The sequence below is a fragment of the Flavobacterium sp. genome (assembly GCF_013822155.1).
GTDB lineage: Bacteria > Bacteroidota > Bacteroidia > Flavobacteriales > Flavobacteriaceae > Flavobacterium.
In genome coordinates, this window is the sequence record NZ_PNJW01000017.1 from 1 (window position 1) to 50,280 (window position 50,280).

47 protein-coding genes, 1 pseudogene and 1 riboswitch are annotated in these 50,280 nt (G+C 33.1%); of the genes and pseudogenes, 19 read left to right on the forward strand and 29 right to left on the reverse strand.

All coding sequences use genetic code 11. The features are described 5' to 3' along the window. The first annotated feature begins 234 nt into the window (after positions 1–234). Entirely contained in the window at positions 235–645 is a 411-nt protein-coding gene (locus C0512_RS06170; RefSeq protein WP_290859778.1) for a 5-fold beta-flower protein, read from the forward strand. An 11-nt stretch (positions 646–656) separates the two neighbouring features. Here C0512_RS06170 and glmM read toward each other — a convergent pair whose 3' ends face one another. Next, positions 657–2,048, reverse strand: coding sequence for a phosphoglucosamine mutase (gene glmM, locus C0512_RS06175; protein ID WP_290859780.1), 1,392 nt, complete (start codon positions 2,046–2,048; stop codon positions 657–659). 159 nt (positions 2,049–2,207) lie between these two features. Between glmM and C0512_RS06180 the strand changes: the two genes are divergently transcribed. The 4 genes from C0512_RS06180 (at position 2,208) to C0512_RS06195 (ending at position 7,343) form a co-directional block, all read left to right on the forward strand. Continuing rightward, positions 2,208–2,792 carry an acyl carrier protein phosphodiesterase gene (locus C0512_RS06180; protein ID WP_290859782.1) on the forward strand — a complete coding sequence of 195 codons (585 nt, stop codon included), beginning with the start codon at positions 2,208–2,210 and terminating at the stop codon, positions 2,790–2,792. After that, a complete protein-coding gene (gene ggt, locus C0512_RS06185; RefSeq protein WP_290859784.1) occupies positions 2,789–4,474 on the forward strand; it encodes a gamma-glutamyltransferase in 1,686 nt (561 codons plus the stop codon). The genes C0512_RS06180 and ggt overlap by 4 nt, the downstream gene beginning before the upstream one ends. A gap of 33 nt (positions 4,475–4,507) precedes the next feature. Then, positions 4,508–6,325: a chloride channel protein gene (locus tag C0512_RS06190; protein ID WP_290859785.1), complete on the forward strand. Its 1,818-nt coding sequence runs from the start codon at positions 4,508–4,510 to the stop codon at positions 6,323–6,325. A 64-nt stretch (positions 6,326–6,389) separates the two neighbouring features. After that, positions 6,390–7,343: a Fic family protein gene (locus C0512_RS06195; RefSeq protein WP_290859786.1), complete on the forward strand. Its 954-nt coding sequence runs from the start codon at positions 6,390–6,392 to the stop codon at positions 7,341–7,343. Between the two features lie 45 nt (positions 7,344–7,388). On the opposite strand, the gene C0512_RS06200 is transcribed toward C0512_RS06195, so the two are convergent. After that, positions 7,389–7,910, reverse strand: coding sequence for a hypothetical protein (locus C0512_RS06200; RefSeq protein WP_290859787.1), 522 nt, complete (start codon positions 7,908–7,910; stop codon positions 7,389–7,391). Positions 7,911–8,020: 110 nt separating this feature from the next. On the opposite strand from C0512_RS06200, the gene uvrA reads away from it, so the two are divergent. Together uvrA and C0512_RS06210 are read left to right on the forward strand one after the other, a co-directional pair. Next, a complete protein-coding gene (uvrA, locus tag C0512_RS06205; protein WP_290859788.1) occupies positions 8,021–10,852 on the forward strand; it encodes an excinuclease ABC subunit UvrA in 2,832 nt (943 codons plus the stop codon). A 30-nt stretch (positions 10,853–10,882) separates the two neighbouring features. Then, a complete protein-coding gene (locus C0512_RS06210) occupies positions 10,883–11,608 on the forward strand; it encodes a TIGR00730 family Rossman fold protein (RefSeq protein ID WP_290859789.1) in 726 nt (241 codons plus the stop codon). 88 nt (positions 11,609–11,696) lie between these two features. On the opposite strand, the gene C0512_RS06215 is transcribed toward C0512_RS06210, so the two are convergent. Continuing rightward, entirely contained in the window at positions 11,697–13,658 is a 1,962-nt protein-coding gene (locus C0512_RS06215) for an endonuclease (RefSeq protein WP_290859791.1), read from the reverse strand. Positions 13,659–13,778: 120 nt separating this feature from the next. Between C0512_RS06215 and C0512_RS06220 the strand changes: the two genes are divergently transcribed. The 5 genes from C0512_RS06220 to C0512_RS06240 all read left to right on the forward strand — a co-directional run bounded on the left by C0512_RS06220 (position 13,779) and on the right by C0512_RS06240 (position 20,923). After that, complete coding sequence (locus C0512_RS06220) at positions 13,779–16,616, forward strand: aminopeptidase (protein ID WP_367160612.1); 2,838 nt, start codon at positions 13,779–13,781, stop codon at positions 16,614–16,616. A gap of 189 nt (positions 16,617–16,805) precedes the next feature. Continuing rightward, positions 16,806–19,208 (forward strand): thiamine pyrophosphate-dependent enzyme, encoded by a 2,403-nt coding sequence (locus tag C0512_RS06225; RefSeq protein ID WP_290859847.1) that lies wholly within the window; start codon positions 16,806–16,808, stop codon positions 19,206–19,208. 98 nt (positions 19,209–19,306) lie between these two features. Next, entirely contained in the window at positions 19,307–19,987 is a 681-nt protein-coding gene (locus tag C0512_RS06230; RefSeq protein ID WP_290859792.1) for a peptidoglycan DD-metalloendopeptidase family protein, read from the forward strand. After that, entirely contained in the window at positions 19,984–20,460 is a 477-nt protein-coding gene (locus tag C0512_RS06235) for a hypothetical protein (RefSeq protein ID WP_290859793.1), read from the forward strand. Before C0512_RS06230 ends, C0512_RS06235 begins: the two co-directional genes overlap by 4 nt. Further along, positions 20,444–20,923: a nuclear transport factor 2 family protein gene (locus C0512_RS06240; RefSeq protein WP_290859794.1), complete on the forward strand. Its 480-nt coding sequence runs from the start codon at positions 20,444–20,446 to the stop codon at positions 20,921–20,923. The genes C0512_RS06235 and C0512_RS06240 overlap by 17 nt, the downstream gene beginning before the upstream one ends. Here C0512_RS06240 and C0512_RS06245 read toward each other — a convergent pair. From C0512_RS06245 to C0512_RS06275, 7 genes are read right to left on the reverse strand one after another with little or no spacing between them, the layout of a single operon-like run. Continuing rightward, positions 20,915–21,685 carry a TSUP family transporter gene (locus tag C0512_RS06245; protein ID WP_290859795.1) on the reverse strand — a complete coding sequence of 257 codons (771 nt, stop codon included), beginning with the start codon at positions 21,683–21,685 and terminating at the stop codon, positions 20,915–20,917. The two genes, C0512_RS06240 and C0512_RS06245, sit on opposite strands and share 9 nt — an antisense overlap. 39 nt (positions 21,686–21,724) lie before the next feature. Then, positions 21,725–22,780, reverse strand: coding sequence for an o-succinylbenzoate synthase (locus C0512_RS06250; protein WP_290859797.1), 1,056 nt, complete (start codon positions 22,778–22,780; stop codon positions 21,725–21,727). 3 nt (positions 22,781–22,783) lie between these two features. Then, the gene (locus C0512_RS06255) at positions 22,784–23,461 is read right to left on the reverse strand and encodes a metal-dependent hydrolase (RefSeq protein ID WP_290859799.1); all 678 of its coding nucleotides are present in this window, start codon (positions 23,459–23,461) and stop codon (positions 22,784–22,786) included. 11 nt (positions 23,462–23,472) lie between these two features. Beyond that, on the reverse strand, positions 23,473–24,420 hold the full coding sequence (gene menA, locus C0512_RS06260) for a 1,4-dihydroxy-2-naphthoate octaprenyltransferase (protein WP_290859801.1): 948 nt from the start codon (positions 24,418–24,420) through the stop codon (positions 23,473–23,475). Positions 24,421–24,464: 44 nt separating this feature from the next. Beyond that, entirely contained in the window at positions 24,465–25,964 is a 1,500-nt protein-coding gene (locus C0512_RS06265) for a PH domain-containing protein (RefSeq protein ID WP_290859802.1), read from the reverse strand. 4 nt (positions 25,965–25,968) lie between these two features. Beyond that, positions 25,969–26,577, reverse strand: a complete 609-nt coding sequence (locus C0512_RS06270; RefSeq protein ID WP_290859804.1) for a PH domain-containing protein — start codon at positions 26,575–26,577, stop codon at positions 25,969–25,971. A 37-nt stretch (positions 26,578–26,614) separates the two neighbouring features. Further along, entirely contained in the window at positions 26,615–27,454 is an 840-nt protein-coding gene (locus C0512_RS06275; protein WP_290859806.1) for a 1,4-dihydroxy-2-naphthoyl-CoA synthase, read from the reverse strand. A 60-nt stretch (positions 27,455–27,514) separates the two neighbouring features. On the opposite strand from C0512_RS06275, the gene C0512_RS06280 reads away from it, so the two are divergent. The 4 genes from C0512_RS06280 to C0512_RS06295 are packed head-to-tail and all read left to right on the forward strand — an operon-like array spanning position 27,515 to position 30,848. Then, positions 27,515–28,036 (forward strand): hypothetical protein, encoded by a 522-nt coding sequence (locus C0512_RS06280; protein WP_290859808.1) that lies wholly within the window; start codon positions 27,515–27,517, stop codon positions 28,034–28,036. A gap of 4 nt (positions 28,037–28,040) precedes the next feature. Continuing rightward, entirely contained in the window at positions 28,041–29,150 is a 1,110-nt protein-coding gene (locus C0512_RS06285; protein WP_290859810.1) for a C1 family peptidase, read from the forward strand. Positions 29,151–29,156: 6 nt separating this feature from the next. Then, positions 29,157–29,588 (forward strand): PH domain-containing protein, encoded by a 432-nt coding sequence (locus C0512_RS06290; protein ID WP_290859812.1) that lies wholly within the window; start codon positions 29,157–29,159, stop codon positions 29,586–29,588. Positions 29,589–29,615: 27 nt separating this feature from the next. Next, positions 29,616–30,848 (forward strand): serine hydrolase, encoded by a 1,233-nt coding sequence (locus C0512_RS06295; RefSeq protein ID WP_290859814.1) that lies wholly within the window; start codon positions 29,616–29,618, stop codon positions 30,846–30,848. Positions 30,849–30,862: 14 nt separating this feature from the next. Here the strand turns inward: C0512_RS06295 and ygiD are convergent, their stop codons facing one another. The 17 genes and pseudogenes from ygiD to C0512_RS06380 form a co-directional block, all read right to left on the reverse strand. Then, entirely contained in the window at positions 30,863–31,669 is an 807-nt protein-coding gene (ygiD, locus tag C0512_RS06300; protein ID WP_290859848.1) for a 4,5-DOPA dioxygenase extradiol, read from the reverse strand. A gap of 124 nt (positions 31,670–31,793) precedes the next feature. Continuing rightward, positions 31,794–32,075, reverse strand: coding sequence for a hypothetical protein (locus tag C0512_RS06305; RefSeq protein WP_290859816.1), 282 nt, complete (start codon positions 32,073–32,075; stop codon positions 31,794–31,796). Between the two features lie 37 nt (positions 32,076–32,112). Beyond that, on the reverse strand, positions 32,113–32,946 hold the full coding sequence (locus C0512_RS06310) for a S1-like domain-containing RNA-binding protein (RefSeq protein WP_290859817.1): 834 nt from the start codon (positions 32,944–32,946) through the stop codon (positions 32,113–32,115). A 220-nt stretch (positions 32,947–33,166) separates the two neighbouring features. Beyond that, positions 33,167–34,363 carry a PAS domain-containing sensor histidine kinase gene (locus C0512_RS06315; protein WP_290859818.1) on the reverse strand — a complete coding sequence of 399 codons (1,197 nt, stop codon included), beginning with the start codon at positions 34,361–34,363 and terminating at the stop codon, positions 33,167–33,169. Positions 34,364–34,555: 192 nt separating this feature from the next. Further along, positions 34,556–35,098: an inorganic diphosphatase gene (locus C0512_RS06320; RefSeq protein ID WP_290859819.1), complete on the reverse strand. Its 543-nt coding sequence runs from the start codon at positions 35,096–35,098 to the stop codon at positions 34,556–34,558. 119 nt (positions 35,099–35,217) lie between these two features. After that, positions 35,218–36,528 carry a voltage-gated chloride channel family protein gene (locus C0512_RS06325; RefSeq protein WP_290859820.1) on the reverse strand — a complete coding sequence of 437 codons (1,311 nt, stop codon included), beginning with the start codon at positions 36,526–36,528 and terminating at the stop codon, positions 35,218–35,220. 30 nt (positions 36,529–36,558) lie between these two features. Continuing rightward, positions 36,559–36,624, reverse strand: a riboswitch (Fluoride riboswitch). Positions 36,625–36,749: 125 nt separating this feature from the next. After that, complete coding sequence (locus tag C0512_RS06330) at positions 36,750–37,973, reverse strand: cation:proton antiporter (RefSeq protein ID WP_290859821.1); 1,224 nt, start codon at positions 37,971–37,973, stop codon at positions 36,750–36,752. Positions 37,974–38,199: 226 nt separating this feature from the next. Then, entirely contained in the window at positions 38,200–38,577 is a 378-nt protein-coding gene (locus C0512_RS06335; protein ID WP_290859823.1) for a hypothetical protein, read from the reverse strand. Positions 38,578–38,696: 119 nt separating this feature from the next. Next, positions 38,697–39,086, reverse strand: a complete 390-nt coding sequence (locus C0512_RS06340; protein WP_290859824.1) for a hypothetical protein — start codon at positions 39,084–39,086, stop codon at positions 38,697–38,699. 54 nt (positions 39,087–39,140) lie between these two features. Then, positions 39,141–39,494 carry a DUF2200 domain-containing protein gene (locus tag C0512_RS06345; RefSeq protein ID WP_290859825.1) on the reverse strand — a complete coding sequence of 118 codons (354 nt, stop codon included), beginning with the start codon at positions 39,492–39,494 and terminating at the stop codon, positions 39,141–39,143. Between the two features lie 57 nt (positions 39,495–39,551). Then, positions 39,552–39,761: pseudogene (locus tag C0512_RS06350) on the reverse strand (cation transporter dimerization domain-containing protein); the annotation flags it as partial. A 6-nt stretch (positions 39,762–39,767) separates the two neighbouring features. Continuing rightward, positions 39,768–40,472 carry a hypothetical protein gene (locus C0512_RS06355; protein WP_290859826.1) on the reverse strand — a complete coding sequence of 235 codons (705 nt, stop codon included), beginning with the start codon at positions 40,470–40,472 and terminating at the stop codon, positions 39,768–39,770. 86 nt (positions 40,473–40,558) lie between these two features. Further along, a complete protein-coding gene (locus tag C0512_RS06360) occupies positions 40,559–42,199 on the reverse strand; it encodes a hypothetical protein (RefSeq protein WP_290859827.1) in 1,641 nt (546 codons plus the stop codon). A 44-nt stretch (positions 42,200–42,243) separates the two neighbouring features. Continuing rightward, complete coding sequence (locus C0512_RS06365; protein WP_290859829.1) at positions 42,244–43,026, reverse strand: class I SAM-dependent methyltransferase; 783 nt, start codon at positions 43,024–43,026, stop codon at positions 42,244–42,246. Positions 43,027–43,802: 776 nt separating this feature from the next. Further along, positions 43,803–44,282 carry a hypothetical protein gene (locus tag C0512_RS06370; RefSeq protein WP_290859831.1) on the reverse strand — a complete coding sequence of 160 codons (480 nt, stop codon included), beginning with the start codon at positions 44,280–44,282 and terminating at the stop codon, positions 43,803–43,805. A 137-nt stretch (positions 44,283–44,419) separates the two neighbouring features. Next, positions 44,420–45,673 (reverse strand): alpha/beta hydrolase-fold protein, encoded by a 1,254-nt coding sequence (locus C0512_RS06375; protein WP_290859833.1) that lies wholly within the window; start codon positions 45,671–45,673, stop codon positions 44,420–44,422. Positions 45,674–46,098: 425 nt separating this feature from the next. Beyond that, positions 46,099–46,935 carry a competence protein CoiA family protein gene (locus C0512_RS06380; protein WP_290859835.1) on the reverse strand — a complete coding sequence of 279 codons (837 nt, stop codon included), beginning with the start codon at positions 46,933–46,935 and terminating at the stop codon, positions 46,099–46,101. Between the two features lie 301 nt (positions 46,936–47,236). On the opposite strand from C0512_RS06380, the gene C0512_RS06385 reads away from it, so the two are divergent. Genes C0512_RS06385 through C0512_RS06395 form a run of 3 tightly spaced genes read left to right on the forward strand, consistent with a single transcriptional unit; the run spans position 47,237 to position 48,422 of the window. Next, complete coding sequence (locus C0512_RS06385; RefSeq protein ID WP_290859837.1) at positions 47,237–47,929, forward strand: hypothetical protein; 693 nt, start codon at positions 47,237–47,239, stop codon at positions 47,927–47,929. Further along, the gene (locus C0512_RS06390) at positions 47,905–48,111 is read left to right on the forward strand and encodes a hypothetical protein (RefSeq protein WP_290859839.1); all 207 of its coding nucleotides are present in this window, start codon (positions 47,905–47,907) and stop codon (positions 48,109–48,111) included. The genes C0512_RS06385 and C0512_RS06390 overlap by 25 nt, the downstream gene beginning before the upstream one ends. Positions 48,112–48,125: 14 nt before the next feature. Further along, positions 48,126–48,422: a helix-turn-helix transcriptional regulator gene (locus tag C0512_RS06395; protein WP_290859840.1), complete on the forward strand. Its 297-nt coding sequence runs from the start codon at positions 48,126–48,128 to the stop codon at positions 48,420–48,422. 281 nt (positions 48,423–48,703) lie between these two features. Here the strand turns inward: C0512_RS06395 and C0512_RS06400 are convergent, their stop codons facing one another. Continuing rightward, positions 48,704–49,849, reverse strand: a complete 1,146-nt coding sequence (locus C0512_RS06400) for a GIY-YIG nuclease family protein (RefSeq protein ID WP_290859842.1) — start codon at positions 49,847–49,849, stop codon at positions 48,704–48,706. Positions 49,850–49,987: 138 nt separating this feature from the next. Then, a partial coding sequence (locus C0512_RS06405; RefSeq protein ID WP_290859844.1) for a hypothetical protein occupies positions 49,988–50,280 on the reverse strand: 293 nt, incomplete at its 5' end.

The window sequence follows — 50,280 nt, forward strand, 5'->3', positions numbered from 1 at the left end:
ATAAAAAATGGCTAAAAAAACGGCTCCTAAAATTAAGAGTGATAAAGGTGATCCAATTTCAACGTAATGCATTTCTAAAAATCCAATTTTGAATAATTAATAAACTTAGTGAAAAAATATTTTAATACAATTTCAAATTTATCATAAATCTTATAAATAAGAGAAGTTTAAAAACTTTTGCAGATAATTTTTAAATTATATTAAAAAAAATAGTAATTAATTTTTAGATGTTATATGAAAAAATATTTTCTATTATTAATTTTTAATATCTGTATTAGTTCTGTTCAGGCACAAACTATTCAAAACAGTCATTACGGCATAACAGGCTATATTAAAAGTGATGGAACAATTCAAAATAGTCAGTATGCAACAGTTGGCTATTTTAAAAATGACGGAACAATTCAAAACAGTTACTATTCGACAATTGGTTATATCAAAAATGATGGTACGATACAAGACGACCACTATGCAACCCTAGGATATGTAAAAAATGATGGCACAGTTCAAAATAATCAATATAGCACATTAGGCTACATTAAAACAGACGGAACTATTCAAAATAGCCATTATACTACTATTGGGTATGCAAAAAATATCCCTAGAGAATGGGCTGCCGTTGCTTTTTTCTTTTTTAGCTTTAAATAGGTGAATAAAAATTATTTTAAATTCGCCACTTCTTTAATTTCTTCAATGATTCGTATAGCCAATGTGTCTGCCCCATTTTGAGTTGGAGCTTCAGTATATATTCGAATGATAGGTTCAGTGTTTGATTTACGCAGATGCACCCACTCCATTGCAAAATCAATTTTCACGCCATCAATAGTAGAAATATTTTCATTTTTATATTTATCCGTCATAGCAACTAAAATAGCATCAACATCTATTTCAGGTGTCAATTCAATTTTATTTTTACTCATATAATATTGTGGATAGGAAGCTCTCAATTCCGCTACTGTTACATCTAAATTTGCTAAATGGGTTAAGAACAAAGCAACTCCAACTAAACTATCACGACCATAATGTAATTCAGGATAAATAATTCCCCCATTTCCTTCACCACCAATAATGGCCTGAGTAGATTTCATTAATTCAACAACATTCACTTCGCCAACAGCACTGGCTTGGTAACTACCTTTATGCTTTTCTGTAATGTCTCGTAATGCTCTGGAGGATGACATATTTGAAACTGTATTCCCGGGAGTTTTACTCAAGACATAATCGGCAACTGCCACTAATGTATATTCTTCACCAAACATTTCTCCATCATTAGAAATAAATGCTAATCGGTCGACATCCGGATCTACTACAATTCCGAAATCGGCTTTTTCTTTTAAAACCAATGCACAGATATCCCCTAAATGCTCCTTTAATGGTTCTGGATTGTGAGGGAAATGACCATTTGGTTCACAATATAATTTGACTACCTCCACTCCCATTTGCTCCAATAAATTTGGTATAACGATTCCTCCGGAAGAATTAACACCGTCCACCACCACTTTAAATTTTCTTTTAGCAACAGCATCCGCATCAACTAAAGGCAAGTTCAACACCTCATCAATATGAATATCCATGTAAGCATCATTAATAGTGATTTCTCCTAAACTATCTACATCAGAAAAATCAAAAGCTTCAGAATCCGCAATTTCTAATATTTTTGCTCCTTCTGCCCCATTTAGAAATTCTCCTTTCTCATTTAATAATTTTAAAGCATTCCACTGCTTTGGATTGTGTGAAGCCGTTAATATGATTCCTCCATCAGCCATTTCTAAGGGAACTGCAACTTCAACAGTTGGCGTAGTAGAAAGTCCTAAATCAATGACATCAATACCTAAACCAATCAATGTATTGACTACTAAATTATGAATCATTGGTCCTGAAATTCGGGCATCACGGCCAACTACTACTTTTAATTTTTCTTTAGTATTGGCATTTTTCAACCACGTCCCATAAGCTGATGCAAATTTAACAGCATCGACAGGGGTTAAATTATCACCAACTTTCCCACCAATGGTTCCACGAATTCCTGAAATTGATTTTATAAGTGTCATTAATTTTTATTTTAAATTAAAGCACAAAGATAAAAAGGAACTCCCTTTTTTGCTTTCCCTTTTATCGAGTTTTTTAACATTTAATAGAGTTTAAAAAGTAGTGTATTTTTCAATATGGATAAAGTTTCCTATTTTTACTGATATCAATAAAAAATAAACATGAATTTTTTGGCTCATATTTATCTTTCCGGTGATAATGACCTCGTCAAAATTGGAAATTTTATGGCGGATAGTATTCGTGGGCAAAGTTATAATGATTATTCACCTGATATAAAAAAAGGTATAATACTCCATCGTGCAATTGATACTTTTACAGATGCACACCCCATCTTCAGAAAAAGTAAACACCGATTACATGAAAAATACGGACATTACTCGGGTGTAATTATCGATATTTTTTATGACCATTTTTTAGCAAAAAATTGGAAAAACTATTCTGCTATATCTTTAGAAGAAACTGCTTCAGCATTTTACGAGAATTTACAAATCAATTATGATTTACTCACAGAACCAGTAAAAAAAATGATGCCCTATATGATTGCCCGAAATTGGTTAGTTAGTTACGCCTCCATTGAAGGTTTGGCTATGATTTTATTTCAAATGGATCATAGAACCAAAAACAGGGTTGCAATGCATGAATCAATTGTAGAATTAAAAAAATTTTATTCCGAGTTTGAAGATGAATTTACCCTATTCTTTGAAGAAATTCAGCTACATTGCAAAGAAAAAATTGCCGCTTTATGAAAAAATACTTACTGCTTTTACTAATCCTTTTTTTAAGTTGTAAAACAGAAAAAAATACTATTCAACCAACTGGTTTAGTCACGTCAAAAGCAATGGTGGTTTCAGCTCGAGAGGAAGCTTCGCAAATTGGCGTACAAATCATGCAAGAAGGTGGCAATGCCTTTGATGCAATGATTGCAACAGAGTTAGCTTTAGCAGTTTCCTACCCATATGCCGGAAATATTGGCGGTGGCGGATTTATGGTTTATCGAAAATACAATGGAGAAACCGGAAGTTTGGATTATCGCGAAAAAGCTCCTTTGGCAGCAACTAAATACATGTATTTAGACGAAAAAGGCAATGTTATTAAAGGTTTAAGTACCGAAACAGGATTGGCAATAGGCGTTCCAGGAACCATTGCCGGAGTTTTTGAAGTTCATAAAAAATATGGCACATTACCAATGGAAACCATCCTAAAACCGGTTATTGATTTAGCTAGAAAAGGTGTCGTGGTTACCCAAAAACAAGAAGAACATTTAAACAAATACCGAAAGGCGATAGTTAAAGCAAATGGTTCCGAAACTTTATTTTCTCATCCTTTCCAAACAAATGACACGATTAAATATGAAGCATTAGCCAACACGTTGGAACGTATCGCTAAAAATGGTCGGGATGAATTTTATAAAGGTGAAACGGCACAAAAGTTAGTTAACTTTTTACAAGCTAAAGGCAGTATTATTACCTTGGAAGATTTAGCATCCTATCAAGCAAAATGGCGTAAACCTATAATGAATTCTTATCGGGATTATAAATTGATTTCAATGGCACCACCAAGCAGCGGCGGGATAACTTTAGGACAGATTTTAAAAATGATTGAACCTTTTGATTTAGCTAAAATGGGACATAACTCTGAACAATACATTCAAGTAATTGTAGAAGCGGAACGAAGAGCTTATGCCGACAGAAACCATTTTCTAGGTGATCCAGATTTTGTAAAAATTCCGACTAAAGAACTTTTAGATGAAACGTATATAAAGAAACGGATGGCTACTTTCTCCTTTGAAAAAGCTACAAAATCGGAAGAAGTTTCACACGGAGCAATTGTCTTTTCAGAAAGTACCGAAACCACTCACTATTCTATTATTGACCCCTTTGGAAATGCTGTTTCGGCTACAACAACCATTAATGATGCTTACGGTTCCAAATTATATTGTGACGAATTAGGTTTTTTTCTCAATAATGAAATGGATGATTTTTCAGCTAAACAAGGAGTTCCTAACATGTTTGGATTGGTAGGTTCTGATGCCAATAGTATCGCCCCTCAAAAACGTATGTTAAGTTCGATGACACCAACCATTGTAGAAAAAAACGGAGAACTGTTCATGGTCGTGGGAACTCCTGGAGGATCTACGATTATCACTTCTGTTTTACAAACTGTTTTAAATGTCACCGAATTCAATATGAGTATGCAGGAAGCTGTTGACGCTCCACGTTTTCATCATCAATGGTTACCGGATGAAGTTATTTTTGAACCGAATTGTTTTTCAGCAGAAATACTTCAAATCCTAAAGGCAAAAGGATATTTAATAAATGAAAAACAAACTCCTGTATTGGGAAAAGTTGATGCTATATTAGTTTTACCTAATACTAAATTAGAAGGTGGTGCGGACAAAAGAGGTGATGATAAAGCTATTGGTTTTTAAATAAGTTTTATCTTAGCGTTTCAAAAAAATCACATGCCCACTCAAAATAAATCGGTTCTAAAAACATTCTTCCGAAAAAACTTCAGAAGATTGGAGGGATTTATTTTATATTTAAAATCCTATCTTTCTCCCAGGCAATTTATTTATTTATCCTGTTTTTTAGTAGGTATTTCAGCATCTTTAGCTGTTATTGTTTTAAAAACTTTTGCCCATTGGGTTTACATTTTTGCTCAATATATTGATAGCATTTTTCATTTACCTTACAGTAATAGTACACTTCCTATTATTGGAATAGTGTTAACTGCATGGGTTGTTAAGAGGGTTTTGGATGGTTCATTAGAAAAAGGAACGTCGCAAATAATGTATGCCGTTGCAAAAAAATCCGGAATTATTCCTAAAAAGCAAATGTATGCCCAAATAATCACTAGTGGTTTAACTGTAGGAATGGGTGGCTCTGCCGGATTAGAATCTCCTATTACAATTACCGGAGCTGCCTTTGGTAGCAACTTTGCTCAAAATTATCGCTTAAGTTACAAAGACAGAACATTACTCTTAGCTTGTGGTGTTGCAGCCGGAATTGCTGCAGCATTTAATGCTCCTATTGCAGGAGTACTATTTGCCATTGAAGTAGTTTTAGTTGATGTGAGCATTACGGCCTTTATTCCAATAATGATTTCAGCAGCAACCGGTGCGTTGGTTTCTACAATTCTATTAAATGAAGATATTTTATTGTCTTTTAACAAACAATTGGATTTTGATTATCATAATCTTCCTTATTACATAGTTTTAGGGGTAGCTTCCGGTTTTGTTTCCATTAATTATGCTAGAACTTTTCGTAAAATAGAACATTTTTTTAGCCGAATAAAATTTGGCCCCATGAGAAAAGCCCTTTTTGGAGCTTGTATTTTAGCTATATTAATCTTCTTTTTTCCAACCTTATTTGGAGAAGGTTATAACAGCATAAAAATACTTTCAACCAATACTCCAGAACAAATTTTAGACAATACTGTTTTACAAGGTTTTAAAGAAAATGCTTGGATGTTATTGCTTTTTGTTGGCACTACAATGCTCATAAAAGTTTATGCTACCAGTATTACCATTGGTAGCGGTGGAAATGGAGGAAATTTTGCACCTTCCCTTTTTGTGGGTTCTTATTTAGGTTTTTTTGTGGCTTCATTTTTTAACCTACTTGGATTTGTAAAACTTCCTGTCAGTAATTTTACCATGGTGGGAATGGCCGGAATTTTAAGTGGCTTATTTCATGCTCCCTTAACAGCCATATTTTTAATTGCTGAAATTACCAGCGGCTATAGTTTAATGGTTCCTTTGATGCTTGTTTCATCCATTAGCTTTGCTATTTCAAAACGATATGAACCTTATTCCTTTGATATTAAAAACTTAGCGGATAAAGGCGATGTGTTTACCGACGATAGAGATCGGAATATTTTATCCGGAATTGTAATTTCGCGATTAATTCAAAGTCCAATTCAAACATTAAAACTTGCCCCATCCTTAGAAGAATTAGTTGAAAAAATTTCCGGTTACAACCAAATGATTTTCCCGGTTGTAAACGATAAAAATGAATTAATAGGGATAATTGATTTTGAAGAAGTTAAATCTCATTTGTTCAATCCTTATAAAATAAAGTATACCCAAATAAAAGATATCATGAGAGCTCCGAAAGAAATGGTAAACTATGATGAAACTGCCGAAACTATCATGGAAAAATTTGAACGTGCTCAAACGGATTATTTACCCGTTCTTAAAAATAAAGAAGTCATCGGAATTATTTCTAAAAATGCTTTATTAGAAGCTTATCGGGAAAAACTAAAAAACATGATTATTGAATAAATTTCTTATTATCGGATAGAATAAATTTTTATATTAAACGATAATTAAGTATCTTTGTTTCGTTATGTGGAAAATAGATACCTCTTATCGAACTGAATTTCAATCAACTTTTGATAGATTGTATGATAAACTTGCGGTTTTGCAACAAAGCAGACCGTTACCAACCATTGCTTTGCAAAAAATAAAAGAATCTCTAACCATTGAATGGACTTATAATTCAAACAGTATTGAAGGAAATACACTGACCCTTCGAGAAACACAAATGGTGCTTCAAGAAGGAATAACCGTGAAAGGCAAATCACTTCGGGAACATTTTGAAGCTAAAAATCACGAGAAAGCGATTGACTATTTGTACACTTTAGTTGACAGTAATTATTCGTTGCGAAGTATCGATATTTTAAGTTTACATGGTTTGGTACTTCGCATGATTGAAGATGATTTTGCAGGTAGAATTCGCAATGGAGGTGTTCGAATTACGGGAGCTAATTTTGTTCCACCCAATGCCAATAAAGTATCCGATTTATTGGATGAATTGATTGATTTTATCAACATAAATCCATTACAATTAAATGATATTGAATTGGCAGCTGTTTTTCATCATAAACTCGTCTGGATTCATCCTTTTTTTGATGGCAACGGAAGAACGGTTCGCTTAGCAATGAATTTACTTTTGATGCGAAATGGATTTCCACCAGCAATTATATTGAAAAATGACCGAAAGAAATACTACGAAGCACTCAACCAAGCAAATCAGGGAAACTATCAAAAATTAATTTTATTGATGAGTCAGGCTTTGGAACGTACTTTAAATATTTACATCAGTTCGCTTCCTGACAATGATTATGATTTTCAGGAAATCTCTAATATTGTTAGCGAACCTAATTCACCTTATGGACAAGAATACATCAGCTTATTAGCCCGTCAAGGAAAAATAGATGCTCATAAGGAAGGTCGCAATTGGTTTACCACCAAAAAAGCGATTGAGGATTATATGAAAAATAGAAAACGAATGAGGTAGTTTTCAGTATCAGTTTCAATTTACAGATTCTTCTGTAAACTGAAACTACTTACTCTTCTCCCCTACAAAATAATCATTTGTACTTTTAAACAACACATTAAAAGTTGTCAAACTACCATAAATTCGAGTGATGTATTGTTGCAAATCAATTTTTTCAGCTTCATCTAAATTGCTGGCGTTTATTTTTTGTTCCATTACTCTAATTCTATCGCGAACCATAATAATTTTATGAAAGAAAGTATCGATTGGCACTTCTTTATTTTGTGTTGGTGTTCCGGGTTCCATTATGAGTTTTCCGCCTTTCCATTTATCTGCAATGGGAACAATTTGAGAAACATCTGACCATTTTTGTAATAAACTTTTCAACGTTCGTTCTACATCATAAAAACTAACTGAATCTACTTCATCTTCCAACGCTTCAATAACTTCAAATTCACAGTCGATATCAATGGTTTCTAATCCTTTTTCAATAAAAGTTACCCAATAATGCTTAGACGTTACATTGGTTACCACACCAAATCCAAATTCTGCATGTTTAATTCGAGAGCCTATTCCTAATATTTTCATATGTTCTGTTTTATTTTTTTCAAAAATAGAAATTGTTTAACAAATTCTTCGCATGTGTATGTTTAAATCTTGCTTTCAAAATTGTAACTTTGCGGTTTGCCAAAAAAAGTATGTTGCATTCAAATGAAATGATTGAAGTATTAGGTGCTCGAGTTCACAATCTAAAGAACATCGATGTTTCTATTCCCAGAGAGAAACTGGTCGTGATTACCGGACTTTCAGGTTCAGGAAAATCGTCTTTGGCGTTTGATACTATTTATGCAGAAGGTCAACGGCGATACATCGAAACTTTTTCAGCCTATGCAAGACAATTTTTAGGTGGATTGGAAAGACCAGACGTTGATAAAATTGACGGACTTTCACCCGTGATTGCTATTGAGCAAAAAACTACAAGCAAAAGCCCACGTTCCACTGTTGGCACCATTACAGAAATTTATGATTTTCTTCGTTTATTGTATGCTCGAACGGCAGATGCTTATAGCTATAACACCGGAGAAAAGATGGTTTCGTATTCCGACGAACAAATAAAAGCATTAATTCTCGATTCTTTCAAAGGTAGACGAATCAATATATTAGCTCCTATCATCCGGTCAAGAAAAGGTCATTATGCGGAGTTGTTTCAACAAATTGCCAAACAAGGTTTTGTAAAAGTTCGTGTTGATGGAGAAATACAGGATTTAATCTCCGGAATGAAAGTCGACCGATATAAAACCCATGATATTGAAATCGTTATCGACCGAATGCAAATTGAAAATGATGTTGAAACAGATAATCGTTTAGCTGAAAGTATTAAAACGGCGATGCACCACGGTGATGATGTCATAATAGTAATTGAACAGGAAAGTAAGGAAGTAAGGTACTTTAGTCGAACTTTAATGTGCCCAACTTCAGGAATATCTTATCCAAATCCGGAACCAAACAATTTTTCGTTCAACTCACCAAAAGGAGCTTGTGAACATTGTAATGGTTTAGGAACTATCAATCAGATAAATTTAAAAAAAATAATTCCTAATCCAAAATCATCAATCAAACAAGGTGGTTTTGCTCCATTGGGAGAATATAAAAGTACCTGGATTTTTAAACAATTAGAAACCATTGGAGAAAAATATGGTTTTAAAATAACAGACCCAATTGAAACGATTTCCGAAGAAGCAATGAATATGATTTTGAATGGTGGAAAAGATAAATTTACTGTTGCTTCTAAAACGTTAGGTATTACTAAAGAATATAAAATTGAATTTGAAGGCATTTCGCATTTTATCAAAAATCAACATGACGAAAGCAATTCTGCTTCCATTAAACGTTGGGCTAAAGAATTCATGGATGAAATTGAATGCCCACATTGTGAAGGTTCTCGATTAAAAAAGGAAGCTCTTTACTTTAAAATAAATGATAAAAATATTGCCGATTTATCACAAATGGATATTTCGGAATTGACAAAATGGTTTGCTATTTTAGATTCCTATTTATCTGATAAACAAAAAGCTATTGCAGTTGAAATAAATAAAGAGATTAAATCCCGTTTGCAATTTCTATTAGATGTTGGTTTGAATTATTTATCGCTGAACAGAAGCTCAAAATCGCTGTCCGGAGGCGAAGCTCAACGCATACGATTGGCTACTCAAATTGGTTCTCAATTAGTAGGTGTTTTATATATTTTAGATGAGCCGAGCATAGGATTGCATCAACGAGATAACGAACGATTGATTAACTCTTTGGAAAATCTTCGTGACATTGGCAACTCCGTTTTGGTTGTGGAACACGATAAAGAAATGATTGAACGAGCCGATTGGGTTATTGATATTGGTCCAAAAGCAGGACGATTTGGTGGTCAAATTATTAGTGAAGGAACCCCAAAACAGTTATTGTTAGAAAAAACAATGACCGCTCAATATTTAAATGGCAACTTAAAAATTGAAGTACCTAAAAAACGGCGAGATGGCAATGGAAAGTTTTTGAAATTATCAGGTGCTACAGGAAATAATTTAAAAAATGTGACAGTAGAATTTCCGTTGGGTAAGTTAATTTGTGTTACAGGAGTTTCCGGAAGTGGAAAATCAACTTTAATAAATGAAACACTCTACCCTATTTTAAATGAGCACTTCTTTAATGCTGTAAAAAAACCACAACCATACAAAAAGATAGAAGGTTTAGAACATATTGATAAGGTTATTGATATCGATCAAAGTCCGATTGGTAGAACTCCCAGAAGTAATCCGGCCACCTATACCGATGTTTTTTCAGAAATCAGAAGTTTATATACACAAACTCCGGAAGCTATGATTCGTGGCTATAAGGCTGGTCGATTCAGCTTTAATGTTTCCGGTGGACGATGCGAAACGTGTGAAGGTTCGGGTGTTCGAACCATTGAAATGAGTTTTTTACCGGATGTTTACGTAGAATGTGAAACCTGTATGGGTAAACGATTCAATCGCGAAACCTTAGAAATTCGATACAAAGGAAAATCAATTTCAGATGTATTAAATATGACAGTGGATGAAGCGGTAGACTTTTTTGAAAACATACCCAAAATATTCCGAAAAGTTAAAACCATTCAAGAAGTTGGCTTAGGTTATATCACATTGGGACAACAAAGCACTACTCTTTCAGGTGGTGAAGCTCAACGTATTAAATTAGCCACTGAACTTTCCAAAAAAGATACCGGTAATACATTTTATATTTTAGATGAACCCACAACCGGATTACATTTTGAAGATATTCGGGTATTAATGGAAGTGATTACAAAGCTTGTAGATAAAGGAAATACCGTTTTAGTGATTGAACACAATATGGATGTAATTAAGTTAGCAGATTATATTATCGACATCGGTTTAGAAGGAGGAAAAGGTGGCGGAGAAGTTATCTGCAAAGGAACTCCTGAAGAAATCATCAAAAACAAAAAGAGTTTCACTGCTCAATTTCTGAAAAAAGAATTACTTTAGCTTGTTTGTTTAATTTAAAAAAAAGATAGAATGTCTGTAGATCAATACGAAAGCGAAGAACACAGAATACAAGAAAAGTTCAAACAAAAAACTTGGAACGAAATCCGAACTAATGATTCTTGGGCCATTTTTAAAATCATGTCTGAGTTTGTGAATGGCTATGAAAGCATGTCCAGAATTGGGCCATGTGTTTCCATTTTTGGTTCTGCCAGAACAAAACCGGGTGAGAAATATTACGAATTAGCTGAAAATATAGCCTATAAAATCAGTAAAGCCGGTTATGGTGTAATTACCGGTGGCGGACCGGGTATTATGGAAGCAGGAAACAAAGGTGCTCATCGTGGTGAAGGAACTTCCGTTGGTTTAAATATTGAATTGCCTTTTGAACAGCACTTTAATCCCTATATCGATAAAGATAAAAACCTGAATTTTGATTACTTTTTTGTTCGGAAAGTTATGTTTGTCAAGTATTCACAAGGATTTGTAGTAATGCCGGGCGGATTTGGAACATTGGATGAAATGTTTGAAGCTGTTACTTTAATTCAAACCAAAAAAATCGGGAAGTTTCCAATTATTTTAGTTGGAACTGATTATTGGTCTGGTTTATTAGATTGGATTAAAAATGTAATGATTGACAAATTTAAAAATGCCAATCCGGAAGACATGAATCTAATTCGAGTAGTTGACACTGAAGATGAAGTAGTTGAAGCTTTAGACGCTTTCTACAAAAAATACAATTTGAGTCCAAACTTTTAATAAAAAACCACTAATTCAGAAATTTAATTTTTCATGAATTAGTGGTCTATTTAAAAACGAATTAATCTTGTTGATTAGTTTGTTTTTTTTATTTTATGATAATCTTTTTCGTAATTATTTGATTTTCAGTTTGAATTTTCATGAGGTACATTCCTGAGGGTAAATTTAATTTTAATTGAGTAAATCCTTCAATTTCTTTCGATAAAACTTGTTGTCCGTTTATAGCATAAATTTCAACTTTCGCAAACGATTCAACTCCGCTTATTGTAATTTCATCACGAGTCGGAATTGGATAAACCCGAACATTTGCTTCATCAAATTTAGGTTGACTAAGTGTTGGAAACCATTGTTGTCCATAATTTTCACCCCAAATATAATCAGCTAAATTAGGATAATCGATAAACGGATTTCGATTAACTTGCCATGTATAGATATAATTATTTCGATTCATTTCAAAATCATCAGCCGGATCAGTAGAATTCCAAGTTAACAAAGAAGCTAAATCTCCTATTTGTCCCGAAATATTATCCGCTGGATTTCCATTGACTAAAGTTAATCCGTTGTAACGAACAGCCATATAAAATAAGGAACGGGCAACATCGCCTTTCCATGTTCCTAAACTTCCTGTTGGTCCGTTATAATCAGTACCATAATCTCTGTTACTGCGAGAACTGTTTTCCTGACCATCTTCTGCTCTAATATGATGAGCATCAGCATGACCGGACAAAATATCATCCGCATTGGTTGGCAACCAAATATTTATCCCATCTGCAAAAGAAGAAGTTCCGTCAGCAAATCCACCTCTTGATTGAGGCCAAATGTGCTCACGATTCCAAACACCAATTGTACTTGGACCTAATTGATAGTCAATTTTTGAACGAGGCTGTTCAACGTACATTAACCAAACCTCATTGTTATTAGCCGGATTTTGATCAGCGATTTTTAAAATATCCACAATATCACCATAATTATGAGCATGCACAATTTCAGGGTTCGCGATAATATCTTGTAAAGCCTGCTTTAAACTTTCTCCAGACAAACCTTCTAAAGAGGAATAATATCCAACGGGTACGGTGCTTGTAACATTTCCAAAGGTTGGAGCCATTGGTGACCCCCAAGAAGCTACATTATAATTTATATCTTTTACTCTGATTTTTACATTATTATTTAAAGTTATATAACCTTCCGGTAAAGAAACTACTACAATTGACATCGTTTCATCTCCATCATTTAATCCATCATCAATTACTTGAATAGTTGTAGAACCACTTGAAGTACCCGATGGAATTGAAATAGATAAATTTCCAGTAAAATCAGCATTTGTAAATGATCCATTGGCAAGATTTAAAGTAAAATTTAAATCTGTTGTTACAGGTGTATCAGTTGTAAATGTAATCGCTATATTTTCACTTTCATTCAAAACAGAAACACTTGTTGAAAGAGTAATTCCGTTGTAAACAATACCACTGCCATCATTATTGGTCCGTGGAGTTGGTGTTTTTACTTCATACGTTCCATCATTTTTACGTTGAATAGACTGAGAAGCCGCTAAGGAATTTACATTTTCATTTGGCTGAGTTGATACCCCTAAAATTGTTTTCAGTTCTGTTGCTTGTGTAATCCCATTACCATAAACTAAAGCATCAATTAAATTTACTGCTGTTGCCGGAGTATCAATTGGAAAATTATCAACAATATCTTGATAAATGGCTAATGCATCAGGACCATTTTGAACAGAATTTTGAGGAAATAATAAAGAAGGAGCCGGATTTACCTGCGAATTTCCAAGCAAAATAATGCCGTTTCCATCCGTTATTAACCCCGCTAAATTAATAGTGTAATAACTTAATGTTCCTGTTCCGGAAGTACTGCCATTATACATGACTATGATATAGCCGTCAAGTGAAAAAAATGGAGTTTGAGATTTGAGTTCAATAAATTCTTTTACGTCTAAACCGGGGGTGTCAGCATCTACTTCATTGATTACCACTTGTGAAAAAACGCAAGTAGACATAAGTAAACCGACCCAAAGAAGTACTCTTTTTGTCATTGGTATTTTAGTTTTGTCAAATTTACTTAATATTATCTTAAACACTAGTGTTTTTAACATTTTTAAGATTATCTTTTGGTTATATTTACTATCTTTCAACCTCAAAATATATGCGTTCCTTTGAATAAGAATACCAAAATTGCTATTTCCTTTTTATTTCTTTCTATGTTTGGTGTGGGATTTTCTCAACATCAACATAACCTGTTTGTTGAACTTTTCCCGGAACAGAAATCATTACTCATAAAACAGGAATTAATCTATCACAATACCTCAGAAAATACACTTTATAAAATTGTATTGAACGATTGGAACAACTCTTTTTCAGAAAAAAATACACCTTTGGCTAAACGTTTTTCTGACGAACATTACAGAGGATTTCATTTAGCGAATTTTAAAGACAGAGGGAGCACCAATAACTTATCAATCCTTGATTCCGAAAAACGAATTGTTGATTGGTGCCGACCTGACAAACACCCTGATATTGTTGAAGTTTTACTCAGTAAACCTTTGAAACCCGGAGAAAAACTAACCTTAAACCTTTTGTATTACGTAAAAATACCCAACAACAAATTCACTCACTATGGATTTGAAATAGGTGGAGGATATAGTTTAAAAAATTGGTTTTTAACCCCTGCCCGATTAGAAAACAATACTTTTGCTACTTACAGTAATTTGAATCTTGATGATATTGCAAATGCTCCGTTTAATATAAAAATGAGCCTTAAAATGTCTAAATCTTTAAAATTATCCTCCGATTTAAATGTTGGAATTCCTGAAATAGATTTGAGCAATCAAACTTATTTTTTAGAAGGTCAAAACAGAACCAATTTTAGTCTATTTATAGAACCTTCTCAAACCTATTCAAGTTATAAAAATGTTATAGTTGAAGTAGTCACCAATTTGAATGACAACAAAGTAGATGTAATTCAAAAAGCAATTGTAATTGATAGAATAGTAAATTTTGTGGATCAAAATCTAGGAGCCTATCCACACACAAAAATCACAGTATCGCAAACTGATTATGATCGAAATCCATTTTATGGCTTAAATCAATTACCTTCTTTTATTAGCCCGTTTCCAAATGAGTTATTGTTTGAATTGAAGTTTTTGAAAACCTATATCAACACTTTTTTAGAAAAATCATTAAGCTTAGACCCAAGAAAGGACAATTGGATTTATGATGGAATTCAAGTCTACCTCATGATGAATTATATGGATGAAAATTACCCGGAATTGAAAATGATGGGTAATATCAGTAAGTTGAAAATACTAAAAGGATATCACTTGATGGATATTGGTTTTAATGAACAGTACAGCTACTTTTATTTGCTCATGGCACGTAAAAATTTAGACCAAGCGATAGGTGATTTAAAAGATACATCCTTAAAATTCAATGAACAAATTGCGGGAAAATACAGAGCCGGGTTAAGTTTAAAATACCTCGACAGTTATTTAGGTGATTCTATTGTTTCTACTGGTATTAAACAATTTTACACCAAAAACCGAAAGCAGCAAACTAACCGAACGGATTTTGAAAAAGAATTGAAAATCAAAACCGATAGAAACTTAAATTGGTTTTTTGATACCGTAATTGATTCCCGTGATTTAATTGATTATAAATTTCACAACGTCACAAAAACGAACGACAGTATCACGGCAACAATTCACAACAAAACAGGCACTGCTGTTCCTTTTCCGGTATATGGCATCAAAGACAAAAAAGTTATTTTCAAAGAATGGTTTGAAGGTTTTTCTACCGATTCTACCATTACATTGCCAAATAATCAGGCTGACAAAATTGTTATCAATTATAACAATGAAGTTCCGGAATTTAATCTACGAAATAATTGGCGTTCTGTATCTGATTTTCACATCACTAATAAGCCTTTTAAATTTGTCTTTTTCCAAGATTTAGAAGACCCAAAATACAATCAAATTCTATATGTCCCCATTTTAAATTACAACCTTTATGATGGATTAATGCCCGGTATGCGGTTTTATAACAAAACCATCTTAAACAAGCCATTTATTTACGATATTAATCCGGTTTGGGGAGTCAAATCAAAAACATTTGTTGGATCTTTCAGTTTTTTATACACCCAAAACAACAGAAAAAGTGATTGGTATCAAACTATTTACAGTATGTCGGGTTCACGATTTCATTATGCTCCCGATGCAGAGTTTTACAAATTTAATCCAATGCTTATTTTCAGAAGACGCGAAAGTGATTTACGAGATAACCACAAAGAACAATTGCTCTTTCGTTATGTCATGATTGATAGACAGCAAACTGATTTTATTGATACTGAATCTACAGATGAATACCAAGACTATTCTATTTTCAACGTCAAATACCTAAACGTTAGAACTGAAGTTTTGAGCCATTATAGCTTTAAAGGTGATTTACAAATTGACCGAACTTTTGGCAAAGCTTCTTTTGAAGTAGATTTTCGAAAACTATATGATAATAACCGTCAATTCAATATCCGATGGTATGCGGGTTCTTTTTTATACCAAAATACAGATACTGATTATTATGATTTTGGGATTTCGCAGGTAAATGATTATTTGTTTGACTACAATTTATATGGGCGATCTGAAACCTCCGGGTTTTTCAGCCAACAATATGTTGTAGGGGAAGGTGCTTTTAAATCTCAATTAGACACTAAACTTTCCAATAAATGGCTCACAACACTTAATACAAGTTACAGTATTTGGAATTGGATTGAATTATATGGCGACATCGGTTTGATAAAAAATGAAAATATTTCACCGGAGTTTATTTACGAAAGTGGAATTCGATTGAATTTATTAACCGATTATTTTGAAATTTATTTGCCCATCCACTCCTCAAATGGTTGGGAAATAAACCAAGGAGATTATTTCAGTAAAATGCGATTTATGTTTACTTTAAATCCAAATACGCTTATTGGATTATTTACCCGAAAATGGTTTTAAATCATTATAAAATTAAAGATAAATTACATTTTATTTAATTTTTAGCTTATTTTTCAAAAAATAACACAATCTAAACTCTAATTAATACCATTTTTTTATCAATAATTGAATTATATTTTTAATTGGATTTTATTATAATTATTTCTTTTTACTTAAATTTGTTCACTACTAGAATATATTTAGATTATGATGACAGAATCACCAAAGCAGGCTATGACTTTCGAAGATTTCAAAAAAGAAGTTTTAAACGACTATAAAATCGCTACAACCAGTAGAGAATGCTCTCTATTAGGACGTCGGGAAGTGTTGACAGGAAAAGCAAAGTTTGGGATTTTTGGTGATGGAAAAGAAGTACCGCAATTAGCTTTAGCCAAAGCTTTTAAAAATGGTGATTTCCGCTCCGGCTATTACCGTGATCAAACGTTTATGATGGCCATTGGCGAAATGACTATTGAACAATTCTTTGCAGGTTTGTATGGACATACCGATTTGGCTCATGACCCGATGAGTGCCGGTCGACAAATGGGAGGCCATTTTGCAACACATTCGTTAGACGAAAATGGACAATGGAAAGATTTAACTCAACAGAAAAACTCCAGTGCCGATATTTCTCCTACAGCCGGTCAAATGCCGCGATTATTAGGATTAGCACAAGCCTCAAAAATTTATAGAAACGTTTCCGTTTTACCTAAAAAAAATAAATTTTCTGAAAACGGAAATGAAATCGCTTGGGGAACTATCGGAAATGCAAGTACCAGTGAAGGATTATTTTTTGAAACTATCAATGCTGCCGGAGTACTTCAAGTACCAATGGTGATGAGTGTTTGGGATGATGAATACGGAATTTCTGTACATGCTAAATACCAAACCACAAAGGAAAACATCTCTGAAATCTTAAAAGGATTTCAACGGGATGACAACAATAATGGCTACGAAATTTTTACCGTTTTAGGTTGGGATTATGCAGCCTTAGTAAGTACTTATCAACGTGCAGCCCAAATTGCAAGAGAGGAACATGTTCCTGTTTTAATACATGTAAAAGAATTAACTCAACCACAAGGTCATTCAACCTCCGGCAGTCATGAACGTTATAAAAATGCAGAACGATTAGCATGGGAAACCGAATATGATTGTTTGGCACAAATGCGACTTTGGATGATTGCCAATACCATTGCCTCCGCAGAAGAATTAGACGAAATAGATACTATTGCTAAAAAAGAAGTTTTAGAAGGTAAAAAAGCAGCTTGGAATGCTTTTGTTGAACCAATAAAAAAGGAACAAACTGAATTAATTACCTTATTAGAAACCATTGCTGCAACTAGTGTAAATAGAGTATTTATTCAAAAATACACCAATGATTTAAAAGAAATAAAAGAACCTATCCGAAAAGATATTCTTACCATTTCCCGAAAAATACTTCGAATGATTGTTGGCGAAAAAAGTCAACCATTATTAGCTACCTGGATTACGAATTATACCAATACAATTCAGCCTAAATTCAGTTCTCATTTGTTTTCAGAATCTGCACAAAATGTATTTTCTGTTAAAGAAGTTTTACCAACTTATGACGCTTCTTCAGAAGATGTAGATGCCCGTTTAGTCTTAAGAGATAACTTTGATACTCTTTTTGCAAAATATCCTGAAGTATTGATTTTCGGTGAAGATTCCGGAAATATTGGAGATGTAAATCAAGGATTAGAAGGAATGCAGGAAAAATTTGGTGAATTAAGAGTTGCCGATGTTGGTATTCGAGAAGCTACCATTTTAGGCCAAGGAATTGGAATGGCAATGCGAGGCCTCCGCCCTATTGCAGAAATTCAATATTTGGATTACTTACTTTATGCTATTCAAATCATGAGCGACGACTTGGCAACGCTTCAATACAGAACAAAAGGTCGTCAAAAAGCTCCATTAATCATTAGAACTCGTGGACATCGATTAGAAGGAGTTTGGCATTCCGGTTCTCCCATGGGAATGATTATCAATGCAGTTCGTGGTATTCATGTCTTGGTACCCAGAAATATGACAAAAGCTGCCGGATTTTATAACACCTTACTAGAAACAGATGAACCCGCACTTATTGTGGAATGTTTAAACGGATATCGATTGAAAGAAAAAATGCCTTTAAATCTAGGAGAATTCAAAACACCAATTGGAATTGTAGAATCTATTCGTTCAGGAACAGATATAACGATTGTATCCTATGGTTCCACTTTACGATTGGTAGAACAAGCGGCTAAAGAGCTACAAGAAGTTGGTATAAATTGTGAAATAATTGATATTCAATCGCTTTTGCCTTTTGACATAAACCATGACATTAAGAAAAGTTTATCTCAAACCAATCGTTTATTAGTGGTTGATGAAGATGTTCCAGGTGGAGCTTCCGCTTTCATTCTACAGCAAATTCTTGATGTTCAAAACGGTTATGATTATCTTGACAGTAAACCACAAACGTTAGCCTCAAAAGCTCATCGTCCGGCTTACGGAACAGATGGTGATTATTTTTCAAAACCTTCCTCTGAAGATATTTTTGAAAAAGTCTACGCCATGATGAATGAGGTAAATCCAAATGATTATCCCAGTTTATATTAAAATAACTAATTAATAAATCGAAAAGTCGTTTAATCAACGGCTTTTTTTGTTACAAAATTTTAAAATCAATATTTTAACAAATAGTTTAATTGATTCAGATGGGAAATTTTGAAAAAAGTATAGAAAAAACAAAAAGCGTCAAAGTCATCGATGCTTCCATCCCTTATGAGGCTTATATTTCATTGGATTTATCCATACACAGCAAACAACTGTCGAAATTTTTACCTAAAACGGCTGAAGATTACAACCAATTTCTCAACAAATACCTAGATGAAAATAAAGCAAAGGTAGCTTATGGCGGATATCTTGAAAAACGAAATTTATACGAACGCAGTACTCTTTTTAATGAACAATCCACTGAAGTACGAAACATTCATATTGGCCTAGACCTATGGATTGCTGCCGGAACATCTGTTTTAGCAACATTAGAAGGTACGGTTCATAGTTTTCAAAACAATACCAATCTAGGCGATTACGGACCGACAATTATTTTACAACATACGTTAAATAATTGTCAATTTTATACGCTTTATGGTCATCTTTCGTTAGAAAGTATAGCTTTGTTACATATTGGTCAACCTGTTAAACAAGGTGATAAAATCGCTGAGTTAGGAAATTCCTCAGTTAACGGTGATTATGCTCCCCATTTACATTTTCAAATCATAAAAAATATTGGAGATTATTTTGGAGACTATCCCGGAGTTTGCAGTGAAAAGGACTTGGACTATTTTAAAGAAAATTGCCCTGATCCGAATTTATTACTTAAAATTAATTCATGAAAAAAATTGTTTTCCTTTTTTGTCTGTTTTTATTACTCGGCTGTAAATCGAAAAAAGGAATTTCTTCGCCTTCAGAAACTGAGAAACCAACAGTGATGAAACTTTCCATGAGTGAAGTAAATTCAATCCAAAAAAACAGAGCCTACGAATTAGGTAAACGTGTTTTAATGACTTGCAACACCTCTAGTTTCAAGCCCTTTACAAGTGAAGAAGCAACACCGGAAGTTTTGAAAAATATTAATAAAGATAAAATTGCATTGACTTGTCAAAATATTATCCGCGGTTTTGGACAATTTAAAGACATCAAATTAATCGAAGTTTTTAGGCTAGAAAATGAAAAAATTACCGTCTTTCGATATAAATGTGATTACGAAAAGAAATACAGCATAAAGGAACTTCGCGTATCCGTAAACGATGAAAATAAAATAACAGCCATAACCACAAAAGATTGGAAAGATGCATACAACCCATAATTTACTCTTAAAATTTTACGATTCATTCAGCAAGGCAAATGCCCAATCCATGGCAGAATGCTATCATCCGGAAGCAACTTTTAAAGACCCTGCTTTCGGAACTCTGAACCAACAAGAAGTAACCGCCATGTGGCAAATGCTGGTTGAACGCAGCAAAGGAAATCTAACTATTGAATTTTCCAATGTTAGCTGTACGGATTATAGTGGTTCTGTTGATTGGGTTGCCACCTATGATTTCAGTAAAACAAATCGTAAAGTTGTCAATTTTATTCAAGCACAATTTGAATTCAAAAACGGATTAATTATCAAACACACCGACTCGTTTAATCTATGGAAATGGAGCGGAATGGCTTTGGGATGGAAAGGTTATTTATTGGGCTGGACACCTTTTATGCAAAACAAAATCAGAAGTCAGGCTAAAATATCTTTGAAAAATTATATGAAACGGGCGGATTTAAGTTAAAACATCCCAAGCAAAACGAAGTAACATCAATACCATCAGAATTTGGAAAAATATACGAACAAAATTGTTTCCTCTTTTGATTGCCATTTTCGCTCCTAAAAAACCTCCTAATCCGTTACAAATAGCCATTGGCAAGGCAATATGCCAAATAATTTTCCCTTTGATAAAAAAAAGTGAAATTGCCCCAACATTTGTAGCCAGATTAACCATTTTTGCATTTGCAGAGGCCTGCAAGAAATCATAACCCAGCAAACTTACAAAAGCCATCACAAAGAAAATACCGGTTCCGGGACCAATAAATCCATCATAAAACCCAACAGTTATGCTTATTATGATACTATACAGCAGTTGTTGTGTTGGTGAATGAGATTTATCTGATTTAAGACCAAAATCCTTTTTAACAAAAGAATATATAGCTAGTAAGGTTAAAACCACCAATAAAAATGGTTTCATAAAATCATTACTCACGTAATTTAATAAGGACGAACCCGCATAAGCCGAAGGAATAGCCAAAATCATCATGAGTAGTAATGCTTTCCATTGAATGACTACCTTTTTAAGATAAAGTATAGAGGCTAAGAAAGCACCTGTAAAAGAAGGAATTTTTAAAGTTCCAATTACGGTTGCTACGTGTAAGTTTGGCAACAAAATAAAACCCAATGGCGTTTGTATTAAACCGCCGCCGCCAACAACAGCATCAACAAAACCGGCAATAAAAGCACCCAAACACAATAAGAGTAAATAATTTTCAAGCTCAAACATTTGGGTTCAATGAATCATATTAATAGCAAAATATACAAATTATAAATGACTCTCAAAACCAATAAAAGCAGTATTCCATGCTAATTGATTGTTATAAAGTAGCGTTCCTTTTTGAACTTCCAACGGACAATCAAAATTATTGGTATATAATCCGCCTGTTCCTAAACCTTGAGGCATTGGATTATTTTGTAAAAAAGTCCATTGTGCAATAGCATTCAATCCAATATTACTTTCTAAAGCAGAAGTAATCCACCACTTAATTTGAAGTTGCTCTGCTATATCAATCCATTCTTTAGTTCCACGAAATCCACCTACTAAACTTGGTTTTAAAATAACAAATTGAGGACTTATTTTTTGTAGTAAAGTAACCTTTTCTTTTTTTGTAAACACCCCAATCAATTCCTCATCTAAAGCAATAGGAAAAGGTGTGTTTTTACACAGCTCTGCCATCCTGTCAGTATTGTTTTTCGCAATTGGCTGCTCAATACTATGAAGTTTATAATCAGCTAATTGATTTAATTTATCTAAAGCTTCGTTTGAATCAAAAGCTCCATTGGCATCCACACGAATTTCAATCGTATTTTCATCAAAATGTTGACGAATAAATCGCAATAAACTTAACTCTTTTTCAAAATCTATTGCTCCTATTTTAAGTTTAATGCAAGTAAAACCTTGTTCGATTTTTTCTTCAATTTGTTGTTTCATAAACAACTCTTCCCCCATCCAAACAAGCCCATTAATTGGTATGGTTTGAACTCCTGAAGTAAACGCAGAAGGAAATAAGACAAATGAATTTTCACTTTGCAACGATTGAAATGCCATTTCGATTCCAAATTGAATAGAAGGGAATTCCATCAATTGTTCCCAAAGTTGATTTACTCCCAAATGAACATTATCACAAACCCATTTCAATTTATCTTCATAATCGGGTCGATCATCCACGCTCAATGTTCTTAAAATACCGCACTCACCTATTCCCTTTTTATCATTATCTTCTAAAATGATAAACCAGGTTTCTTTTTGAGTAAGTATTCCTCTGGAAGTTCCGGAAGGTTTTTTGAAGTTTAAAATGTATTTTTGATAGGTTGCCTTCAACTGTTACAATTCAATAAAATTGCCAATTTCTAAAAGCATTAAATCTTTACCCTTATTGAAGAATTTTTTTATTGCTTCTTCATGGTTGATTTCTATAAATCCAAATGTGTCAAAATGCACCCCCAAGATTTTATCACATTCTACAAAATCAGCAGCAATAATAGCATCTTCCACATCCATTGTAAAATTATTACCAATGGGTAAAATTGCTAAATCCAATTTTGTACGCATCGGAATAAGCTTCATATCCATTGTCAACGCTGTATCTCCGGAAATATAAATATTCTTATGTTCTCCCTCAATCACAAAACCACCCGGATTTCCACCATAACTTCCATCAGGAAATGAACTCGAATGAACAGCATGAACAAATTTTACAGAACCAAAATCAAACTTCCAACTTCCGCCATGATTCATAGGATGGCTTTTAAAGCCTTTGTTGCTAAAATAGGTAGCAATTTCCCAATTGGAAACAATCAAAGCATCAGTTCGTTTAGCAATAGCTTCTACATCCAAAATATGATCCTGATGAGCATGTGTGAGTAAAATATAATCGGCTTGCAGCAAATTTATATCAACATGAGCAGCTTTCGGGTTGCCTGTAATAAATGGATCTACTAAGATATGCTTTCCACTAACTTCAATTCCAAGAGAAGCATGACCATAAAATGTAATTTTCATCACTAACTAATTTAGTTGTTTACAAGAATATCAGATAAAAAATATATCAAACATAACGACAAAAGCATGGAAACCATAAAAGTACTAATTGCCAACCTTTTGAGTTCAGGGTCTAAATCTGCCGGGTTTTCTGTTCGTTTAACTCTAAGTATATGGCTTATTATAGGTAAAAAAACAATAACATATAAATATTGGTCAATAGCAAAATTTTGAAGAAATCCGAAAATTAATAACAAAATCATTGCGGTAATGAGAAGAAAATAATGGTATTGTTTCGCTTTTGCACCTCCAATTTTTACCACTATGGTATTTTTTCCTACTTTTCGATCAGATTCCTCATCCCGCATATTGTTCAAATTGAGCACTCCCACGCTTAAAAACCCAATTGCTGTCGCCGGCAATAAAAGTGTCCAATCAAACTCCTTAGAAAACATAAAATAAGAACCATAGGTACTCACCAGTCCAAAAAACACAAAAACAAAAACGTCACCATAGCCTTTATATCCATAAGCTCCGGTTCCAACTGTATATTGAATCGCGGAGGCAATTGCAATTATTCCTAATGCTAAGAAAAATAAAGAATAATAAAAATATTTAAAATGAAAAGCAGTATAAATCAATAAAACCGCCAACAAAAAAGTTATAAAAGCTGTAATTATTATGGCACTTTTCATTGCTTTAGGTGAAATAGCTCCACTTTGTATGGCTCGTTTTGGACCAACTCTATCTTCATTATCGGTTCCTTTTACACCATCACCATAATCGTTTGCAAAATTAGATAATACTTGCAACCCAATAGTTGTCAAAAGCAATAACCCGAATATTTTCCAGCTAAAAACATTTGTGGGAGTCAGCTCCTGTTCCGTTGGTTTTGCCAAAGCATAGAAACTTCCCACTAAAATTCCGGATACCGATAACGGTAATGTTCTTAATCTAGCTGCTTCAATCCAATGTTTCATTATCGTTTTATTTAAAGTACAAAGGTAATAGAATTATTGTGTATTTACATCCAACTTCGCTCGGTGCGTTCTACTTCATAAAGCCAATAATTTATCCATGGTTTTAACAAAGAAAAATTAGCGAATTTAAATCCTACATCGCCTGCAGCAGTATGAAAAGTTATATGAACTACATCTGCTTTTTTATGCCAAAAATATTGTTTTGTAGTTATTCCTTGTATTTTGAAAGGCTGTAATAATTGATGTTCAATGTCCCAAGCATTGCTTTTTATAACAATAAATTTACGGGAAAGTTTTAACCGGTAATTTTTAAATTTAAAAAACAATACAATAGCCATAAACAAAACATAAACTAAAACAAATGGAAAATAAGGCTGTAGATTTTCAAAAACTAATAAACCCAAGCTTATAAAAATGGCACTCGGTAATATTATTCCAAACAAAACATTCATAATTAAATACCTGAAATTCGGATGTATTACTTCTTCGGTTTGGGGCAGGTCTTTTAAAATCATTTTTAAAATTGCCTCTCGTTCCATATTATTGCAACCGGGAACTTCTATAGCTGATTTTTTAGCATCCTTCTCAGCTTCATCTGTCGAAGAGGCTTGTTTCATTTTTAAATCAAATAAATTCAACTTTCGTTGAAAAAAATTCTGACTATAAGCGGTTATTTGAACTTTTTCCGGCTTGAGTAAGGTATTTTTTTTAGCAAATAATCCATACGTTATGGCTAAAGCTTTCTTTTGAAGCACCATTTGATAATCAAAATTTTTGACGATAGTTCTCACTAAATTAATAACTAAAACCAATGTTAAACCAAGTAACAAAAAAAACGAAAGCGAAAAATAATTAAATCCCTGTTCTACTAAACCGGTCACTTGTTGTTCATCAACTTCCAATGAATCAGCAACATCTGAAAACCCACCATACAAGGAACCAATAAACCCTAAGATTAAAGCAATACTTCTCCCATAGTTTGATGTTATCCCGACTTTAACTAATGTAAAAAAACTAATTTTTAAAAATGGTTTTTGAGCTTCTTCCCTATCATCTTCAGTTGTTTCTCGTTCCGTTGTTTTGTCAAAAGACAACAACCTATTTTTTAGATGTAATGCTATTTCATTATCAACGGCACGAATACTGGCTTCTTTTTTATTGCTTCCGGCTGTATCAATGTCAACACTGAAAACACCAACTAATTTTTGAATAACCGATTGATTGATATTTACTTGTTGGATTTTATCTAATTGAATGGTTATTTTATTTTTAGTAATCACTCCTTTTTGAATCACAAATTCTTCCTTTTCCTCATCTAAGAAAAAGGTGAAATTTTTATATTGTAAATAAGCAATAATTCCTATAACCAATAGAAGTATAAAGACTCCAATACCGAAAAACACCATTTTGCTCCAATCAAATTTGTAAAGTATCAACAACAAAGGAACCCACAATCCACGTATAATGTTTTGCAAAGTGTCTACAAACATGATGGCTATTCCTTTAACCGATTGGTGCTGTGGTTTACTGAAATCGAATTTCATTGTTTCAGTTTTGCGGTTCAGATTTTTCACTCGCTTCTTCGTCAGTTACTGCTATTTCATTGGGTTTTTCCAACTCAATTTCGGTGTTTGAAAAGATATCAATTGGAGTTACAATCTTAGTCAGTAAAAAAGATTTTATTCTTTCTGCTTCTTCTTTTTGTAAACCCGAAATATGCATGTCACTACTGCTTCCACCGGCAGTATAAATTTGTAACTCACTCAACTGATACATTCTGGACAAAACTCCTTCATGTAAAGCTACATGTTGAATTCGGTTAAATGGAATAATTGTAGTGGTCGTTGCCAGTACGCCTTTTCTAAAGATAATATCTTTTTCCCGCAAGGCAAATCCTTTTTTTTTGAATCCCACGGTTGAAAACCAAAAAACTAATCCGATGCAACAAACTAAAATAATTATCATCGGAATAATATAAGTTCGAATACTTTCATTGAAATATAAAAATATAAGTAACCCAATTGCGATGAGTATAGAGAATATAGAATTACCAATATAAACCACATTCAAGTAATCTTTATTCAAAGGTGTTAAGGTAACCGACTCAAATTTTGGTAATGAGTCAAAAGAAACAGAATGATTGCTAAATTCTTCCAAAGTAGGTGTTTTTAATTAAATCTATTTAGTTTAAAAATTACGGAAGCCATTTCTTCTCAAAATTAGGTTTCCTTTTTTCCAAAAATGCGTTTCTTCCTTCTTTTGCTTCCTCTGTCATATAGGCCAATCGAGTTGCTTCGCCTGCAAAAACTTGTTGACCTACCATACCATCATCGGTTAAATTCATAGCAAATTTGAGCATTTTAATTGACGTTGGTGATTTTGCTAAAATTTCCTGAGCCCATTCATAAGCTGTATTTTCCAATTCATCATGAGGAACAACAGCATTAACCATTCCCATCTCAAAAGCTTCCTGAGCTGAATAATTACGACCTAAAAAGAAAATTTCCCTGGCTTTTTTCTGTCCAACCATTTTGGCTAAATAAGCAGAACCATACCCACCATCAAAACTTGTAACATCGGCATCTGTCTGTTTAAAAATGGCATGTTCTTTACTGGCCAACGTTAAGTCACAAACAACATGCAAACTATGACCGCCACCTACAGCCCATCCGGGAACTACAGCAATCACCGCTTTTGGCATAAAACGAATTAAGCGTTGAACCTCTAGAATGTTTAAACGATGCATTCCATCTTCACCCACATATCCTTGATGCCCTCTTGCCCGTTGATCTCCACCACTACAAAACGAATAAATACCGTCTTTTGAAGAAGGTCCTTCAGCCGACAATAAAACGACACCTATGGAAGTATCTTCCTGAGCATCATAAAAAGCCTGGTATAATTCTGAAGTGGTTTTCGGTCGGAAAGCATTCCGAACATCCGGTCGATTAAAGGCAATTCGGGCTACGCCATTGCACTTTTTATACGTGATGTCTTCAAACTCTTTTGCTGTTTCCCAATTTATTTCTGCCATAACAATACGATTTACGTGTAAAAATAGTATTTTTAACTTTTGAAATCTATAAAAATAATCATGAAAAAATACCTTTCCTTAGTAAGTATTTTACTTTTAGGATTTTATGTCAATGCACAAGTTGTAAAAACAGAAGAATTTGAATTAACTTTCCCTGCCGAACCAACCGTAAATGAACAAGATATTGTTACTGAAGCCGGTGATACCCATTTAAAAATGTATCAGTTAATGCATGATGGAGCGATGGTTTTATTTGTAGATGCCACTTATCCCAAAGAATTAGATGTTTCCACCAATAAAGAGGTAAACAAAAAAGTTTTGAAAAACTCAAAAAACGGTAGCGTTAACAATTTTGCCGGACAAATGGGATTAAAAGTAAATTTGATTTCCGAAGTTTTTGTGGAATATAAATCTTTGCTTGCTTTGCGTTCTATTGATGGCGTCGGCCGCTATTTTGCTCAGGTTTATACTATCGCTCATTTAAACAAACTCTATTCCATTTTGGTTTTTAGTGAAACTGAAAACGGCGGGAAACTAATTCTTGATAACTTAGTCAATTCTTTTACTCTTCTTACTATCTAAAAAAATGAAAAATTCAATTTGTCTTTTATTTTTATGCATTACCAGTATAAGTTTTTCTCAAACTTATGAATTTCAAACCATTAAAGATATCGAAGCAACGCCCGTTATTTCTCAGGATATTACAGGAACATGCTGGTCTTTTTCCACAACTTCCTTTCTTGAAGCTGAAGTTATTCGGTTGACCGGTAAAAAAATTGATTTGTCAGAAATGTATACTGTTCGTAATACCTATCCAAAAAAAGCAGAAAATTATGTTTTAAGACAAGGCAAAGCACAATTTAGTGAAGGAGGCCTAGCTCACGATGTTATCAATAGTGTCAGTCAATACGGGCTCGTGCCAAATTCTGTTTACACCGGTTTAAACGGTTCGAATATCAAACATAACCACACCGAATTACAGGCATTATTAGAAGGCATGTTAAAAGTATTTGTTGAAAATCCGGGTAAAAAACTATCACCACAATGGAGAGATGCTTTTCAAGCCGTGTTAGATGTTTATTTAGGTAAAAATCCAACAACATTTAACTTTGAAGGCAAATCATACACTCCTATGAGCTTTTTAACTTTTACAAAAGTAAATCCTAAAGCCTATTTCTCATTGACTTCTTTTACGCAAGAGCCCTATTACAATTCGTTTATATTACCTATTCCTGATAACTTTTCAAACGGCAGTTTTTATAATTTACCTTTAGATGAATTCGTTCAAAACATCGACAATGCTTTAGAAAAAGGATATACTTTAGCTTTAGACTGTGATGTCAGCGAAGCTACTTTTTCGGGTAGATTTGGCGTAGCTGTTATTCCGGCAGATGAAGCAGACAGTAAAACTATTTTAACAGAAATTAAACCTGAAAAAGAAATCACCGCTGAATACCGTCAACAGGAATTTGAAAACCTAACGACTCAAGATGACCATTTGATGCACATTGTAGGAAAAGTGAAAGATCAAAAAGGAAACGTGTATTATAAAGTAAAAAACTCTTGGGGAACAACTTCCGGACATGATGGTTTTGTTTACATGAGTGTGCCTTATTTAAAACTTAAAGCTATTTCTGTTTTAGTTCATCAAGATGCATTGACTCCAGCTACTAAAAAAGCATTGGGTTTATATTAAACAAGTATGGTCTTTAAGTCTTCCATTCATTTGTCCAGTGGATTAATACTGACAATTATACCAACCATTATGATTACCGTAGCGTTAATGGGGTTATTATTTGAAACATCAAGTACCGGAATCATGATTGGTTCAATTATTTTCATCCTCATTGGTTCAACCTTTTTTTGGATATTATTAGACACTAAATACACCATTAAAGAGAATGATTTATATTATTGTTCCGGTCCCATTCGTGGTAAAATTGACATCCAATCTATCCGGAAAATCGAACATCAAAAAGGGTTATACAATGAATGCTTTTTAAAACCTTCATTAGATTATAAAGGCCTTTATATATATTACAATAAATTTGATGACATTTACTTATCTCCAAAAGACCAAGATGAATTTGTTAATTACTTGTTGAAAATTAATCCTAAAATTGACTTAATTTAAGAAGACTTTAATTTAAAAAGGTTAGTTTTGTTTAACCAACAAGCAGATTACCACATACGCATGACTAAAAAATCGATTGCTTTAGCAATTCTTTCTTTATTTTTCGCTTTTTCCTGTCAGAAAAAAGTGGAGGCACCACTCCTAGCTCATTACATCCCGGAAGAAACCATAGTAACAGATTCTTCTCAAATTACCATTCCTTTAGAATTAAATTTGAAGCCCGTTTCTAAAGAATTTAGAAATGAAAAAGAAAATGAAGTTTCCTCCTATTATAAAAAATATATTGGCACAACCGACTTTAGTGGCGGATTCATAGTTGCTAAAAATGGAGTAGTTATTTATGAAGAGTACAAAGGCTTCGCCAATTATGCTAAAAAAACAGTCAACGAAGAATCAACTCCTCTTCATTTAGCATCTGTGAGTAAAGTTTTAACTGCTACGCTGGTTTTAAAACTGGTTCAAGAAAATAAAATCGATTTAAACGAAAAGGTAAAAACTTATTTGCCTAGCTTTCCTTATCAAAACACAACCATCAAAACGTTGTTGAATCATAGAAGTGGTTTACCACATTATTCTCGCTTTGAAGTACTCATTAAAGGTTGGAGTCGAAAACCAATGCTCTCAAATCAAGATGTACTTGATATATTAAGCAAAAATAAACTGGCCTTAAATACAAAGAATGATACCCATTTTGATTATTGCAATACAAACTATGCCATTTTAGCTTTAGTTATTGAAGCGGTAACCGGAAAATCCTATCCGTTAGTTATGCAGGAGAAAATCTTTGAACCTTTAAAAATGAACAATTCGTTTGTAATTGATTTCAATACTCAAAAAAATGCTGTTAGTCAATCCTACAAAGGAAATTATGTCGTTCACGGCTGGGATCAATACGATGCAATTTATGGTGACAAAAATATTTATTCTACCCCGAGAGATTTAGTTAAATTTGATTTAGCTACTTATTCCAACACCTTTTTAAGAAAAGATTTAATGGCAGAAGCCCTAAAAGGCTACAGTTATGAAAAACGTGGTATTCGTAACTATGGTTTAGGCATTCGCATGAACGAATGGGAAACCGGGCAAACATTACATTACCACAACGGATGGTGGCACGGTAACACTTCTTCCTACACAACCATGAAGAATGATACTGTAGTGATTATTGCCCTATCCAATAAATACACCCTAAAAACATACAAAGCCACAAAACTTGCGGCACTGTTTGGTGATTACCCCTATGAGTTAGAAAAGGAATAAATTTTCTCTTTTTGTTACCCGATTTTTACAGAAGTCATTGTTAAAGAACCTCCTACTATCTTGTCATTAAAAAATGATAGTTCATCTTTGCTGTTTTGTAAGGCCAACGTATAAAGTAAAGGATAATAATGATCCAGTGTCGGAATAGCTAGTTTTGCTGCTTTATTTAGTTTTTCGTAGTCAATTAAAGATTTGTGATTGCCTTCACTGATTGCTTTTTTAAAAACTTCATTCATTTCAATGGCCCAATCAAATCCATAATTTGTTTGATTTAATTTGTCCCAAGCAACCATGCCCAAATTGTGCACCATATTTCCACTACCGATAATTAAAACCCCCTTTTTGCGTAAAGCCGCTAATTCTTTCGCTAATTCATAGTGATAGTGAGGCGGTTTGTTATAATCGATACTGAGTTGCAACACCGGAATATCTGCGTTGGGATACATATGACGAACCACTGTCCATGTCCCATGGTCTAATCCCCAATCATGATCTAATCCAACCTTTGTCGAATGGATAAGTTGAACCGTTTCTTGAGCCAATGCTGGACTTCCTTTTGTGGGATACTGTACTTCAAAAAGGGCTTGAGGAAATCCACCAAAATCATGAATCGTTTTGGGGTTTTCCATCGCAGTTACATGTGTTCCTTTTGTCAACCAATGGGCAGAAATGACCAACACTGCTTTTGGTTTGCTGATTTCTCGTCCAAACTTTGCCCAAATTTTTGAAAATTCATTATCCTCTATTCCATTCATGGGAGAGCCGTGTCCGATAAAAAGAACCGGATGTACTATATCTTCTTCATGAAGTGATGTTGCCATGGTAATTCCTCCTGCTATACTTTGTATAAATTCCTTACGCTTCAAATTATATTAATTTGTATATACAAATGTATGAAGTAATTTACCAATGTCCGTTAAAGAATTTGTAAAAAAATAAAAGATATTACAACAACCCTAATCCAAAATAACGAAGTATGAAAATCATACTAATCACATTAAAAACCAGTGCAATCCAGTAATACAAGTTCAATTGATCATTGTTTTTAATGATTTCAAGACTGTTCAAAAAAGGTAAAGTTAGCGTAAGTGTAAGAATAGGAATCCAAACAATATCAAAGGTAACACCAAGATAAGTAACCTTTTCAAAACTTTTAAACATTCCAATGATCAAAAATAAAAAAGAAAAAATACTCAGGAAAAGATATAATTTATTTCGTGCTATCATGGTATTTTCTTTTTAAAAACTTCCTTCACCTCATTACTTAACTCAACAAATGAATTCCGTCGTCTTTGATTTCAATAAGTTTTTGTTTGTATAACGTTCCTACTGCCTTTTTGAATGTTTTTTTACTCATCTTCAAAATGGTTTTTATATCATCCGGAGAGCTGTTGTCGTTCAAACGAAGAAACCCACGACTGGCTTTAAGTTCATCCAATATAACTTGTGCGTTTTCTTCAATGGCTTCCACACCAATTCTATTAAATGTTACATCTATTTTTCCATCAGGGCGAATAATTTTAATATAACCTTTTGTCTTATCGCCGGGACGTATAGAATCAGTATACACCTCATTTTTATAAACAAGTCCTTTGTGTGTTCCGTTAACAATAACGTTTATTCCTAAATCGGTAATATGCGAAATGATTAAATCAACTTCTGCCCCACTTTCAAGATGTAAAGGTTCTTTGCTAAGAAATTGGTTAATCTTACTGGAACCAACCAATCGGTTTGTTTTTTCGTCCAAATACATATGAACCATGTATCGTTTCCCTTGTTCCATGGGTCGAGCTTGCTCTTGAAAAGGAACAAAAAGATCTTTTTCAAGTCCCCAATCCAGAAAAGCTCCGAATTCATTGGTATAATTAACCCGTAAAAAAGCATAATCACCCAGGGTAATATAAGGTTTAAGGGTTGTCGCCACGGGACGCTCTTCGTGATCAAGATAGACGAATACCTCAATCATGTCGTTCATTTCAAACTTTTTTGGAACGTATTTAATGGGTAATAACACGTCGTCTTTTTCATCCGTGAGAAAAAGGCCTACCAAAGTGGTTCTGTCGATGCGTAGCGTATGAAAAGTTCCGAGTGTCAACATAATATATCAATTTCTGCAAAGGTATGAATTGTTTACCTCTTCTGGAAGCAGATATTGAGTGGTTTTTACTTTGAAAAAATTATAGTAAGATTTACCTATGTCAATCCAACAAAGGAGGAAATCTATTTATTCCAAGTTGTCATTTAAAAAGTAGGTATACTATGAAATCTAAGTTTCAACTCAAGAATATTAGTTTGCAAAAATGATATCTCTTTTTAGATTACGGACTCTCATCAAACATAATTTCATCTGAACTGCCAATTTTATACAAAGGTTTCTCAATAGGTAAGGTAAAATAAAACGAAGAACCTTCTCCTTCTATACTTTCCACCCAAATTTCACCACCATTTTTCTCTAAGAATCCTTTTACCAATAACAACCCTATTCCGGCTCCTTTATCCTTTTTTCTGGTTTCTGAAAGAGTCTTCATTTGTGGTGTAAAAAGTTTTTCCATTATTTCTTTTGACATTCCAATTCCAGTGTCCTTGACCCTAACAATAATTTTATCATCTTTACTTTTTGCGGAAATTTTTATTTCACCACCGGTTTCTGTATGTTTTATAGCATTGGAAACAATATTTTGAACAATGGAAATCAACATTTTACCATCCGCAAACACAGTAGTATCCGTTTCTATTTCGTGATGAAGATTTATCGTATTAATAGATGCTGTTTCGTTTAAAGTTTCAAAAACCTTATCAATGTATTCGATTAGATTAATTTTCGTGGGAGAAAACACATCCGAAGCATATTTAATTCTTGCCCATTCTACCAAATAATCCAACATATCTAATTCGTCCAATGATGATTTATAGAGCAAATCAAGCATTTGCTGAACAGCTTCAGGCTTCATTTTATGAAAATTATCTTTCAAATATTTTGCTGTTCCAATAATGGCAGACAACGGACTACGCAAATCATGCGAAAGTATGGCCATCACACTTTCTTTGTGTGTATTAAGCTCTTCTAATTCTTTGACATAATTCTTAATTGCATCTTCAGATTGTTTACGGTCTGTCAAATCACGTAAAATTTTTACGTAACCCAACAAATCACCATCTAAACCAATTAGTGGAAAAACTAATCCGTAAGCATAAAACAAACTCTTATCTTTTGCAATGTGCCAACGATTATCTGTTGCTCTGCCTTCTTTTAAAGCGGTTTCAATTTCTTTTTTCGGAATATCATTTTTCAAATCTTCTTCCGTAAAGATTACATCAAAAGACTTTCCGATAACTTCATCTGTTTCATAACCAAATATCCTGGTCGAGCCCGAACTCCAGCTGTTGATGATAAACTCTTTATCTAATGTAAAAATGGAATAATCCTGTAAGCTGTCAATTATTTGACTATAAAACTCTGAAGTGGGTACATATTTATTTCTTATGATTTTAGAATTATCTTGATTGTTTTCCATTGAATTTATTTTTATTGTCAAATAGAATGATTGTGGTAGTGTGTTTACCGTTAATGCTCGTAACACAACTCTCACTAAAAACTATACCAAAAACTTATTTTTATTGATTAATTAGCAAATGTATTGGTTTTAAAGCACAATAAAACCATTTGTAAAATCATTAACAGAAACACCTATACTTCTAAAACATTCTTATACGTTAAATTTCTCTTGATACATTTTAAAACTGTCCTGAAGAATTTGAATAGCAGTTTCCCTATCCAAAAAATCCTCCACTACTACGGTTTTTTTCTCCAGCTTTTTATAATCCTCAAAGAAACTCCGCATTTCTGAAATAAAATGCAAGGGTAGTTCTGATATATCATTGATGTGACTAACACTTGGATCGCCTGCAGCAACTGCAATTATTTTGTCATCTGCTTCTCCGTTATCCAGCATTCGCATTACCCCAATTACTTTTGCAGGAACAATGCACATAGGAACAATGTCAATCTGTGATAAAATTAAAATATCCAGCGGATCTTTATCATCACAGTAACTCTGCGGTATAAAACCATAATTCGCAGGATAATAAACCGATGAATAAAGAACTCGGTCCAAAATTAATAGCCCGCTTTCCTTGTCTAGTTCATATTTTGCTCTCGTCCCTTTTGGAATTTCAATGATTCCGTTTACAATTTCCGGTAAATTATCTCCCGGTGAAACATCATGCCAAGCATTAAATTTATTTTTCATTTTTTTGATATTTATATTTTTTTATTTTGAATACTTTAATTCTGTCAAACTTTGATTTTTCTAAAACAACAGCAATTTCATTTATTCCTCGTTGATTATTTTCAGTCAGTTTCATTTTCTTATACTTGATTAATATTTTTTCCGGAATGACTCTCAAAATTTGAATGTTTAGCCTCACCAATAACTTGTTTGTTATAAATACTATTGTGACCTGAAATCAGATAAGAAACCACACAGGCAATAGCTACATAAATACCACATTCTACTCCAAAGAGTTCCACAGCCATAAATATACAGGCCAAAGGAGTATTAGTAGCTCCTGCAAACACAGCCACAAAGCCCATTCCTGCCAAAAGTCCTGTTGGTAAAGGAATAAATAACGACAAGGCACTTCCTAAAGTTGCTCCGATAAAAAACAACGGTGTAACTTCTCCACCTTTAAAACCGGCAGAGAGGGTAACAATGGTAAATGCCATTTTTAGAGCGAAGTCATAAATTGGAGCTTGTTGATTAAACGATTCAACTATGGTTGGAATTCCTAATCCTATATATTTAGTCGTGCCAATGGCAAAAACGGCTAATGCAACGATAATACCACCAATAAATGGACGAAGGGGTGCATAACTAACTTTTCTTTTAAAAATTGAAGTAACATAATGTATAATTTTACTAAACGAAGCCGCACACAAACCAAAAGCTATTCCTGCTAAAATGCTGTATAAAATGGGAAGTGTTCCTATTTGTGGAATAAAATCTATATGATAATGAGTGTGCTCAACTTGCCACAAGTCAGTTACTAAATCAGCAATAATAGCCGATGCAAAAGCTGGAAAGATAGCGTTGTATTTAATTCTTCCGATTAAGAAAACTTCTAAACCAAATAATGCTCCTGCTAATGGTGTTCCAAATATGGAACCAAAACCTGCAGCAATAGCTGAAATCAATAATATTTTACGTTCACTTGGATTCAGTTTAAAAGGCTTCGTAAATTGATCGGCGATAGCTCCTGCCATTTGTATAGCCGTGCCTTCCCGTCCTGCTGAACCACCAAAAAAATGTGTGGCAATTGTTCCAAGATAGACAAACGGAGCCATTCTAAACGGTATTTTTTCTCTCGGATTATGAATGCTGTCAATTAATAAATTATTTCCTGCCTCAATATCTTTTCCTAAATAATTATAAAGCAATCCTATAAGTAATCCGCCTATTGGCAATAGTGCAATGAGCCACAAATGACTTTCTCTGAAATTTGTTGCCCAATCAAGTGATACTAAAAAACCTGCAGAAGCTGAACCTACACAAACCCCTATAATGGAACTTATTAAAAACCATTTAATAATGTATGGAAGAGCTGGGTATGCTCTAAAAAATAACTTGAATTGAACTTTATTTTTTTGAGTGGCTGATTTCTTTTGCTTACGATTGGTCATATTTATCCTGATTTAATGCATTTAACATCACTATGATCAGGCGTCATCAGCTTTTTGGGCGGTTGGTTTAGGAAGAACACCATTTCCTATATAGTGTAAAATTAAACTTTATTTTTGTAAGAACAAATTTTAATCCCTACAATCTAAATCCTCTCTTTTAAACGAGAATATTTAGTAGTTCTTCGCTACTTTTAAAAAGTAAGACTTTTTAGGTAGTATTTCTATTGGCTGTTTCCAAATGCTTTCTTAAGTAATAATGGGGTTGTCAAGGTCGTCAAAACACCCATAATTACTAATATTGAAAATATTTCAGTGCTAATTAGACCGTTTTTGTATGCAATATTTGCAATAACAAGCTCCATTATTCCTCTAGCATTAAGTCCTACTCCTAAGGTAAGTGATACTCGCTTGCTAAGTCCGGCAAGTGTTCCTCCTAAATAGCCACCCGCAATTTTTGACAAGTAAGAAACAGCAATAACGGCTAATAATAAACCTATGTTACTGATGGAGGAAATATTAAATTCAAGTCCTATTCCGGCAAAAAATATCGGAGCTAAAAAACCCATAGCCATATTACTCGTTGTCGTTTCTATTGCTTTAAAATTGCTCTTACCAATTAGTGTATCACTGATTAACATCGCCGCAAAAAAGGCTCCAACAATAAAATGAAGTCCTAAACTCTCTGTGAATGTTGAAAATAACAATACAAATGCAAAAAACAAAGCAAATAATGGCTCCTTTCCTTTTAATAAAGCAACGAGTTTGTCCAATGATTCCTGAATGTAATTGCCTTTTTGCAATAACTTTTTTATTAATAAATAGGACAAACTCAACAATGAAATAAAAATAAATAATTTTAAAAGTGAAATTGTGCCTGCTTTTGTCACTTCACCCGCAGACATGTCTGTATCTTTTAAGTTCAATAAAACACCTAAAATGGATAAAGCCAAAACATCATCAAAAATGGCAACTGAAATAATTTTTTGCCCAACTTCTGATTTGATTTTACCCAAGTCCATTAAAATTCTAATACTTACAGGTAGTGCGGTTATAGCTACACACAAACCTATAAACATCGTAGTCATAATATCTTGGTCAAAATAATAACCCACTCCTATTCCTCCAAAAATAGGTATAAAAAAGGCCATAATTGAAATGATTATATTTCTGCCTTTCAAAGAGTTAAGTATGTTATCAATATTAATTTCTAATCCGGCAATAATCACCAATAAAAAAATACCCAATTCTGATATTACCTTGATGTCTTCTGTTCTATGAATTAAATTAAGTAAACTCGGGCCTAAAATAATTCCCGCAATAATTTCTCCAATCATTGCAGGCTGTTTAAATCGCTCAAATATTTCTCCAAATATTCTGGCTGTTACCAACAAGATTAATAAGTTGGTAAAAAAGGGTAATTCAAAATGTGGAGCATCTAAATTCATGTTTCTTCTCTGTTAACAATTAAGAGTGATACCACTGTTTTTTAAATTCTAAATCTATTGTTAAACCATAGCAAATATAGAAAACTTTATAAACCCTTTAATAAACTCAAAAAAATCTTTATTGTAAACATTCTAAAAAAAAAATTACCTTTATATCTCAACTACTTAAAACAAAAAAACCGTTGAATAATTCAACGGTTTCTCATAAATAAAATATAATAATAACCTAATTAAAATAGTTCTCCACATAAAGAATCAAATTCTCATCACTCATTTTATTGGAGGTGCTTTCACTCGATACAGCATTTTTATATTGCGGTGTTTCGGCTAAAAACTTCATAAATTGCTCTTGAACTTGACCCGTGCCCGTCAAATGTATTTCATCTACGTTAGGCATTAAACTTGCAATTTCCTTAAAGAATTTCTGCGTTAAGCTAATTTCTTGATTATTGGTCGTTTTCTCATTCGAATGGCCTTCCGGTCCCGCATTATTCACGTGTCCTAAGACTAAAAATGCACCTTCTTCAAAATCTTCTTTCCCTACGATTATAGCATTTTGCTTATCCATCCAAACACCAAACTGCTTTTTACTTTTCTCTGACATAATAGTTTCTTTTTTTATAAAGATAAGCCATTAAAAAAGGAAACTTCTTTTTTTGTGTTAACATTGTGAGTGCGTTAAAGTTTTATCTCAACCCAAGCATTCAGCACCTTATAATCAACTCAAATCACAGCATTTATAAGCATAATTCCAATAGCAACGGAAATAGGAGAAATAAGTTGAAAATAAACAGGTTTCAAAATATCCGCACTTTTATTCGAAAAATCATGATGCAATCGTTTCGGAACAAAATACAACACCAAAGAAGTCAGTAGCATAAACCAACCAAATAAAGTAAAAACTGTCGGATACATTGAATGAGCTGAAAATAAAATCAACGCAACGGCCGGAATCATTCGCACTGTAATTTCACCATAATTAATCAAATTTGTACTTCCTGCCTTACGCAAAGTAGCTCGTGCAATCGACGGTTTAAAAAGCATTACAACACCAACGATGATAAAAAAAACGCCAAAAACAATCAAAATCCACCTTGCAATTTCTATAATCATAATACTATTTCCTTGTCAATTCTCAAAGGAGCAATCTCCTCAAATTTCAACTCTCTACTTCCTTAAAATTTTATCCATCGCCTTTCCTTTGGCCAATTCATCAATCAACTTATCCAAATAACGAATCTTTTGCATAAGTTCATCTTCAATTTCTTCCACGCGATAACCACAAATAACTCCCGTAATTTTCGAAACATTCGGGTTTAATGCCGGTGCTGCTGCAAAAAAAGTTTCAAAATCAGTTTTTTGTTCCAAGTGAGCTTGCAAGGTCGCTTCATTATAGCCTGTCAACCAAAAAATTATGGCATCAACATTTGCTTTTGATTGCCCTTTTCGCTCAGCCTTTTGCACATAATGTGGATACACGCTTGCAAAAGACATTTTAAAAACTCTGCTATTATCCTTCATAAGTTCTATTAATAATAACTACTCTTCTATTCTTAACTCATTCTTTCAATAACCCCTTCATTCATTAGGTTCAATATGAATTAAAACGTGGCTTAATTCCATTATTTCGCTCCATAAAGTATCTTTTAATTGATGTGCTAAATCATGACCTTCCTTCACTGTTATTTTCGAATCAACTAATGCATGTAAATCAACATGATATTTCATCTCGGCCTTTCTGATAAAACACTTTTCAGGACCAAGAATACCGTTAACTTTCAAAGATACTTTTTATTACAAACCATACCCTTTTTTCAAAACGCTGATTTCTTTTGGTTGCTCTTTATCGTTTGGATAATTTGCTTGTACAAATTCAAATTGCTCTTTAGTCAGTAAAACCATTCTTCCGTCATTTCCCGAACTTATTGGATAAAATTGCTCTTTACTATGTTGTAATTTCAATTGGTCGTTTAGCATTTCAATAAAATTCACAAATGAAATACCCCAATCATATTCACCAAAATCATTATCATAGGCAATGTATTCTTTCCCGTTAAGTTTTATTTTATGTGTCCAGTGCTTTTCCGTTTGATGGCTAAATTCTTCAGAAATTATTAGTTTCAAGTTTAGTTTATCAAACGTCTTTTTTACCGTCTCTAGATATTCCTTCAAACCGCCCACTTCAAACAAAGTTTCAGTATCAATAAAATAAAATCGGTTATCCGTGAAAAGCATACTTTCACCTTTCATAAGACCTCCAAAGTAATTTAGCTCAATATACGACTTTTCAAATTCAGCTTTCGTTGCTTTTAAATCTTCCTTTTCAGTTAAATTAAAAAAATTAAGTTTTTCTAATTCCAACACAAGTTGTGCTCCCGTTAATTGAACGTTATTTTGTTCTTGCTCATTTCCGGCTTGATTTAAATCCGTAGTGTTTTGTGCTTTTGAATTGCAACCAACTAAAACAAAAAGAGTGAAGCCTAAAATTATTCCTTTCATTTTTTCAAATTAAACCGTTTAAAACATAAAATAATCAACCCCACACAATTAAAACCCAATTAAACCCTAACCTTCCCCACCAACTATCATTTCGGAATAGTTTCAATAGAATAACCGAAATCATTTTGATTAACCGATACAATTTTAGTATCAAAAACCTCCAAAAACAACGGAATTCCACTAGTTACATATTGATTTATTGATGCTGCAAAGTTGTTTTTTTCAAAAACGGCAATCTGCAACTCATTCGGTAGAGCAAAATAAAGGGTATTATTTTCAATAATTTTAGCATCACCAAAAAACTGATTCTGTCCATACCTTTCAGTCGTATCCTCCGTAAAATTTTGGTAATCAACATCTGAATGAAAACCTAAATTCGTACTAACAATATAACTCTTATCTTCCGAAATAGCAAACAATCTACTGTCTGTTTTTGATTCATTAAAAAGCAAATCTATCGTTACGGCATTTCCGTTAATGGTTAACCTTCTAATTGCCGACACAGTACCATACTCCAATCCATCATTCCATATACTGAAAAAATAGTTATCCTGTCCATACACAAGTTTTGAATTCGATTGCATGCTATAAACACCATCCCTGTTTATAACGGTTTGTGTTGCCCGATTATAAACAAACATTCCGCCAATGTCTGCATACCGATGTTTTTCTAAAAACACAATGTTTCCATTAATTGGAATAGCCGATATAATATTATAATCAATATCCGCAGTAAAACTCAAGGTTTCTTTAACCAAATGCGTAACCAAGTCAATAACCAAAACTTTTCCTCCTGAAATCGGAACATACAAATCATAAACACCATTATACTCCCCAATCGAACAAAAATAGTTCTCAGCATTCGTTAAAACGGTAGTCCTGCTGAGCGAATTGATATTATAAAAAACCACCGCTCCGTCAAAATCAATAAGAATCATTTCTTCCTCATTATAGGGGTTCTTAAGCGTTTGTTTCGGCCTAAAATCAAAACTTCTTGGGTTAGTAATCGTCAAGGAATTTTTACTGTATATCGTTTTCCCGTTAATAACCTTAGAAACAGCATAAGTTAAAGTATTCCGTTTATATTGATTAGTATCATTTGCACTGGTATTTCCCTGATTTAATTGAACCGACAAAACAGTTCCGTTGATAAAAACTGCTTCACTCGGCCAAATTCCCTCTGAATCAATCATAGCAACAGTATATTTTTCAAAACCGTTATTGCTATCTTCTTCCCAAGTCAATTGCAAACTTCCATCCGCCAATTGCTCTAATGAAGTAACCATAAAAGATAAATTTTCATTCTCATAAGAAAGATAATTTACACTAATTGCTTGTGCAGCATAACCGTCGGGATGAATATATTCTGTAACAATGGCATAATGTATAAAAGAATTAAAAGGCACTTCATCATCCACATAAACAGTTGTTAAATTATCATTGCTTTCAAATACAAGCTCTCCTGAATTAAAAATCACCGCTTGATTAATGTTATCATCCGTATACGATTCAAACCGATAAACGCTATAACGGATAAAATCATCTATCACCACCGGTTTCCAAGTCAACGTTAACAAATTGGCATCCCCAATTAAACTAATCAACTCCGTTTGTGGAACAAAAACAGCATTGTCCGGAACTGTCGGACCATCATCAGTAGTACATTGAATAAAAAACAACAACGTAAAAAAATAAAACAACGGTTTGTGCAAACAATTTAAACCCATAAAATAGCTTTTAATCAAATTTCTATTCAAGTATAATAAAATAATTAATTATCACCAGCAATACATTGACAAACAAATACCTGTTTTTCTGAATCATCAGTAAATGCTTCCTCGTCAAAACCACCAAACTTATCAATAATAGTAAAACCATTCCCTTTCAAATAACTATCTAATTCTTGTGGAAAATACATTCTCATATCTAAATTTTGAATAGAATCAAATTGACCATTTATAAAATAATGCCATTCAATTCGATTAATCTGAGTTTTACGTTCATATCGCATCACTTGTTTTATCAATACCTTTCTACCATCGTTTGTGGTATATTCGGCAATTTCTTTTAATTCCTTTTCGCCTTCAACAATATAATGAATAGATGGATTATAACAATCCAGCAAAAACAACCCGCCTTTTTTTAGGTGTTTCTTAACCGCACTAAAGGCCATAAACAAATCTTCATTTTGATATAAATGATGAATTGAATTAAACGGAATAAAAATCAAATCATATTTTTCCGGCAAGTCCAAAGCCCTGATGTCAGCTTCTATAAACTCAACTTCTAATCCCGCTTCAATAGCTTTCACTTTTGCTTGTTCCAGCATAGAAAAAGAGTTATCCACCCCACTTATTGCATATCCGTCTTTGGCAAGGGGTAACGTAAGTCTACCTGTACCACAACAAAGCTCAAGTATTTTAGCATCCTTATTTTTGGGTAACCACTTTTTATAAAAAGGCAAATCCGATAAAAACGTATTCAAACCATCATAAATGGTTGTATCATAAATCAAATCGCCTACTTTATAATTACTGCTTTTTTTGTCTTCCAAAATCTAATGTATAATAAAATTTATTTTTGCTCTTTTTAAGTTCTCTGTTTATCAAAACCTAATTAAATGCACAATGTCAGACTGAGTCTGTCGAAGTCCCACAATCCACTTCATTTTTAACCCAAAACTCGCATTTGTTGCAAACTACTTTAAACGAAAGTTTACTTAGAATATAATTCACGATTTCAAATTCTTTATCAAAATCTGAATGACTAACAAGATTAAATTTAGAATCAATAAAATGTGAGGTGTATATGTCGGCCAAGCTTCAGTAAAAATCATTAAAAATAATATATATTCAGCTAATGAAAAAGAAACAAAAATTATAAGTGTAATAATCCAATATACAATCTTTCTTCTTTTAGTAGAAATTTGAATTGATTTCCACATAATCAGAATTCCAAATATCATTGGAATTATCCCATACAAATAAAATTCTAAATCGAACATTCTTAAAGATATTTTCAGGCAAATTAATGTCAACGTCCCCCCACCACACCAACTTCAACACTAAACTAAACCCATTATTTAAATCAACCATCCGAGCGATAGCGAACTGGCGAAGCAATCTCAATGCATAAACCCAAACTCAATTCAAATGCACTCTGTCAGACTGAGCCTGTCGAAGTCCCTCAATCCTTTTCCTCAATCCTTTTCTACTCCCTTTCTCCACCCCCCTTTGTCATTCCGACGCAGGAGGAATCTCCGCAATCCACTTCCTCCAAATCAAAAAACCTCAACATTTAAAATCCTTTCAAACTACACAAACAAAATTATTATAATTTAATATAGTATGTGTATATCTCTCTCTCATAAGCTTTCTTTCTTTTTTCAGGATCTTTAATAATTCTTCTTTCATCAAGTATCATTATAAATTCTCCATTACTATTTTGCCTTGGAATCCAAATTAGTCTAGTTTCATCATTAACATTTTCAAATTTCAGCTCCCAAACTTCTCCATTTGGAAATTTAATTAATTGACCATAAATGGTGACTAAATCCTTTCCGAGAAAATCAATCTTGTCCATAAATTTAAATTTAATAACCGTTGCATTTGTTTCTTCGCCATCTTCAATTTCAAAAAAATGAATTTCATTATTGATAAATCTAAGGTATTCACCAAAATTTAAAAAAGTGTCAGAATCATTTTTTTGTTTTAGTTTCCATACCCCAATTATATCCTCTTTAAAAACATTTTGAGAATGTAAATTTTGTACAATCACAAGCATAACAAATGCTAACATTAAATTTTTCATATAATTGTTTATAAATTCCCTTAGTTTTTCTTCACATTAAAACAAACCACCACACCAAACTCCCAACACTAAACTAAACCCATTATTTAAAAACCACCCGAGCGATAGCAAACTGCAAAGCAATCTCCACAATCATCTTACTTTTTTATCCCTTCAAGTTCATTTAATTTCTTCCTCGAAATTTCATTTTCCTCAATTGATAATGCTTTTTTCAATTGAATTATTGCATTTGCTTTATCGCCAACCGCTATAAAATAATCACCATAGGAATCATATACATTAACACTTTCAGGGTAATTGACAATATTGAGTTTAAAAAGGCTTTCCGCAGTTTTATAAATTTTTCTGCCTAAAAAATCATAACCCATAGAATTGATTTCATCTTCATTAGGCTTTATTTGATACCCCATTTTTTGAGATAGAAGGGTATAGTGGTTTTGATATTTAGTGGCCAAAGTCCCCGTAGAATCTGTGAAATCTTTCATAGTGAGTTTTAAAGGGAAAAAATCGAAGAAAAAACGCAACGCATCATATTCGGTGATGAGTGGAGCAGAACCGTGTGTATCATCAGGATAATATTTACCACGATACTTTAAGCCATTTTTAGTGTTCTTCTCAAATGAACTTTGCAAGGCTAATATAGAACGGATATGTTTTGTATCGCCGGAAGTATCTTTTGCTGCAGTCGCTATATTCATACCTTCATCCAACGTATTGGCGATTCCAAGATAAAATGATTTCCCATCAAACTTCTTTTCCGCCAAAGCCTTTTGCGTTTCTTTCAAAAGCTTTTCTTTATCCCACCACATACTTGGGTCAATACAGATATAAGAATTAAACAAATCGTTGTGATGAACAAAAGTTTGCATCACCGCCAAACCTCCAAATGAATGTCCTATGAGCATTTTATAGGGTGCTGTAGGATAGTTGGCTTCTATGTGTGGCATCAGCTCCTTCTCAATAAAGGCAATAAAGTTTTCGCCACCACCCGAAGTTTTATAAAAAGTAGTATCGGCAAGCGTCACATTTGGTGGGTCACTATCAACCCTTGGATCAATGTGGGTAGGTGTCAGGTCCCTTGTTCGGTCAGTGTTTGGAATACCCACTACAATCATTTTCGGACACATCGTATTACCGTTGATGGTACTCAATTGCTGAATCATACCTACCACAGATGAAAAATGTCCGTTACCATCCAATACATAAACTACGGGATATTTTTCATTAACACCTTTAGGTACATGCACCCAAATTTTCCTTTGTTCACCCAATATTTTAGATTGGATGCTGTCAGTTTTGCCGATAACGATAGTTCCTTTTTCCACTTTTCCTTGAGCAAAAACAAGGTTAGTTAAAAAGCTAAAAAGGAAGAGTAAAATTGTTTTTTTCATTTTTCAATATATTTTGATTAAATTTTTAACGTTATTATCCTCTGCTAAGCATGCCGCATAACTTTTTGCAGCTACAAAAAGTTGCGTATTTCATTCACTGTCAATTACAAATATAACCAAAACTATAAATTAAAAACCTTTTCCACCTTCTTTCTCCACCCCCTTTGTCATTCCGACGCAGGAGGACACGAGCGATAGCGAACTGGCGAAGCAATCTCCTCAATCCACTTCCTCCTTAATCCAAAAGTAAATATAGTAGTTTTCAGAACATTAAAAAACAAACCCCACTTAGATAGCACTAAACGAGGTTGTTTTTTAAAATTATTTTGAAAATTTTATTCTTTGAACAGGTTGGCAATCAGTTACATTATTTAATTGCAGGCATATAATTATAGCCTTCATATACGAGTAAGTTTGTACGATACTTAAAGACGCTTTCGGTTTTTTTTGTAGCCACCAATGAGTGGAATTCCTCTCCATGTATAAATTATTTTATTTGATGAGTGTGGCATTGTTTGTTGCTGTTTTCTTAGTTCTATTTCATCTTGTATTCTAAATTCATTTATGAAATCTAGAACTCGCAAAGTCCATTCTCCATTAGTAGTTGCTTTTATGAAAGCTTTACGTGAAATCTTAGCAACTCTGGCATGTCTTCCAAATTGCGGGAATAAACAGTAAAGAGTATTTCGCAAACCTTCGGAATCGTCCATTGAACCGTCTCCTCGAAAATCAAAAATAACCGGTACTGAACTTTTAAGCCAATGTTCTGGGAAACAAAACTCTGGAAACCAAACCTTAAATATTCCCGATTTGTCTGTTTGATGTACTTCACTAATTCCGTCACTTTTCCACTCTTTGAGAAAACGAGGATAATCTCTTTTTAGGCGTGTTCCATCAACAACCCAAACCATATTTTTATAAAACTGTTCTCGTGAGGTTCGTTCTTGAGGATTAATATGTGAATGTTGAAACTCTATAACTAGATTATGAACTGTACGAACATCTGCAATATGCTTTTCACCTGTTCTTTTATTAAGCAAAGATATTTCTTGCCAATCAGCAGAATAATTGTTTTTCCAAGTTCGGTGCCACTCTGTTTCCGGTTCCCACCAATTATCACAATCTGTTTTGCTTTTATGTGCCCAATGCCAAATTTTTCGTGTACCACATTTTGCAATAACGGGCTTCGAACAACAAGAACACAATCCGTTAAGTTTCGGTTGAGCTTCTATTCGATTATTACCTAATAAAGCAAAGTGCATATTTTAGATTTTTTGAAGATTATTTATTTTCTCAAAGCATTATCTAATGCTTGCCAATAATGTTCCCATGTTAGAACTCATGGAGACTTGGCGACCTAGTTTTCTTCACTATCACATAACGAAAATAATAAAATTAATTGAACAAAATACAGAAAACTAGCCAAGAAGTTTAATATATGCTGTAAGACGTAGCTATTATAAATAAATATATTTCATGTCTTTTTTATGTTTATTTAAAAAAAAATCCAAATAATGGATTGAATTTAATTTTTTTACTTATCTTTGACCAAAATTATATACTATGTCAGTATCAAGTATGAAAATCGATAATAAAAGTATTAGGATTTTTGATTTATCAAAAAAAATAGGAATATCTGAACAGACAATTATTAGCATCCTCAGAGAGGCTGGATTTTACGTTCCAAATGAAGTAACTTTTTTTCTGTTAACAAGAAAGCATTTGGCAGTTATTGTATCTTGGTATATTGGTGCAGTTAAACATTTATTTAATGAAACGAAGAAAAATCGTAAGAATATAGATCAAAAAGAGCTTGATAGTTTAAGAAACTTTTTTGCACAATTCGTTAACGAAACACATTATGGGGATTATATATTATCATTTCCTAATTATTTGACAATTGATGAAATTTTATCATCAAAATTGGATAGTGTTTTAATTCGTGATTTCTTTTACAGAGTTGCCTACTCTAAACCCTATACTAGAACATTAGGAAAATTTGCTTATATAGCATCAAGAATTTCAAGAATCATAAAAATTAGATTTCGTAAAATCAATAATGACCTGCGAGCCAAATTATCACCAATATTAATTTCGAGTCATTATCATATTTTCACTGCCGAAGAAGATCATATTAGTTTAGCAAATTCATTTTTTAGCTTCTCTAATATGTACAACTATTTAAGAGAAGCTGCAATTAATCTAAAATTTAATTTCAAGCAACAACTCTTATGTCAAAATATAAATTACTTCTAAAAAACATTAAGCAAAGCGACTTATCAGCAAAGGATAAAAAAACATTAATTAAAATATTATCAAACAGACACGCTAACACTGACGACGATTTCGATTTAGATGATTTTGCTAAAAAAGTCATCGCTATTTACGGTATCAGTGAGGCAATTTTAAAACTGTTTGGTTTAGATATAGGAAGCTAAACTTAGCATTAATTATGAATATTGGAGCAGCAATAAAAACTTTAAGAAAGCAAAAAGAGCTAGGTCAAAAAGATTTAGCCGAAATGTGTGGCGTATCAGTTAATGCACTCAGTTTAATTGAAACAAATGTTACTTTTCCTCAGAAATCAACTATTGAAAAAATTTCTAAGGCACTTGGTATTCCAGTTTCATATTTATTACTTTTTTCAATAACTGATGAAGATGTGCCAGAAGACAAAAAAGCAGTATTTGAGTTATTGAATACAGCTATTAAATCTGTACTTGTGGATACAATAAAGCCCCAATCTTGATCTGTTCGGGTGTTCAGGTATATCTTATAGCAAGCTTGAGTTTTGAGATTTCTCAAAGGTCGAGTTGAGAGAAGGTCTGAAAGAGAGCCTTTCTCCTCGTGAAGTTCCCGATTGTTGGAGAAAAGGTGGAGACTTTTTCTCCAAAGTCTTGGGATTACAGCGGGTTTGGGACTAAATTAAGCCATATTTTCGGATTTGCCAAATTATTCCAAATACAAAACCATTTTTCCATTAAGCCAATTGCCCAAATCCGTTGTAGTAGTTGCTATGTGTTTGGGTTTTTAACCTTCTCCACCTTCAGTCATGTTTCCAAGAGGATTATATTTAGAAATATATTCTCTCTCAAATTTTTTGCAATCTCTTCTAGTTCCTTCATAGATAATTTTTTGTTTTACTTCTGAATGAAATTTTTGGATGAATTTTGATTTGAATAAATTAGATTCATTACTAAAAGCACCTCTTATATGTTGTTCAAATCTCTCTCTTGGACTCCCAGCAATTCCGACATAAAAAACAAATAATTCACACTCCAAAGTATATACATAACAATACTCTTCTTCAGAGGCATTATTGACATCACACGTTAGTGCGATTTCTAATTCCCTTTCGTATATAGACATTTCAAAAGCGTTTGTGTTATATTCTTCTGTAATTGCTTTGTTATGTTTGAGAACCATTTCATTTCCTGCATTTAGTAATGTAAGAGTATCATCATGTAGCTTTTGAATTTCTTCTTTTTTTTCTTTTAATACCTCACTATGTTTAATATACCTTTTCCAATCTTCATAAGCATATAAAGAATTGTATTTATCCTGCAAAGAATAAATTTTATTCCAAAAATAAGATGCTTTTTGCCCCCAATCTGCGTATTCATTTGTAAAAAGTATAACTTTACTGAAATCTATACAATAGGATCCAGGGGTATAGGAGTAACCTAAATTGTCTATTTTATGGTTTTTGAGTTTTACTTTATATGAAAGACATTTTTTATAAACTTCACTTGCTCTTTCACGTATAAATGACGGTGGAGAATGTTTTCTAAATTCAACTAACATCTCATTAGTGTTAAATTCCAACATTATTTCAGAAATTCTGTAAAAATCAGGGTAATATAAACACCATGTTTCTTTACATTCATCAAATATTCTTTGTCTTTCATTTTTTGATAACTTCTCAATTAAATATTTCTCCTGTATTTCATATATGGTTTCAAAAAAAGGCGGGAGCCCCCATTTTTCGTCCTTAAGCTTAGAAATCAAATTAGGTTCACATTGATTGGTTGGTTTTTGAAACCATTCATTTGTGGCCTCAAAAATATCAATGACTAATTTTTCATCAGTAGAAAGTTCTGTATTGCTTTCCAGAAGGTCATTAACAAACTTAAATCGTTCCTTAAATGGTAGCTGTGATAATTCGTATAATTTCATTTACTCAGTTTGTTTCATATAGACAGACTGTTCCCGAGCATGACGCATAACTTCAGTACGTCTAAAAACCATCTTATGAATAGAACTCTCCTTCAAAAATAACCAAATAAAAGTTATACATACCAATTATTTAAAGAACTATTCTTTGATTTTTTTTTCAAAACGTTTTTTCGAACGCAAATAGGCTGTCTTTTCCCAACTGGCATCAAAGCTATTCCAAAATATTCTGATGTTATATCCATCTGATGTTGTCCATATTAAAACTTCCATATCATCAAACTTAAATACAATATTATTATTGTCATTATTTTGTTGTAAAAAACTAGAGTGCTTTTCTATTGAAGAATAAATTAAATTTAAAAACTGAATAGCTTTTTCTTTATTTAAATTTTTAAATGCATACCCTTGATATAAAACACCTGCATCATTCC

Coding starts and splice junctions, on each gene's coding strand:
- ygiD (WP_290859848.1), bottom strand. CDS start 31,669: ATGGCAACATCACTTCATGAAGAAGATATAGTACATCCGGTTCTTTTT.
- C0512_RS06225 (WP_290859847.1), top strand. CDS start 16,806: ATGACAGAATCACCAAAGCAGGCTATGACTTTCGAAGATTTCAAAAAA.
- C0512_RS06230 (WP_290859792.1), top strand. CDS start 19,307: ATGGGAAATTTTGAAAAAAGTATAGAAAAAACAAAAAGCGTCAAAGTC.
- C0512_RS06325 (WP_290859820.1), bottom strand. CDS start 36,528: ATGACCAATCGTAAGCAAAAGAAATCAGCCACTCAAAAAAATAAAGTT.
- C0512_RS06385 (WP_290859837.1), top strand. CDS start 47,237: ATGTCAGTATCAAGTATGAAAATCGATAATAAAAGTATTAGGATTTTT.
- uvrA (WP_290859788.1), top strand. CDS start 8,021: ATGTTGCATTCAAATGAAATGATTGAAGTATTAGGTGCTCGAGTTCAC.
- menA (WP_290859801.1), bottom strand. CDS start 24,420: ATGAAACATTGGATTGAAGCAGCTAGATTAAGAACATTACCGTTATCG.
- C0512_RS06180 (WP_290859782.1), top strand. CDS start 2,208: ATGAATTTTTTGGCTCATATTTATCTTTCCGGTGATAATGACCTCGTC.
- C0512_RS06245 (WP_290859795.1), bottom strand. CDS start 21,685: ATGTTTGAGCTTGAAAATTATTTACTCTTATTGTGTTTGGGTGCTTTT.
- C0512_RS06275 (WP_290859806.1), bottom strand. CDS start 27,454: ATGGCAGAAATAAATTGGGAAACAGCAAAAGAGTTTGAAGACATCACG.
- C0512_RS06305 (WP_290859816.1), bottom strand. CDS start 32,075: ATGATAGCACGAAATAAATTATATCTTTTCCTGAGTATTTTTTCTTTT.
- C0512_RS06380 (WP_290859835.1), bottom strand. CDS start 46,935: ATGCACTTTGCTTTATTAGGTAATAATCGAATAGAAGCTCAACCGAAA.
- C0512_RS06290 (WP_290859812.1), top strand. CDS start 29,157: ATGGTCTTTAAGTCTTCCATTCATTTGTCCAGTGGATTAATACTGACA.
- C0512_RS06195 (WP_290859786.1), top strand. CDS start 6,390: ATGTGGAAAATAGATACCTCTTATCGAACTGAATTTCAATCAACTTTT.
- C0512_RS06265 (WP_290859802.1), bottom strand. CDS start 25,964: ATGAAATTCGATTTCAGTAAACCACAGCACCAATCGGTTAAAGGAATA.
- C0512_RS06330 (WP_290859821.1), bottom strand. CDS start 37,973: ATGAATTTAGATGCTCCACATTTTGAATTACCCTTTTTTACCAACTTA.
- C0512_RS06345 (WP_290859825.1), bottom strand. CDS start 39,494: ATGAAGGATAATAGCAGAGTTTTTAAAATGTCTTTTGCAAGCGTGTAT.
- C0512_RS06235 (WP_290859793.1), top strand. CDS start 19,984: ATGAAAAAAATTGTTTTCCTTTTTTGTCTGTTTTTATTACTCGGCTGT.
- C0512_RS06320 (WP_290859819.1), bottom strand. CDS start 35,098: ATGAAAAATAAATTTAATGCTTGGCATGATGTTTCACCGGGAGATAAT.
- C0512_RS06170 (WP_290859778.1), top strand. CDS start 235: ATGAAAAAATATTTTCTATTATTAATTTTTAATATCTGTATTAGTTCT.
- C0512_RS06335 (WP_290859823.1), bottom strand. CDS start 38,577: ATGTCAGAGAAAAGTAAAAAGCAGTTTGGTGTTTGGATGGATAAGCAA.
- C0512_RS06375 (WP_290859833.1), bottom strand. CDS start 45,673: ATGAAAAAAACAATTTTACTCTTCCTTTTTAGCTTTTTAACTAACCTT.
- C0512_RS06190 (WP_290859785.1), top strand. CDS start 4,508: ATGCCCACTCAAAATAAATCGGTTCTAAAAACATTCTTCCGAAAAAAC.
- C0512_RS06360 (WP_290859827.1), bottom strand. CDS start 42,199: ATGGGTTTAAATTGTTTGCACAAACCGTTGTTTTATTTTTTTACGTTG.
- C0512_RS06390 (WP_290859839.1), top strand. CDS start 47,905: ATGTCAAAATATAAATTACTTCTAAAAAACATTAAGCAAAGCGACTTA.
- glmM (WP_290859780.1), bottom strand. CDS start 2,048: ATGACACTTATAAAATCAATTTCAGGAATTCGTGGAACCATTGGTGGG.
- ggt (WP_290859784.1), top strand. CDS start 2,789: ATGAAAAAATACTTACTGCTTTTACTAATCCTTTTTTTAAGTTGTAAA.
- C0512_RS06315 (WP_290859818.1), bottom strand. CDS start 34,363: ATGGAAAACAATCAAGATAATTCTAAAATCATAAGAAATAAATATGTA.
- C0512_RS06285 (WP_290859810.1), top strand. CDS start 28,041: ATGAAAAATTCAATTTGTCTTTTATTTTTATGCATTACCAGTATAAGT.
- C0512_RS06310 (WP_290859817.1), bottom strand. CDS start 32,946: ATGTTGACACTCGGAACTTTTCATACGCTACGCATCGACAGAACCACT.
- C0512_RS06370 (WP_290859831.1), bottom strand. CDS start 44,282: ATGAAAAATTTAATGTTAGCATTTGTTATGCTTGTGATTGTACAAAAT.
- C0512_RS06280 (WP_290859808.1), top strand. CDS start 27,515: ATGAAAAAATACCTTTCCTTAGTAAGTATTTTACTTTTAGGATTTTAT.
- C0512_RS06255 (WP_290859799.1), bottom strand. CDS start 23,461: ATGAAAATTACATTTTATGGTCATGCTTCTCTTGGAATTGAAGTTAGT.
- C0512_RS06200 (WP_290859787.1), bottom strand. CDS start 7,910: ATGAAAATATTAGGAATAGGCTCTCGAATTAAACATGCAGAATTTGGA.
- C0512_RS06340 (WP_290859824.1), bottom strand. CDS start 39,086: ATGATTATAGAAATTGCAAGGTGGATTTTGATTGTTTTTGGCGTTTTT.
- C0512_RS06215 (WP_290859791.1), bottom strand. CDS start 13,658: ATGACAAAAAGAGTACTTCTTTGGGTCGGTTTACTTATGTCTACTTGC.
- C0512_RS06400 (WP_290859842.1), bottom strand. CDS start 49,849: ATGAAATTATACGAATTATCACAGCTACCATTTAAGGAACGATTTAAG.
- C0512_RS06395 (WP_290859840.1), top strand. CDS start 48,126: ATGAATATTGGAGCAGCAATAAAAACTTTAAGAAAGCAAAAAGAGCTA.
- C0512_RS06240 (WP_290859794.1), top strand. CDS start 20,444: ATGCATACAACCCATAATTTACTCTTAAAATTTTACGATTCATTCAGC.
- C0512_RS06355 (WP_290859826.1), bottom strand. CDS start 40,472: ATGAAAGGAATAATTTTAGGCTTCACTCTTTTTGTTTTAGTTGGTTGC.
- C0512_RS06210 (WP_290859789.1), top strand. CDS start 10,883: ATGTCTGTAGATCAATACGAAAGCGAAGAACACAGAATACAAGAAAAG.